The organism is Luteitalea sp. (genome assembly GCA_009377605.1).
In the GTDB taxonomy this organism is placed as follows: Bacteria; Acidobacteriota; Vicinamibacteria; order Vicinamibacterales; family Vicinamibacteraceae; genus WHTT01.
In genome coordinates, this window is the sequence record WHTT01000017.1 from 1 (window position 1) to 47,637 (window position 47,637).

The 47,637-nt window shown below is 65.3% G+C and carries 33 protein-coding genes and 1 pseudogene (1 of these 34 only partly in view); 20 read left to right on the plus strand and 14 right to left on the minus strand.

Annotated features, from left to right (window positions below):
• Positions 1-250 precede the first annotated feature (250 nt).
• The gene (locus GEV06_07805; protein MPZ17798.1) at positions 251-1,552 is read left to right on the plus strand and encodes a twin-arginine translocation signal domain-containing protein; all 1,302 of its coding nucleotides are present in this window, start codon (positions 251-253) and stop codon (positions 1,550-1,552) included.
• A gap of 148 nt (positions 1,553-1,700) precedes the next feature.
• Here GEV06_07805 and GEV06_07810 read toward each other — a convergent pair whose 3' ends face one another.
• The gene (locus GEV06_07810) at positions 1,701-4,922 is read right to left on the minus strand and encodes a TonB-dependent receptor plug domain-containing protein (protein ID MPZ17799.1); all 3,222 of its coding nucleotides are present in this window, start codon (positions 4,920-4,922) and stop codon (positions 1,701-1,703) included.
• Positions 4,923-5,184: 262 nt separating this feature from the next.
• On the opposite strand from GEV06_07810, the gene GEV06_07815 reads away from it, so the two are divergent.
• Both GEV06_07815 and GEV06_07820 read left to right on the plus strand, forming a co-directional pair.
• The gene (locus tag GEV06_07815; GenBank protein ID MPZ17800.1) at positions 5,185-6,483 is read left to right on the plus strand and encodes an ROK family protein; all 1,299 of its coding nucleotides are present in this window, start codon (positions 5,185-5,187) and stop codon (positions 6,481-6,483) included.
• 113 nt (positions 6,484-6,596) lie between these two features.
• A complete protein-coding gene (locus GEV06_07820; protein MPZ17801.1) occupies positions 6,597-7,892 on the plus strand; it encodes a M20/M25/M40 family metallo-hydrolase in 1,296 nt (431 codons plus the stop codon).
• 42 nt (positions 7,893-7,934) lie between these two features.
• Here the strand turns inward: GEV06_07820 and GEV06_07825 are convergent, their stop codons facing one another.
• Complete coding sequence (locus tag GEV06_07825; protein MPZ17802.1) at positions 7,935-8,873, minus strand: TIM barrel protein; 939 nt, start codon at positions 8,871-8,873, stop codon at positions 7,935-7,937.
• A 49-nt stretch (positions 8,874-8,922) separates the two neighbouring features.
• A complete protein-coding gene (locus GEV06_07830; GenBank protein ID MPZ17803.1) occupies positions 8,923-10,956 on the minus strand; it encodes a YjhG/YagF family D-xylonate dehydratase in 2,034 nt (677 codons plus the stop codon).
• Between the two features lie 173 nt (positions 10,957-11,129).
• Between GEV06_07830 and GEV06_07835 the strand changes: the two genes are divergently transcribed.
• A complete protein-coding gene (locus GEV06_07835) occupies positions 11,130-11,663 on the plus strand; it encodes a DUF899 domain-containing protein (GenBank protein MPZ17804.1) in 534 nt (177 codons plus the stop codon).
• A gap of 123 nt (positions 11,664-11,786) precedes the next feature.
• Here the strand turns inward: GEV06_07835 and GEV06_07840 are convergent, their stop codons facing one another.
• The gene (locus GEV06_07840) at positions 11,787-12,263 is read right to left on the minus strand and encodes a MarR family transcriptional regulator (GenBank protein MPZ17805.1); all 477 of its coding nucleotides are present in this window, start codon (positions 12,261-12,263) and stop codon (positions 11,787-11,789) included.
• 116 nt (positions 12,264-12,379) lie between these two features.
• Here GEV06_07840 and GEV06_07845 point away from each other — a divergent pair, with 116 nt between their 5' ends.
• Positions 12,380-12,853: a hypothetical protein gene (locus GEV06_07845; protein MPZ17806.1), complete on the plus strand. Its 474-nt coding sequence runs from the start codon at positions 12,380-12,382 to the stop codon at positions 12,851-12,853.
• Between the two features lie 184 nt (positions 12,854-13,037).
• Here the strand turns inward: GEV06_07845 and GEV06_07850 are convergent, their stop codons facing one another.
• From GEV06_07850 to GEV06_07880, 7 genes are all read right to left on the minus strand, one after another.
• A complete protein-coding gene (locus GEV06_07850; protein ID MPZ17807.1) occupies positions 13,038-13,541 on the minus strand; it encodes a PIN domain-containing protein in 504 nt (167 codons plus the stop codon).
• Entirely contained in the window at positions 13,516-13,803 is a 288-nt protein-coding gene (locus GEV06_07855; GenBank protein ID MPZ17808.1) for a type II toxin-antitoxin system prevent-host-death family antitoxin, read from the minus strand. Before GEV06_07855 ends, GEV06_07850 begins: the two co-directional genes overlap by 26 nt.
• Before the next feature lie 343 nt (positions 13,804-14,146).
• Positions 14,147-14,827 (minus strand): FtsX-like permease family protein, encoded by a 681-nt coding sequence (locus GEV06_07860; GenBank protein MPZ17809.1) that lies wholly within the window; start codon positions 14,825-14,827, stop codon positions 14,147-14,149.
• A 251-nt stretch (positions 14,828-15,078) separates the two neighbouring features.
• On the minus strand, positions 15,079-15,636 hold the full coding sequence (locus GEV06_07865) for a sugar O-acetyltransferase (GenBank protein MPZ17810.1): 558 nt from the start codon (positions 15,634-15,636) through the stop codon (positions 15,079-15,081).
• Between the two features lie 209 nt (positions 15,637-15,845).
• Positions 15,846-16,859, minus strand: a complete 1,014-nt coding sequence (locus tag GEV06_07870; GenBank protein MPZ17811.1) for a hypothetical protein — start codon at positions 16,857-16,859, stop codon at positions 15,846-15,848.
• A gap of 52 nt (positions 16,860-16,911) precedes the next feature.
• On the minus strand, positions 16,912-20,025 hold the full coding sequence (locus tag GEV06_07875; protein MPZ17812.1) for a c-type cytochrome: 3,114 nt from the start codon (positions 20,023-20,025) through the stop codon (positions 16,912-16,914).
• 70 nt (positions 20,026-20,095) lie between these two features.
• On the minus strand, positions 20,096-23,323 hold the full coding sequence (locus GEV06_07880; protein ID MPZ17813.1) for a hypothetical protein: 3,228 nt from the start codon (positions 23,321-23,323) through the stop codon (positions 20,096-20,098).
• A 173-nt stretch (positions 23,324-23,496) separates the two neighbouring features.
• On the opposite strand from GEV06_07880, the gene GEV06_07885 reads away from it, so the two are divergent.
• The 5 genes from GEV06_07885 (at position 23,497) to GEV06_07905 (ending at position 34,376) form a co-directional block, all read left to right on the plus strand.
• Positions 23,497-24,579 (plus strand): tetratricopeptide repeat protein, encoded by a 1,083-nt coding sequence (locus GEV06_07885; GenBank protein ID MPZ17814.1) that lies wholly within the window; start codon positions 23,497-23,499, stop codon positions 24,577-24,579.
• A 197-nt stretch (positions 24,580-24,776) separates the two neighbouring features.
• Positions 24,777-26,267: a hypothetical protein gene (locus GEV06_07890; GenBank protein MPZ17815.1), complete on the plus strand. Its 1,491-nt coding sequence runs from the start codon at positions 24,777-24,779 to the stop codon at positions 26,265-26,267.
• A gap of 220 nt (positions 26,268-26,487) precedes the next feature.
• The gene (locus GEV06_07895) at positions 26,488-29,715 is read left to right on the plus strand and encodes a hypothetical protein (GenBank protein ID MPZ17816.1); all 3,228 of its coding nucleotides are present in this window, start codon (positions 26,488-26,490) and stop codon (positions 29,713-29,715) included.
• Between the two features lie 17 nt (positions 29,716-29,732).
• A complete protein-coding gene (locus GEV06_07900; protein MPZ17817.1) occupies positions 29,733-31,232 on the plus strand; it encodes a hypothetical protein in 1,500 nt (499 codons plus the stop codon).
• Positions 31,233-31,379: 147 nt separating this feature from the next.
• Positions 31,380-34,376, plus strand: coding sequence for a c-type cytochrome (locus tag GEV06_07905; protein ID MPZ17818.1), 2,997 nt, complete (start codon positions 31,380-31,382; stop codon positions 34,374-34,376).
• Positions 34,377-34,557: 181 nt separating this feature from the next.
• Here the strand turns inward: GEV06_07905 and GEV06_07910 are convergent, their stop codons facing one another.
• Entirely contained in the window at positions 34,558-36,054 is a 1,497-nt protein-coding gene (locus GEV06_07910; protein MPZ17819.1) for a hypothetical protein, read from the minus strand.
• A 245-nt stretch (positions 36,055-36,299) separates the two neighbouring features.
• Here GEV06_07910 and GEV06_07915 point away from each other — a divergent pair, with 245 nt between their 5' ends.
• From GEV06_07915 to GEV06_07960, 10 genes are all read left to right on the plus strand, one after another.
• Positions 36,300-37,340 carry a substrate-binding domain-containing protein gene (locus GEV06_07915; protein MPZ17820.1) on the plus strand — a complete coding sequence of 347 codons (1,041 nt, stop codon included), beginning with the start codon at positions 36,300-36,302 and terminating at the stop codon, positions 37,338-37,340.
• A gap of 292 nt (positions 37,341-37,632) precedes the next feature.
• A complete protein-coding gene (locus tag GEV06_07920) occupies positions 37,633-38,559 on the plus strand; it encodes a glucosamine-6-phosphate isomerase (GenBank protein ID MPZ17821.1) in 927 nt (308 codons plus the stop codon).
• 65 nt (positions 38,560-38,624) lie between these two features.
• Complete coding sequence (locus GEV06_07925; GenBank protein ID MPZ17822.1) at positions 38,625-39,455, plus strand: PIG-L family deacetylase; 831 nt, start codon at positions 38,625-38,627, stop codon at positions 39,453-39,455.
• A 97-nt stretch (positions 39,456-39,552) separates the two neighbouring features.
• Positions 39,553-39,873 carry a hypothetical protein gene (locus GEV06_07930; GenBank protein MPZ17823.1) on the plus strand — a complete coding sequence of 107 codons (321 nt, stop codon included), beginning with the start codon at positions 39,553-39,555 and terminating at the stop codon, positions 39,871-39,873.
• A 139-nt stretch (positions 39,874-40,012) separates the two neighbouring features.
• Positions 40,013-40,852 (plus strand): aldolase, encoded by an 840-nt coding sequence (locus tag GEV06_07935; protein ID MPZ17824.1) that lies wholly within the window; start codon positions 40,013-40,015, stop codon positions 40,850-40,852.
• Entirely contained in the window at positions 40,849-41,994 is a 1,146-nt protein-coding gene (locus GEV06_07940) for a gfo/Idh/MocA family oxidoreductase (GenBank protein ID MPZ17825.1), read from the plus strand. Before GEV06_07935 ends, GEV06_07940 begins: the two co-directional genes overlap by 4 nt.
• On the plus strand, positions 41,984-43,186 hold the full coding sequence (locus GEV06_07945) for a carbohydrate kinase family protein (GenBank protein MPZ17826.1): 1,203 nt from the start codon (positions 41,984-41,986) through the stop codon (positions 43,184-43,186). The genes GEV06_07940 and GEV06_07945 overlap by 11 nt, the downstream gene beginning before the upstream one ends.
• Before the next feature lie 90 nt (positions 43,187-43,276).
• The gene (locus GEV06_07950) at positions 43,277-44,314 is read left to right on the plus strand and encodes a gfo/Idh/MocA family oxidoreductase (protein ID MPZ17827.1); all 1,038 of its coding nucleotides are present in this window, start codon (positions 43,277-43,279) and stop codon (positions 44,312-44,314) included.
• Positions 44,315-44,387: 73 nt separating this feature from the next.
• Positions 44,388-45,242: a DUF1080 domain-containing protein gene (locus GEV06_07955; protein MPZ17828.1), complete on the plus strand. Its 855-nt coding sequence runs from the start codon at positions 44,388-44,390 to the stop codon at positions 45,240-45,242.
• 122 nt (positions 45,243-45,364) lie between these two features.
• On the plus strand, positions 45,365-46,930 hold the full coding sequence (locus GEV06_07960; GenBank protein ID MPZ17829.1) for a hypothetical protein: 1,566 nt from the start codon (positions 45,365-45,367) through the stop codon (positions 46,928-46,930).
• Positions 46,931-46,938: 8 nt separating this feature from the next.
• Here GEV06_07960 and GEV06_07965 read toward each other — a convergent pair whose 3' ends face one another.
• Positions 46,939-47,550 (minus strand): hypothetical protein, encoded by a 612-nt coding sequence (locus GEV06_07965; protein MPZ17830.1) that lies wholly within the window; start codon positions 47,548-47,550, stop codon positions 46,939-46,941.
• Positions 47,551-47,612: 62 nt separating this feature from the next.
• A pseudogene (locus GEV06_07970) lies at positions 47,613-47,637 on the minus strand (hypothetical protein); it runs 992 nt beyond the window's last position.

Below are 47,637 nucleotides of genomic sequence, written 5' to 3' on the forward strand. Positions count from 1 at the left end.
CGTTCCCCTCCGCCGCCGGCAAGATCCTTCTGGAATCCGAAGGCTTCGAGATCCTCTTCCGCCGGTTCGAGCTGCAGCCGCTCCGGCGGAGGCCCTGAATGGATCGCGGCCGGCCGCGACGCGCTTCATCGCACCTTGACTTCGACGGAGCCGATGTATCACATTAGATGCCTCTTTATATTGCGGTACACAAGAAAGCTCCCAGCCCACTCGATCGGCCGGCGTACTGACATCGAAAGGATCGCGGACTATGAAGGGCTCCAACTCGACCAGACTCGCGTCGCTCTCCCGTCGTGATTTCCTCCGATCGTCGAGCGCCGCCGTCGTGACCGGCGCGCTCGCCAGCGCTAATCCGCCATCGGCGCGGGCGCAGGAAAGAAGCGACCTGCTGCGCGTCGGCCTCATCGGATGCGGCGGCCGCGGCATCGGCGCCGCGATGCAGGCGCTGGCGGCCGATCCGAACGTGAAGCTCACCGCCATGGGCGACGCCTTCGAGGACCGCCTGGAGCAGAGCCTGCGCCTCCTGCAGGGTAAGAGCGCCGCCGACAAGATCGATGTGCCGCCGGAGAGGCGGTTCGTCGGGTTCGATGCCTACCAGCGCGTCATCGACAGCGGCGTGGACGTCGTGCTGCTCGCCGAGCCGCCTCACTTCCGTCCGAGGCACCTGAAGGCGGCCATCGATGCCGGCAAGCACGTCTTCGCCGAGAAGCCGGTCGCCGTGGACGCTCCAGGCGTGCACGCCGTGCGCGCCATCTGCGAGGAGGCCAAGAAGAAGCACCTGTCGGTCGTCTCGGGGCTCTGCCTGCGCTCGTCGTACGGATTCCGGGAGACCGTCAAGCGAATCCACGACGGCGCCATCGGCGAGATCCGCGCGCTCCAGGCGAACGACTATCGCGGCCCCATCTGGGTCAAGCCGCGCGAGGCCGGCTGGAGCGACATGGAATGGCAGATGCGCAACTGGTACTACTTCACCTGGCTCTCCGGAGATTTCAACGTCGAGCAGCACGTGCATTATCTGGACGTCTGCGCCTGGCTCATGAACGGTGAGTATCCGGTCAGCGCGATCGGGATGGGCGGCCGCCAGGCCCGTACGGGGGCCGAGTACGGCAATATCTACGACCACCACTCGGTGATCTACGAATACGCCAACGGCGCCAAGCTGTTCTCCAACTGCCGGCAGCAGGAGGGCTGCCGCAACGAGATCAGTTGTTATGCCCTGGGCTCGAAGGGGACGGCCGAGGTCTCGGAGCAGAGGCTGACGATCGACGCCGGGAAGCGCTGGGTCTACGAGGGGAAGAAGAACAACATCTACCAGACCGAGCACGACGAGCTCTTCGCCAGCATCCGCAGCGGCACGCCCATCAACAACGGCGACTACATGGCCAAGAGCACGCTGCTCGCCATCATGGGCCGCATGGCCACGTATACGGGCCAGCTGGTCACCTGGGAACAGGCCATGAGCTCGCAGGAGGATCTCACGCCGGCGAAGTACGAGTGGAGCGACATCCCCACGCCGTCAGTGGCGATCCCCGGCGTCACCGCGCTCTCATGAGCGCGCTGCGGCCGCGAGCGCGCCGGCCGCGTCGAGCTCGGCGAGCGCGACGGGACGCCCTTCCGCGGCCGACAGGTCCGCCGCGAAGACCACTTTGTGGGTTCTCGCCGCCGTGTTGAAGTCGCTCGTGACCTGTCCAGCGCCGAGCTTACCAGAGAACCTTGAGACCGAGCTGAATCTCCCGACCGGCGCCGGCCGTCGTGATCTGCCCGAAGCGCGCGGAGCTCAGGCCCGTGTCAGGATTGCCGAAGTTCGGCCGGTTGAACAGATTGAAGAATTCGGCGCGAACCTGGAGGCGGGCGCCCGGCGTGAGCGGCAGGGGGAGATCCTTCAGGATCGCCAGGTCGACGATCGCGCTTCCCGGTCCGCTGAGCAGCCCCTTTCCGGCGTTCCCGTACGTTCCGATGTCAGGCATCGCGAACGCCGCGGTGTCGAAGTACTCGGTGATCTGGTCGTGCCGCGAGCCGTGCTCCCGCGCCGGATTCGCGAGCGCCATGGGATGCTGGTCGCTGACCCCGTCCAGCGCGCGATCCTCTCCCGTGAAGAACTCCAGCGGGCTCCCGGTGGCGAGCCGCACGATCGGCCCGAGCTGCCAGCCGGCGAAGATCGTATCGGCGAACCCGCTGAAGGTCCCGAGCTCGATGGGCGTCCAGAGCGCGGAGATCGTGGCGACGTGGCGGCGATCGAACTCTGCGAGCCCCTGCTCCGACTCCGCCAGCAGGAATGGGTTTGGCGTGTCGCCGCCCAGCGTGAAGGTGGAGTTCTGGTCGATCGCTTTGGAGAACGTGTACGACCCCAGGATCGACAGTCCGTCGCGCAGGCGGCGATTCACCTGCACCTCCAGGCCGTGGTACCACGAGTCGAACATGCTCCTCAGCATCAGGTTGCCGGAGGTCCCGTAGATGCCCGGACTGTGAAGCGCGCGCTCGTCGACGTTCTCGAGCGTCGACAGCGGATTGCCATCCTCGTCGGTGCCGGGAATGAAGATGGCGGGGTTCCACGGCACGAAGGCCTGCTGCTTCTTCCCGATCTTGCCGATGTAGTCGATCGAGATGCCGAGGTCCTCGGTCAGTTGACGTTGGATGCCCACGTTCCAGTGGTAGAAGTACGGCGTGCGCAGCTCGAGATCGGTGAAGAGTCCGGTGACGGGACGGCTGAAGATGCCCTGAGACGGGTCCGGCTGGACGTCGGACGGCGGCAGGGGCCCGGACGCGCCCGCGTTGGGCGCTCCCAATCGGCCGTTGACCAGCGTGCGCGTGCTCGAGAACGGCGGGTTCACCTGCGCGAGCGTGTCGGCATTGCCGGTGTCGTAGAAGACGCCGCCCCCGGCGCGCAGGCTGGTCGTCCCATCGCCGAAGACGTCCCACGCCAGACCGAGGCGCGGAGCGAAGTTGTTCTTGTCCGCCTCCACCAGTCCCGCCGGCAGATCGTAGTTGGCGAAGAGGTACCCCGGCGGCACATTCGGTATGGGAGCGGACGTCTGGTGATCCGCGATCGGGAACGCGACCGTCGACAGCGCCAGCTCGCGTTTGTCGTTCCAGGGCGACGGCAGCTCGTAGCGCATTCCCAGGGTGAGCGTCAGCCGCGGATGCGCGCGCCACTCGTCCTGAAAGTAGAAGCTCCAGTGCCAGGGCTGAACGGTATCGTTCTGGCGAAGACCGAAGCTGACGTTCGCCTCGCGCCACGCGCCCATCATGAAGTCGAGCATCGGGTCGCCCGAGCGCGCACCGTTGAAGGTGAACGACGGCGGCGACAGCCATCCCTGGAAGAACGTCAGCCGATAGAGCTCGCCCCCGAACTTGAGCGTGTGGCTGCCTTTGATCCAGGTGAGCTTCTCCGCGATGCTGTAGGCGTCCGACCTGTTGGTGAAGCCGTTGTCGGAGCTCAGCGAGAAGTGGCCCGACACCGAGAACTGCGGCGAGCCCTGGGGATGGTAGTTTGGAAAGTCCATCCCGATCGCGTCGAAGCCGCGATCGACCAGCGGATCGTTCGCCTGCGTCGTGCGCGTGAAGCCGACGGTCGTCTCGGCGAGCAGGTTCGGCTTAATCGTGTAGAGGTGGTTCACGCCGACATTCCAGATGTCCGCGTCGCTCGCATACGCGCCCCATTCGGGAATGTTCCCCGCCAGTCGGGTGGGCCGCTCGTTCCTGTTCCAGTAGAGATGCCAGAACACGCTCTGGCGCTCGTTCACCTGAACGTCGTTCCTCAACAGCACGAGGTTGTTGTCGTTCGGGTTGGGATTGTTCGTGACCAGACGGCCGTCGGGCGTGTTGGGCAGCGGCAGCGTCTCGAGCCGCGCGACGCTGACGGGATCGAAGAGCGCCGGGTCGATCCGGTTGTTCGGGAGCGGGTCGCCGGTGAACGGGTTCACCAGCTGCGCCGTCCGGTCGGAGAAGTTCCCTGCCCGCTCGGCCGCTGTGGGCGGAAAGGCATCGGTAGACGAGGGCTCCGGCCGATCGCGGAACCCCTCATAGGCGCCGAACAGGAAGACCTTGCCGGGCACGATGGGGCCGCCCGCGGCGAATCCGAACTGATTCTGCGTCCGCTCCGGCTTGGTCGTGTCGAAAAAGCTCCTGGCGTTCAACCCGTCGTTGCGATGGAACTCCCAGATCGATCCGTGGAACTCGTTGGTCCCCCGGCGGCTGACGACGCTGACCGTCGCGCCGGCATTGCGCCCGTCGGCCGCGCCGAAGTTGTTGGTCTTGATGCGGAACTCCCGAACGGCGTCCGGCGGAGGCGGATTCAGCCCGGTGTTCCTGGACGGATTGTTGAAGTACGTGCCGTTCAGCGTGAAGAAGTTCTGATTGGCGCGGCCGCCGTGGACCGTCAGCCGCGGGCCGCCGCGGGTGTCTTCCTGGATCTGCGGGGCGTGTACCGTCGAGACGCCGGGGAGCAGCTTGGCGAACTCGATGACGTTGCGCCCGCTCAGTGGAAGGTCGGTCATGCGCTTGTCGTCGACGAGACCGGAGATCTCCGCCGTGCGCGTGTCGACGACGGATCCTCTGCCCTCCACCGTGACGGAGTCGGACAGCTCGCCCACGTCCAGCGTCGCGTCCACGCGAACCGTCTGTCCCACGGACACCTCGACGCCGCGCTGTTCGTAGCGCCTGAATCCGGACAATTCGGCAACGATGACGTACGTGCCCGGCGGAAGGGCGTCGAATCGGTAGTAGCCCTGCTCACCGGTGACGGCATGCCGGACGAGTCCCGTCTCGGCCTCCGACGCCGTGACGCTCACACCCGGAATCGATGCCTGGGTCGTGTCCGTCACCGTCCCGTGAACCCCACCCGTGACCGTCTGAGCGGGTGCGTATGGCGGCACGGCAACGGCACACGTCAGAACAATGACAACGCTGACAATTGCACGCACGAGGCCCCCCCTGGCAAACTTTCATGTACACCGCAATATTATGGCCGTGAAAAACTAACAAACGCGCTGGGGGAAGTCAATACAGCCGCGCCAGCCCCAGCCCGGCGCAGCCGTGTGCGGTCATCTTGCCAGATCACGACACCGCGCTCGGGCCGACCGCTCGGGGCACGCGTCAGACGCACGCGACAACGCACGCGTCAGACGCTTGACGCCTCCCGGGCAATGCCCTAGGCTTTCTTGCATTATCAACGAAAGCGCATGCATGCATCCCCCGTCGAAGAGACAGCAGATCCTGCGGCCGAACGAGATCCGCCGGAACAACCGGGCGGTCGTCCTGCGCATGCTCCGGCAGTCGGGCCGGCTTTCGCGGGCCGAGATCGCGCGCGGCAGCGGCCTTTCCGAGGGCACGATCTCGCGTATCGTCGCCGATCTGATCGCAGACTCGCTGGTCGTCGAGGACGGCGCCGAGAACTCGACCGGCGGCCGTCCCGGAACCTGTCTGCAGCTCGCGCAGGACCGCTTCGGGATCGGCGTCAACATCGAGACGTGGGAAACGCGCTTCTCGGTCGCCAACCTGCGCGGCCGCATCGTCGAGAGCAAGGCCGTGCGGACGCCGCCGGCCCCCGACCGGACGCTGGAGGTGATCGCGGCGCAGTTTCGTGCCTATCAGGCGCAATACGGCGCCGACCGGCTCGAGGGCCTGGGCGTGACGGCGCGAGGCATCGTCGACAGCCACTCGGGCGTCGTCAAGATGGGCAACGATCCGCGCTGGCGGCGCGTTCCAGTGCGCGAGCCCCTGCAGCGCAAGCTCGGCGTTCGGGTGGACGTGGAGAACAACGCGCGCGCCGCCGCCGTGGCCGAGTATCACTACACGAACCCCGACCTGCACAACTGCCGCTGCGTGCTGTTCGTCATGGTCACCGAGGGGTTCGGCGTCGGCATCATCCTCGACGGAAGACTCTACACGGGGCCGCACATGGCGGCCGGCGAGTTCGGCCAGATGGTCGTCGCCGACGTCGGCGACTCCGAGCCTCACGATCGGCGCGGATGCCTGGAGCAGCTCGTCTCGAACCAGGCCATCTGCGCCCGCTACGCGGCGCTCACCTCCGACACCGCAGCCAACACTTCCGGCGATAGCTCCGCGCGTGTGCGTAGGATCTGTCAAGCGGCCATCAACGGCGATCCCCAGGCGCACGAGGCGCTGCGCGAGACGGCTCGCTACCTCGGTCTGGGCATCGCGAATCTCATGTGGGGCCTGGACCCCGACGCCGTGATCCTCTGGTCGACGATGGACCTGGTCTGGCCGATACTCCTGCCGCTCATCCAGCAGCAGCTCCCGGATCTCGGCCACGGACCGAGCTTCCGGAGCGTGCAGATCCGCCTTTCGATGCTGGGCGAACAGTGCGCGGCCGTTGGCGCAGCGACCCTTCCGTTCAGTTCCTTGTTCAACGCCGGTGAGAGCGCCCGAACGCCTGGCGCGGCGGTGAGGCCAATAGAGCGTCAGGACCGCAGGACGCACGCACGGAGCCACCGGCTGTCGACGGGCGGCTCTCGCCCCTGAGGATGGTCGACGCCAGACGACAGGGCGGCGGGTGAGAGCGGCCCGACCGCCGCGCGGCCGCGTGGGCCTGGCGTCCGACCGGCACGGCGTCCCCTATTGGTAGTCGACAATCCATGACCAATCTCGAGCGATCACTCAACGCGTACGTCGACACTCATGCCTCGCGGCTGGTCGAGATCTCGCGCGATCTCGTAAGTCTGCCGTCGGAAAACAGGGCGCCGCACGGCGACGAAGCGTCCTGTCAGCGCTACGTCGCCGACCTGCTCCGGCGCTGCGGCTGCGACCCGATCCTCTACACGCCCGACGAAGCCCCCGGCATCCGATCGCATCCGCTCTACTGGCCGGGACGCGACTACCGCAACCGTCCCAACGTCGGCGCGCGCCGTGCCGGCACGCGGCACGGCCGCTCGCTCCTGCTCTCGGGTCACATCGACACCGTGCCCGTGGGATCCGCCCCGTGGACCCGCGATCCCTTCGGCGGCGAGATCGACGGCAACCGGCTCTATGGCCGCGGCGCGAACGACATGAAGGGTGGCATTGCGGTCAACCTGTTCGTTGTCGAGGCGCTGGCCGGCATGCGGCTCGAGCTCGCCGGCGATCTCCTGTTCGAGAGCGTGGTGGACGAGGAGTTCGGCGGCGTCAACGGCACGCTTGCCGGACGCTTGATGGGCTTCCAGGCGGACGCCGCGGTCATCTCCGAGCCTTCCTTCCTCCGCATCTGTCCCGCCCAGCGCGGCGGGCGGACCGTCGATCTCACGTTCCACGCGCCCAACCACGGCATCCTCGCCCCGGACGGGAACGATCCCCGCGTCGTCCGCCAGCTCACCACGTTTCTCGCGGCGCTCGACGACTTCAAGCGCGCGCGGCGCCAGGCGCGCATCCATCCACTGTATGCGGCGGCCGCCGAGCCGGTCCCGGTGCACGTCACGCGGATCTCCACGGCGCCCTGGGGTACGTCCGAGCCGACCAACACGCCGGCCTCCTGCCGGCTGCAGCTCTTCTGGCACACGATGCCGGGCGAGGATGTCGAGCGGATCGACAGGCAGTTCTTCGAGTGGCTCGACGCGCTCGTGGCAGCGCACCCCGACACGTTCACGGCCCGGCCGCAGGTGGACTATCCGATTCGGTGGCTGCCCGCGTCTGCCATCGACGTCTCCGAGCCACTCGTCACCGAGCTCGAGGCGGCGGCCACCGCGCTGCTTGACGAGCGGCCCAGGATTGAGGCCATCGAGAGCCCCTGCGACATGTATGTCTTCCATCAGCTCGGCGTGCCGGCCGTCCTCTGGGGGCCGAGCGGCGGCAACACGCACAGCACCGACGAGTACGTCGAGATCGACTCGCTCGTTCGGGCGGCCAAGGCGCTCCTCGGGCTCGTGTGCCGGTGGTGTGACGTGATTCGATCGGCTTGAACTGCTCGAGCGGCGCGGCCTCGCCATCGACCAGCGCGGTGTCTACGCGTTCTGGAGCCCTCGAATCACGAGCTCCAGGTATTCGCGCGCGATGCGGGCCAGGTTGTCCACGCCTTCCGGCGTCGAAGGACGCGGGATGACGGGGGCGAAGATGTTCTCGCAGGCGAGCGGCATGTCCAGGCCGGTGAACGCAACGGGGGCCAGCAGACGGTAGTGATCGATCTCGCCGAAGCCTGGCCCGCAGTCCTGGTCCTCCGGATAGTTGCGGTGATCCTTGATGCAGAAGCTTCGAATCACGTCCGCGCACTTCCGCACGTCGGGAATCGGGTCGACGTTCAGGTAGTCCATGACGTTGCCCGCGTCGTAGTTCACGCGCACGGCCTCGTGGCCCACTTCACGAACGATCTTCGCGGTGGCCTCTCCCGTGCCGGTCTCGCCGCCATGCTGTTTGACGACCACGGTCACGCCCGCCGACGTCGCAAACGGACCGAGCTCCTGGAGGTTCTCGATCCACTGGCGATACTTCCCCTTCTCCGTGTGACCGAAGGTCAGCACCTGCGGAATGCCGGCGGCCTCGGCCTGCTCGATCCGACGTTTGTGGGCCTCCACGGCGCCGTCGGCCTCGACGTAGATGCCTGCGAACATCATCACGGGCTCCAGTCCCAGGTCTCGACAGCGATCGCCCAGCTTCCGAGCGTCGGCCGGCTTGGCGTCCGGTGCAACGACCGGCACCTTCCCTGACGTTTCGACGTGCGTGGTCCCCCACGCCACGTACTTGTAGCCGCCGGCCGCGATGCCCTCCAACGCTCTCTGGAGAGGGAACCTTGCGTACGGCAAGGTCATGCAGGCGATCTGGAAGCGCGTCGGCTTCTGGCCCTGCGTCGCAATGCCAGGCGCGGCGCCGGCACGGGAAGCTCGCGGCATGGCCAGCAGCGACAGACCTGCCGGCGTGTCGATCAGGAAGCGTCGTCGGGTCATCATAGAGGCGCATTATAGACGGCGCCTCGACGTCACCGAGGTGGAGAGCTAGCTACATATCTGGGGAGGGGAAGAGAGTCCGTGTAACGAGACGTGAAGACCGCTCAATCAGCGACGAGGGATGATCGCTCGTGGGAGGTGCACCTCGAGGCGTCGCCGCTTCCGCGAGCGCGGCCTCCAGCAGGCTCGTGATCCGATCGGTGTCGTACACGCAGCCGCCCCACGTCCCACCGCTCGCTTTCTGCAGCCCGGCCCAGAGACGCGTATCGGCCGGCACGCGTGAATCGCGCTGCAGGTCTGGGTGTGGCGGCCGGGCTGCCAGCGCGTGCGAAGGGGGATCGACGATATCAGCGGTTCCCTCGAGCGCGCGCGTGTCGATGCGCAGCCTGATCGTATCGCCGTCCCGGACGCGCCCGATCGGACCTCCCGCCCACGCCTCCGGGCTCACGTGGCCGATGCACGCGCCGGTCGAGACGCCCGAGAAGCGTCCGTCGGTGAGGAGGGCGATCTTGTCGCCGTCGCGCAGGTGCTTGAGCGCCGAGGTGATCTGATAGGTCTCCGGCATGCCGATCCCCGGCCCCACGCCGATGAGCACCATGACGTCGCCGGGTTGAACGGCGCCGGCCTTCACGGCGGCGATGGCCGCCTCCTCCGTCGCAAACACCCGTGCCGGTCCCTCGTGGAAGAAGATGCCGTCGGCACCCACGCGGTCCCGCGCGATGGCGGTGCTCTTGACCAACGCCCCTTCTGGCGCGAGGCTGCCGCGCACGAACGTGATTGTGCTGGTCAGCCCGCATGCATGCGCCCGCGCCGGGCCCATGATGACGTCATCCGGATCGACGCCGTCGAGCGCGTGTAGCCTGTCGCGCAGCCGGCGGCGCCGATCGCTCGCTTCCCACCACGTGAGGTTCTCCTCGAGCGTGCGGCCGCTGACCGTGCGCGCCCCGAGCCGCAGGAGCCCGGCATCGCGCAGATGCAGCATCACCTCCGGCACACCGCCGGCGAGAAACACCTGCACCGTGGCGAAGTGCCGCGGTCCGTTCGGGAGGACGTCGACGAGCCTCGGGATGGTGCCGTTGACACGCGCCCAGTCGTCCACCGTCGGCCGGGGCAGGCCTGCGGCATGCGCAAAGGCGGGCACATGCAGCACGAGGTTCGTGGAGCCGCCGATGGCCGCATGGAGCACCATGGCGTTGTGCAGCGAGTCCTCGGTCAGAAGGCCGCCAGTCGTGGACCCGCGCTGCTCGAGCGCCAGGAGGGCGAGCGCCGATCGATGGGCGAGGTCCCGCCAGATCGGAGCGCCGGACGGAGCGAGCGCGCCGTGCGGCAGCGTGAGCCCGAGCGCTTCACCGACGGCCTGCGTCGTGGCGGCCGTCCCCATGAACTGGCAGCCGCCGCCTGGGGATCCACAGGCGCGACATCCCATCTCCGCGGCGTGGTCGAGCGTGACCTCGCCGCGCGCAAAGCGGGCGGCGAGGGTCTGCACGGTGCCGGCGTCTTCACCGCCGTCAGCCAGAAGCGTCACACCGCCCGGTACGAGCACCGCCGGGAGATCGGGCGTTCCGGCCAGCGCCATGATCATCGCCGGCAGGCCCTTGTCACACGTCGCCACGCCCAGCACGCCACGACGCGTCGGCAGCGAGCGGATCAGCCGCCGGAGCACGACCGCGGCATCGTTGCGATACGGCAGGCTGTCGAGCATGCCGGCCGTGCCGTTGGTCCGCCCGTCGCAGGGGTCACTGACGTACGCGGCAAAGGGCACCGCGTCCGCGGCCGCCAGCGTGCGGGCCGCCTCCTCCATGAGCAGGCCGACCTCCCAGTGCCCCGTGTGGTAGCCGAGCGCGATGGGCGTACCGTCCGGCGCCCGTATGCCGCCTTGGGTGCTGAGGATCAGGAATGGCTTGCCGAGCATCCGCGCCGGATTCCAGCCCATGCCGGCGTTCTGCGTCCAGCCGAAGAGATCGCCGCTGGCCATTCCGCGCAGTTGATCCGGCTGGAGCGGCAGGCGACCGCTGGGACCGGACGCCCTCGTCTGCAGCGCATAGATCGACTCGTCGGCTGAATCCAGGATGGGATCGCGCATCATACGACTCGAGCCCCTCAGAGCGAGAAGCTCGACTCACTGTATCAAGTTTCCCGCGTGGGACCGACCGCGCGCCCGTCGGCCGACCTCGTCGATACGAGCGTTCCTCCGACCACATCGCCGGCAGGGTGCTGTGCGATCATGTTGAATCACTGTATGTGCGAGGAGTTGAGACGATGACGAAGCCGAGGAGCCTCCCCAAAGTCGTGTCGCGAGAGGAGTGGCGTGCAGCGCGTGAGGCGCTGCTCGCCAACGAGAAGGCGCACACCCGCGCGGGCGACGCGTTGAACGCCGAGCGTCGCCGGCTGCCGATGGTCAAGATCGAGAAGAAGTACGTCTTCGCAGGACCACACGGCGAGGCGACCCTCGTGGACCTATTCGAGGGCCGCCGCCAGCTCGTCCTCTACCACTTCATGTTCGGCCCCAATCAGAACGAGGGCTGTGACGGTTGCTCGATGGTGGTGGACAACATGGGACACCCGGCCCACCTGCATGCCTGCGACATCACACGCGTGCTCGTCTCACGGGCATCGCTCGAGAGGATCGAGCCGTTCAAGACACGGATGGGTTGGACGATCCCTTGGTATTCCTCGTACGGAAGCGACTTCAACCACGACTTCGGCGTCGGGCCCGAGCGCCCGCAAGCGGGTGTCTATCAGGACGGTGAGATGTTCGGCATGAGCGTCTTCCTGCGCGACGGTATCATGTAGCGCACGGTTATTCGCTCCTTGTCGGCCGCTTCACTCCGGGTCAGCTTGCGGGGCTGCCCGGTGATCGGCCTCTATTCTGACGTCGATCGAGGAGCGCCGAAATCGACACGCGGCCGAAAGCGGTCAGGCTCGCTGTACAGCTTGACCGTTGGCCTCCAGCTTGCGGCGGAGCGCCATCATGACGCGGCGGGTCGTTTCTATGTCCTTGACCAACAGTCCGTCCGACAGGCTGTTGATCCAGGGAGCCTGCAGGCGCATGGCGGCGTCGAACGTCTGGCTTCCCTTCTTGGTCAGAACCACGAGTTGCGCCCGCCGGTGATGCGGGTTCGCCTCGAATGCGACGAGGCCGCTTCTCTGCAGGTCGTTGACGATTCGCTGGACATTCTGCCGGTTGGCGCCCAGGTTGCGGGCGAGCCAGGCCACCGGCTGTGGGCGTTCGGCGGCGACGATGGCGCCGAGGATCTGCCAGCGGGCGCTCGTCAGCCCCAGCCGCGCCACCAGCCGATCGCCCGCAGTCAGCACCAGGTTGTTGAGCCTGAAGAGGTCGAGGATCAGGCCGGTCAGGGCGTCGCCCGCTGGCGTTCGCTTGGCCTTCGTCATAGTCACTATAGAACTCTATTGACATTATGATGTCAATAGTCTATTGTCATCCATGATGCCATAGTGACATCATGACACCATACTAAGGAACTCGTCAGTAAGAAGACAGGCACGCCATGTTGAAAGTGATCCATCCGGTGGCTGGCACCGTCGCGCTCCTCACGATCGCGACCTTCTGGCTCTCGACGGCGGTTACTGAGCTGTTTGCCTCGAAGGCGACTGTGACCATGGTCAAGATGGCCATCCCCTGGGGCTTCCTGTTGCTGATTCCGGCGCTGGCGGCCGCGGGTGGGTCGGGCTTTGTGCTGGGAAAGGGCCGGAGGGGCGGGTTGGTCGCAGCGAAGACGAAGCGCATGCGGCTCATCGCCGCCAACGGCATCCTGGTTCTCGCTCCGTCTGCGCTGTTCCTCGCATCCAAAGCGAGAGCCGCGGAGCTCGACGCCGGCTTCTACACGGTGCAGGCACTGGAGCTTGTCATGGGAGCGGCGAACATCGCGCTACTCGGCCTCAACATGCGCGACGGCCTCACGATGAAAGGCCGGCTCCGCCGCCGGCTGGTGCAATCGACGAGAAGAGCTCGTCCTGCTTGAGCGTCGAGAGCATTGTGAAATCGTGGGACAACGGTGACGGACTTCGCTCTCTTCTCCCGGCGAAGTCTAGAGTGGAGAGGCGATGGTCGTCTTGCCGACCTGGCGGGACCGGCTCGAGGCGCCGCCGGTGCTCTCGAGCCAGCGCGAGAGCTGGCAGGTGCGTCACCTGCAATCGACGTCTCCACTACTCGACCGCATATCCGAGCGCTTCGGCATTTTCGCGGACGCGAACGTCCCGACTCACGATGGTCATCAACAGAGGCGGTTCGCCAAGCAACTCCGCCGTCGCAAGATGTACGGCATCGAGTGTGCGAATAGGCTCGATAGGAAACGGCGCCCGGACGCGTGCGAGCACGGCGTCTGTGACGGCGGCCACGTAGCAGCGACGCTCGAACCGCCGGAGCGCGCGGACGCACGCCCGCTCCTGTTCGGCCGTCAGGCGGCCCGCAGCTCGAGCGCGAACGATTGCGCGGGCGGTTTCTGCGAGGGTCAACGCGGATGTGACCCGGCGCCCCCTTTTTCGGATGGCATTCCGTGCGTCGGCATGACGCTCGAGAAGCGCTGCGACCAATGCGCTGGACTCGATGTAACGAGCACCAGCAAGTGCATTCGTTTGAGCGGGTACCCGTGTGGGCGGGGAGCGCCGGGCCCCCAGTCTGCGGCTACGCTTCGCCACGGTCAGCGTCAATCAGTTCCGCAGCCGTTCCTGGAGGAAGCCCAATATCGGGCCAGTTCTCGGTCGGGTCACCGGCCTCGAGCGGCGGCCGAATCACTCCAGAGGCAACCAGCTCGTCGAAGCGTCCAGACCTGCCGGCCGTCTTCGCGCCGGGTGGGACGAGCTCGGCTACCACACGGCCATGCGCGGTGATGGCGATGCGCTCGCCGACTTCAATCCGCCGGACGTAGCGGCTCAAGTTGTCCTTGAGCTCGCGAATGCCTACAGAAGTCATGACTGAATTATAGCCACATGTAGCCACATTGCCAACCGTCTATCGATTGGCGGAGTACGTGAGTATAGCCCCTCGGAAGAGAAGGATGGGAAGAGCAACGGTCATTTCGGACGATCTCTAACAGGTCCGAATGTCAAGGTTGATGTCCCTAGCTAGATGGGGGCTAGATGCGTCTAGACGCTGGAACCCTGGTTTTCTCGGCAACGGATCTGTCGAACTTCCTGAACTGTAAGCACCGCACGGCGCTGGAGCTGGGCGAGGCACGCGGCAAACGGAAACGGCGTGTCTGGACGGATCCCCTGCTCGAGGCCTTGTTTGCTCGCGGTCTGGAGCATGAACGCAATTACGTGTCGAGTCTGAGCGCGACCGGCAAGAAAGTGCTCGACCTAAGCGACATCAGGTGTCGCGACGAGGTTGTCGCGCCCTGGAGCACAACCATGCGGCGCACGGCTTTCACCTCCGCGCCGAGCGCCATGCGCACGCCGATCTCCTGCGTCCGCTGAGTCACGCTGTACGAGAGGACGCCGTAGAGACCCACCGCGCCGAGGATCACCGCGAGCGCCGCCGCGATGCCGAGCATCAGCATCGTGAACGAGAGGCTGGCCATCGTGTTCGCGGCCAGGCGCTCCATGGTGAAAACGCGGTACATCGGGGATTCGGGCATGACCTCGCGGATGGTGGCACGAACCTCGGGCGCGAGCTGATCTGCACGGGTTGACTTCACGACGTACGCCGGCGACACGGACACGGCCGGCAAGTACACCATCGGCTCCGGGGACGCGCGGCGGAAGTCATCCAGCAGAACGTCCTCGACCACGCCCACGACGGTGTACCACGTGTCGTCATCGCTGCCGGCGGGACGGAGCTGCTTGTCGAGCGGGTTCTCGCCGGGGAACAACAGGTCAGCGGCGGAGCGGCTGATGATCACGTTGGGGGTCTTCCACCAGGATGCGGCGGCTGCCGCCCAGCTCTTTGCCCAGATACGCGCGGGAGAATTGCAGCGCCGCCGGCAGAGTATTCCCACCTACCTCCCTGCCAGCTCAGCGCGAGGCGAGAGACGGCCGCGGGATCATCCACGGCGAGAATGCCAGAGTCGACGGCAAGGTGCGCCTGCTGCAGTTGTGGCTGGTGCTGCCAAAGGCGGACCGTTGGACGACGCCCGGCTTCCAGGACATTCACGCTGACCGCGTGCCCGTTCGACGTGAACCGGGCGTCGACCGCGGCATGACCAGGAAGGCGCGGTCCGCCTCACCCGAGAACACATATGCCGGTTGCTCATTCAGAGATCGCGCGGATTACTTGGCAGGGATTGCCTGCGGCGAGCACGGCCTCTGGGACATCTCGCGTGACGACGCTGCCAGCTCCAATCACGGCTCGCGAGCCGATCCGTACGCCGGCGAGAATAATCGCCCCGCCGCCCACCCAGACGTCGGCCCCGATGTCGATCGGCTTGCCGAATTCTTCGCGGCGCCGTTGCTCGGCGTTAAACGGGTGCAGCGGCGTGTAGATCTGCACCGCTGGCCCGAACAGGGTGAAGTCGCCGATCCGCACCGGGCAGACGTCCAGAACGATGCAGTTGAAATTGAAGAAGACCCGCTCGCCGAGCTCGATGTTCGCTCCGTAGTCGCAATAGAACGGCGGTTGCATCCACACACTGTCGCCGCCCTTGCCGAACAGGTCGCGCAGAATGCGGCGACGTTGCGCTTCCTCCGACTCGCGCGTGGCGTTGAGCTGCTGACAGAGATCGCGTGCCCGGGCACGCGCCGCCACGAGCTCGGGATCGAACGGGTCGTACAACTCGCCGGCCAACATCTTCCGGCGTTGAGTCATCATCGCCATGGACCGTATCACGACAAGGTGATTTTCAGCGCGTAGTCCACCAGTGAAGCTGCGCCTCAAACCGCCCAGTAAGAACCGGCGCACTCCGATGGCGCAGCTTCACTGGTGTCCTTTTGCTGGCTGGGCCCCGCTACGCGGGGCCTGACATCTCCTAAGGACCAAAAACTTGCTCCATTCGTCACGATGGGGGCCTTAGGAGATGTCTAGTAGCCTTTCCGTTTGTCGACAACATTGATCAGCGGCAAGCCCTCCGCAAAGCGCCGAATGTTCGCCTTGACCGTATCGGACATACGCCCGCGATCCAGATCCGAGCGGCCGGCAATGTGCGGCGTGATAATCACGTTGTCACGCTTCCACAATGGATGGCCTGCAGGGAGCGGCTCAGGATCGGTCACGTCGACGCCTGCCCCGGCAAGCTTCTCGCTCTCGAGCGATGTGGCGAGAGCGTCCAGGTCATAGAGCGCCCCGCGGCTCACGGCGATGAAATATGAGCCCTGCTTCATGCGCTCGAATTGGGCACGGCCGATCATGTGGTGGCTTTTCTGTGTGTGCGGCGCGGCCACGAACAGCACGTCTGCCTCGCCGATCACCTCGTCCAGTTGGTCTGGCTTCACAATCCGTTCGATGAACGGCGTCATGGGAATATCTTCCGGATCGACGCCAACAACGCGCATGCCGTGAGCCCACGCACGAATCGCAATCTGCGTGCCGATGCCTCCAACACCAACAATGAGGGCGGTCTTTGTATTGAGCTCAATCACCTTGTTCGATTTCCCGTCCCAGACTTCGTGTGCCTTTTGATCCAGCCATCTCGGAATTTCGCGCGTCAAGGCCAGCAGCATGGCCATTGCATGGTCCGCGATCTCGGGGCCCTGCACGATCTGGTTGTTCGTCAGGACGATATCGCTATCGCGGAGATCATCCGAGCCGGACAGATGCAAGACGCGTTCGACGCCCGCGCTGTAGGTTTGGACCCACTTCAGGTTCTTGCCGGCCCGCACCCACTCGGGCCGGATGCTCCCGATAAAGGCATCGGCATCCGCGATCTCGTCCATCACGGTGTCTTCTGAAACCGGGACGATCTCCACCTGGTCGGAAGCGGATCGCCAATCTGCCAGAATTTCGTCGGACTGGTCGAGCACCAGGATTTTCTTTGTTTGGGCGGATAGGATAGCCCCGGAGAGGAGTAGAAGAACGACTATCAGCGTCCGACGCATGGGCACCTCCAGAAATCTGGGAGGATTTTAGCCTCGGAAGCGAATTCTGCGCCTAGTTCAAGCTGTGCAGGTACGCGACCAGGTCGCCCAGCTCCTGCCGCGACAGGAGCCGCTCCAGCCCGGACGGCATCAGTGACATGGGCGAAGGCTCCATCGTCTGGATCTGGTCACGCGGCACGGCCACCGGCTCGCCAGTCACCGAGGTCACGTAAATGGTGTCCGGCGTCTCCCTCGGGATCGTGCCCATGTACGTCTTGCCGTCGCGCGTGCTGACGTTATACGCCTCGTAGCCGCGCGCAAAGCCGCTCTCGGTCGGATACACGATGGCATCCAGCAGTTGCTGGGCGCTGCGGCTGCGGCCGATGGTCGAGAGGTTGGGGCCGATCTCCCCGCCGCTGTCGCCGACACGGTGGCACACGATGCAGCTGCCCTTGCCAGACACGAAGACCTGACGCCCGCGCTCCGGATCGCCGTCAGCCGCGGCGGCCTGGAACTCCGCCAGGTGGGACTCCTTCTCCCGATCCCGCTGCACCAACTTGGCGACGAGCGCTTCGGCTTCGGCAACGACCGGCTCCGGGTAGTCGCTGAACGATCGGCGGATGTACCCGGCGTTGAGACTGAAAAGAGCAGGAGACTTCGAGAGAGCGCGAATCAGGGCGCTGCCAACAGCGGCGTTGCTCGTTTGCTCGAACGCGGGCATCAACGCCTTCAGCTCCATCGGTCCGGCATCCCCGATGAGCGGCGCCAGCCGGCTCACCTGCTGAGCGCTCAAGATGGCGCCCGCCAGCATTTCGGCGGACTGTACGCGCACCGGCACGCTGTCGCCGGAGTGGAACAGCGTCGCCAGAAGCTCGAAGGCCGGCTCGGCAATCGGTCCCGTCTTCCCCGAGATCGCCTGAAGAGCCGCCACGCGTACGAGCGGGTCACGCGCTGAATCGTTCCCGATCCGTTCCAGCTCCGCGTCGAACGACTTCGATTTGGATGGCCGAATGACCTCCGTCACCATGACGGCGTCGGCATCGTCCGACGAACGTAACAACCGCTTCAAAGGCGGAATCCACGTGCTGTGCAGCGTCCCACCAGGGATCTGCGCGATGGCCTGGAGCACCAGCTGCCGGCGCTCGGAGGGCAGGCTCGGCCGCATGAGCAGCCGCCCGATCAGCTCGCGCACGACCGGCTGCGTGCCGAAGGCCACCAGCAGATCACTGGCCGCCTCGTGCCGACCAGGCGGGAGGGCGGGTCCTTCCAGCCAGCGGCCCAACAGCGCGGCAACCGGCTCCCTCCATTCGTCTCGCTTCTCGACGACCATCAACGCCGCCCGCCGCAGCTCGGGGACGTCCGAGTCCAACATCGGCAGGACCTGTCCGGCGCTGAGGCGCCCGCTCTCCATTTCCGAGAGCGCCATGAGGGCGGCCCGCTTCACCGCGGGGTTGGCGCTCGAAAGTCCCTGCGCCGTCGTCTGCGGCTGATCGATCTCGATCAGGGCGTAGGTCAACGCATGCTGCAGCAGGGGATCCTCACCGGTTGCCGCAACGGCGGCCAGCAGGCCGTCGACCGCCCCCGCCGCATGTAGCCGGCCGAGCGCCGCGGCCGCTTCGCGCCGCACCGCGGCTGCTTCGTCGCGCAGCAGTGCCGTCAGCCGCGCAGACGCCGCCTTGTCGCGGGTGATGGAGATGCTCTGGCACGCGGCCTGGCGCACGCCGGCATCATCGTCGTCCAACGCACGTCGAATCGCGTCGCGCGCCGGCTCGCTCTCGATGCGCGTGAGCGTCCAAACGGCCTGCAGCCGTGCCCGGCGGCTCCCATCGGCGAGCGCGGCTTCGAGCGCCGGGACGGCGGCGTCTCCGCGGCGGGCCAGCTCGGAAACGGCTCGGTCGCGGACGGCGAATCGATCGTCGTCGAGCAGGCGCGTCAGCTCGGCGACCGGGGCGTCCGCCCAATCCTCCTCGAGCCCGCGCGGGTCGGAGACCGCGGGCGCGTCGATCTTGCGCACGCGGTAGATGGCGCCTTGGACGTTCGGCTTGGCCACGCCGGAAGTCGGACAGCCCTGTGTGAACCATCCGCCCGTGTCGATCAACAAGAGGCTCCCGTCGGCGTCCTCAACGAGATCGGTGAAATGCACGTCCGGACTGGACGACGAGACGAATACTTCCGTATGACCGGAGAAGGAAGAGCCGTCGCGCTCCAGGACAATGCGCATGATCCGCTGCGCGTTGAACTCCGCCAGGAACAGGTTGTCCCGGTAGGCCGCCCCGAACTGGCCGCTCCGGTAGCGCAGAACGCCGGCCGGGGCGACGTGGCCGAGATCCACCGCGGGAGGAAGCAGATCTCCGGTCCTCCTGAACTCCGCCAGCACCTGCTCACGGTCGGTCCGGGGGTAGACGCCTCCATGGACCCAATGCACGATGGCGTCCGCGCGCGGGTTGGACAGGAATATGTTGACGGTGCCCAGGACGTCGCCCTCGTCCGTGAAGGCCAGTTCGGTGGGATTGTCCATGCCGCCGCCTGCGAACACCTGCAGGTCGGAGCCGTCCGGACGCGCGGTCCAGATCCGCGCGCCCGTAGCCTTCGAGACGAGACGGTCCCCCTCGTAGACCTCGTGGCCCTTGCGGCCATGACACCAGAAGAGGCGCCCCGCCGGATGGAGGAACGGCCCGTGGATATCGGCGGCGTTGCCGGTGAAATCGAATCCGGTCGCCACCTCCTCTCGGACGTCGGCCACGCCATCGCCGTCGCTGTCCTGCAGGCGCCACATGCTGGGCGGCGACGCCACATACAGCGAGCCCTCATGCCAGAGGGCCCCCTGAGGAAAGGTCATCTTATCGGCAAACACGGTCGACTCGTCGAAGACGCCGTCACCATCGGTGTCTTCGAGCCGGCGAACCTCGCTCGGCAGCTGCTTCAGCAGGTCCTCGTCTGCGAGATTCACGCCCGCGTTCTCGGCGACGAAGAGACGCCCGCGCTCGTCGAAGCCGGCCATGACCGGGTAGTCGACGAGAGGGGGGCCGGCCACGAGCTCGACGGTGAACCCCTCGGCGACCTGCAGCGGCGACCGTTGGAAGTCGTCGAGGGAGCGCTCGCTCCCTCGAGACACCCTATAGAGGGCAAGCGCCGCGACGCCGGCGACCACGATGGCTGCAACGGGCCAGCGTCCTTTCCTCGTCATTCGCTCTCCTTCGTGATCATCCCTCGTCCTCACATCCGATTCCGCCGGTGTCCCGGTCAATCGGCGCCGGCTACCATTCCAGGCGGAGCAGCATCGATATGCGGCGCTCCGACTCGTTCTCGGCGCTCCATCCCGGCGTAGAGGTGATCTGCCCGGGGTTCGAGGTGCTGATGTCGTTGCGCGGATCGCTGAAGTGCGGATGATTGAACAGGTTCGACACCGCGGCGTTGTATGTGAGCGTGAAGCGATCGTTCAGCCGGAAGCGCTTCACGAGCGCCAGATGGTGCACGTTCAGCCCCGGCCCTTCGAGCACATTGACGCCGCTATCGCCGAAGCGGCCGGCCGGAGGCACCGCGAAGCAGCTCGCATCGAACCACCCCTCGATCGTCCGGTCGCTTCGCGGCAGGTTGCCGTCGCACACGCGATCCGGCAGCCCGCCGGAGGTGTTGGTACCGGAGGGATCGAAGCCGGAGAAACGAGGGGAAAAGTACTTGCCCGATGCCAGGTAACTGATGGTCTGCAGCCGCCATCCGCCGAGGATCTGATCCACCACCGCCGGCGCATTGCTGAGGAACCGCTGCCCGTGGCCCCACGGGAGCTCGATCATCGTGGAGATCACGGCGCGGTGGCGGGGATTGGAGGCGTCGCGGCTCCAGTGCCGAGTCACGTCGTAAGGGTTCTCGGTGTTCAGGAAGTTGTGCAGGCTCGAAGACCAGGTGTAATTGGCGTTGAATGTGAAGAGGCCGGCGCGGCGAACAACCTCCACCTGCATCGAGTCATAGTTGGAGCTGCCGTCCTCGCGCACGAAGGAGTTTCCGACGAACTGCGGATAGGGCCGCCGCTCGGGGGCGAAGGGGATGGAGCTCGGCTCCGGCTTGTTGATGTTGAGCGTGTAGTTGAGGCCGCGGCTGCGGGAGCCGACATAGGAGAGGCGAAGCCCCACATTGGCGATCTGCTTCTCTACGCTCACGTTGAACTGGTGGATATGGCCGTTGTGCACCGTCATCGGATAGCCAGAGACACTCTGGGACGGGACACTCGCCTCCGCGAGCGACTCAGGGAATGGGTTGGGGAAGCTGAAGAGCGGCTGCCCGTTCTCGATGCGGTTGAAGTACGTCTCCTCGATGTCGAAGGGGCCGCCGCCGTTGGCGCGGGCAAACGGGCTCAGGCGCTCGGTGTAGAGGCCGTATCCGCCGCGTAGGACGAGATCGTTCCGCATGCGGTAGGCCACGCCGACCCTTGGCCGGAAGTTGCTCTTCTGCGCCTCCGGAACCACGTCGCCAGCTTGGACCGTGATGGTATCCGGATAGAGTGAGCTGACGGATGAACGCGCCTCTTGGGAAACGATCACGTTGCCCGTCTGCGGATCCCAGTTGTACTGGAGGCCGTCACTGTAGCTCGGCGAGGCGAAGTAATCCCATCGCAGCCCGTAGTCGACCGTCAGATTGGAGGTGAGCCTGAACGTGTCCATGACGTAGAGGCCCAGCTCGGATGCCCGGCGCCAGCGATCCTGCAGCGGATCACGGCGCGTGCTGCTGAACGGCATACCCAGCAGGAAGTCGGCGTAGCCGACGCCGGTATACGTGCCGTCAAACTCGAAGTCGCCGTAGGTGCCCTCCTCGACGACGGCGCGAAACGTATTGAAATCGTTGTACTGAAAGCCGAACTTCACGACGTGCCGCCCCGTGGCCCACGTGACAGCGTTGTCGAGCGACCAGTCATAGCCATCCTCGAGAATCCCCCCGGGCGGTGTCTGGAGCGACGTCAGGCCGGCGATATCCATCCGGGGAAAGCCTGCGCCCTGCAGGCCATTCGGGTTGACCCCCTGCAGACCGATGGCGGTCACGGCCTCGTTCCCGAACGGGGGCGTGAAGCCGTCGACCGTGATGCCATCCTTCACGTCGTTTCCGTTCAGCCCGAAGCGGAAGGTGTTCAGCAGTGACGACGAGAAAACGTGGGTGTCGGAGAAGACAGCCTTGTCGTGGTAGCGCGTCCGCGTGCGCGCGAACCCGGGCAGGTCGTTCGCGAGCACATAGGGCGAATAGTAGTACATGTACCGGAAGAACATCGAGTTGTTCCCGGTGAGGTTGTGGTCCACGCGGAAGGTCGGATAGTCGGCCAGGTAGTAGTCGTCCGGATACGGGAACAAGTAGCCGTGGTTGTTCGTGAGCTCGTCGGGGCCGCCCAGATTCGGCTCCGGGAGGTATAGGTCCTGTACCTGCTTCGAGGTTGGATTGATGCGATTGGCCGGAATGCGGTTGTTCGGGAACGGCGCGCCCGTCAGCGGATCGACGATGCGCTGGCTGAACTGCGAGAAGTCGCTACGGCGCATCTCCTGGGTCGGAACGCTCGCAATCGGGAACGAGCTCGCGGGCACGTCGATGTGCGTCCAGCCGACGTAGAAGAACGTCCGGTCGCGGATGACCGGACCACCGAGCTCGACGTAGGCATCGTGAAACTTGTAGGGCGTCTTCTCTGGCGCGAAGAAGCTTCGGGCGCCGAGCGCGGAATTCGTGTGCTTGTAGTACGCCGTTCCCCTGAAGCTATTGGAACCGCGCTTGGTCGTCGTGTTGAGGCTGGCGGCACGCGCCTGGTCGGCGCTGTTGTTCACCGTGACGACCCTGACCTCTTCGTAGGTGTTCATGTTCACCGACTGGTTGCCTGACCGGTCGTTCTGCACGCCATCGTCCTGCAGGGTGATCCCCGTTCCGCTCTGGCCCGCGATGGAGACGTTCCAGCCCTGGCCCACGACCCCTGGCAGGGTGCTGAGCATGCCCTGCCAGCCTGGATACGGAATTACGTCCACGATGGGCGCGTCCTTGTACTGGAGCGAGCTCACCGCTCCGCTGACGGTGCCCGTGTCGGTGGTGATGACGGCCGATCCGGACTCCACTGTTACATGCTCGGCAGGCTCGCCGATCTCGAGCGCGATGTCGATGCGCCGGACCTGTCCGCTGTCGAGCACGATACTCTCTGCAACGAACGACTTGAAGCCCGCCAGCTCCGCCGTCAGCCGGTAGATGCCAGGTTTCAAGTCGGGAATCTCATAGTTACCGCGGTCGTCGGACACGACGCTGCGCGCCCGCACGTTCGTGCTCACTTCGGTCACGACCAAAGCAACCCCGGGAACGACGGCATCCGAGGAATCAACGACGGTTCCGCGAATCGTGGACAGCGCCGACTGCCCTCGGACGCCGGTCGCGAGCACGAGTCCCAGGATGAGGACGAAAGCGCCGCACTGCCAACGAGAACGAAGAGCGATCGCTTGGCTTGCTCTTGTGCGATGCGGTGTATCCATGGCCCTTCTCCACAGACCCTGCACGTGCCGGCAGGGTCCCTTACGTTCTTCCACTGCCGGGATCGACTCGGCCGCTCGTTTGCGGCGGCGGAGCCCTCGACGTATTCAAACGAATTATTATAAGCTTTTATCAAGGCCGGAGCCGCGTCAAGCGGCTGCTATAATCCACCCGTATGCTCCATTTGGTGGTCGCCGGCCTGGCGCCACTGCTAATCGCGCCGCCGTGCGGAGGCGGCGAGATGGCTCCAGACGCAATCCGCGCACGGCCCGCCTTTGGCCTGCGCCCGCATCTCGCGGCGGTGAGCGCCGGCTCCTCGAGCCAACGGTCCGCGTCGTTCGAGGAGCGCCTCGCACGCGCACGGGAGCAGGTGCGCGGCGGACGCCACGACCAGGCGATCCCGCTGTTGAAGGAGCTGTTGGCCGAAGATGCGCAATCGGCGGAGGCGCACATGCTGCTTGGCGTGGCGTTCCGCTCGCGCGCAACCCCAGAGCTCATCGGCGAGGCGCAGGCGGAGCTGCGCCAAGCCCTCGCGCTCGATCCGCGATTGCATTGGGCACGCTTCGCACTCGCACGGATCTACCTCGATCTCGGACGCTACGGCCGCGCACGAGAGGAGCTGGAGGAGGGCTTGAAAGGATTGCCCGATCAACCGCTTTTCCTCTCGCTTCTCGCAGAGGCCCACCGCTTGCTCGGAGATCCACAGCGTGCCTTGGAGCTCGCCGGACGGGCGTTGGAGCTCGCGCCGAGCCTGTCGCTCGCACGGCTCCAACTGGCGCGTGCGTCCCTGGATCTGGACCGGCCGGAAGAGGCGCTGCGCCAACTGGAGCCGGCACTTCACGCAGAGCCCATGCTGCCCGAAATACTCCAGACGCTCGGGGAGTTGTACCTTCGAGCCGGAAGGCCCCAAGACGCCACGCAGGTTTTGCAGAAGGCGATCGCGCTGGATCCTTCGAGCGCGAAGGGGCGTGTCGAGCTGGCGCGAGCCTATCTCCGGCAGAACGACGTGGACAAGGCGCTCGACCAGCTCGAGGGGGTGTTCCCCGAGGGAAGCGAGATGCTGAGCTCCGCGTACTTCCAGGAGCTGGAAGCAGAGGTCTACTTCTTGACGGGTGAGGCGAATCGGATGAAAGGACGCAAAGACGAGGCGCGCCAGGCGTATCGGCGCGCCATTGAGATCGATCCGGCGCATCAAGAAGCGCGGCAGCGGTTAACCGATCTTCACTCCTCCATCGGAGATCCAAAACGCCCACAATGAGCCCTCATCGACCGCGTACCGCCCCGTCGATGACCGCGGCGTGGGTTTCGATCCTTCTGCTGGCGCTCCTCACGTCACTCCGCGGATGGTCCGCGGCCGGATCGCCGACCGGGGACGCCGCCGTGAAGCTGGTGGATGTCGCCCGCGAAGCCGGCATCACGTTCGTTCACGAGAGCGGCGCGACCGACGACAAGCTGATGGTCGAGACGTTCGGGTCGGGTGTTGCCTGGATCGACTACGACAACGACGGCTTTCTCGACCTCTATTTCGTGAACGGCGCCGCCGTTGGCCGTCGCGCTGCCTCGCCAGGCAACGTGCTGTACCGAAACGACGGCCGCGGGCGGTTCACCGATGTCACCGCGCGCGCGGCGGTAGCGGGAGGAGGCGGCTACGGTACAGGAGTCGCCGTGGGCGACTTCGACAACGACGGCTGGCTGGATCTGTACGTCACCAACTTCGGGCCGAACATCCTCTACCGCAACAACGGCGATGGCAGCTTCACCGACGTCACGGCGGAAGCCGGCGTCGCGGGAGGAACCGAGTGGAGCAGCAGCGCCGGGTTCTTCGACTACGATCGCGACGGCGACCTGGATCTCTACGTCGTGAACTACGTCGACTCTGATGCCGCCGACAATCCGTACTGCGGCTTCAAGAAGAAGGGCTACCGGATGTACTGTACCCCGACGATGTTCGACGGCGTCTCGGATCGGCTCTTCCGCAACGACGGCGACGGCACCTTCACCGACGTCTCCACGGAGGCGGGCATCGCGAACCCGGGCGGAAAGGGCCTCGGCGTGACGTTCTGCGACGTGAACGGCGACGGCCACGTGGACATCTACGTGGCCAACGATCTCGTCCGCAACTTCCTCTACCGCAACAACGGTGACGGGACCTTTCGAGACGTGGGCTACGGCGCTGGCGTCGGCTACGACCTGAATGGAAAACCGCAGGCAGGCATGGGAACTGACTGCGGCGACGTCAACGGTGACGAGGCGCAGGACTTGTTCGTCACGAACTTCTCCGCCGAGCTGAACACGCTGTACGTCAATCGCGGAGATTTCGCGTTCGAGGATGCGTCCGAGGCGGTTGGTCTGGGCAGCGGCTACTGGCCGCTGGGGTTCGGTACCCGGCTGTTCGACGTCGACAACGACGCCGACCTCGATATCTATGTCGCCAATGGGCACGTCATCGACAACGTGCAGCTGTACCAACCGCAGCTCACGCACGCGCAGCGCGACCTGCTGTACAGAAACGACGGCGGCCGCTTCGCCGACATCTCCGCCCAGGCGGGATCCGGCCTCGAGATCACACGCGTGGGTCGCGGGCTCGCGGTTGGTGACTTCAACAACGACGGCGCGCTGGACGTGGCGATCGCAAACCTCGACGATCGGCCGGTTCTCTTGCAAAACACGTCGTCTACCGGTCACTGGCTGCTCGTCGAGGCACGCGGACGCCGCAGCAACCGGTTCGGGCTCGGCGCCGTCGTGCGCGTCGAGACGGCGCGAGGCGTGCAAGTACGAGAGATCAACAACGCCGCGAGCTATCTGAGCAGCAACGACATCCGCCTCCATTTCGGCTTGGGCGACGAGGAGCGCATCAAGAAGCTCGAGGTGCGCTGGCCAAGCGGCGTCGTTCAGGTGTTGGAGGGGATCGAGGCTGATCAGATCCTGAAAGTCGAGGAGCCGTAGGTTTCGCGCGCGTCATGCCTGCCGCGTCCGCCTGCCAAGCCGCGATTCTGTCGCGACGCCCCCTTCAGCGCGCTGCTTTCCCCTAAAGGTAAGCCCGGAATTCATCTGAGCGCCCGGAGTAGTTGACACCGCAGGCCAAATCTGCTTGAATCCTTTTCATAAATCGCTTCAATCCCCTCTCTGGAGACACCCTGCCCCAAGCTTTGAGGTTCGAGGCGCCATGACAACGACGATGACCGGTCCCAAAAGCGCCCGTCGCATTCTGATGCGCTCAGCGCTGTCGCTGAGCGTCGTGCTCCTCAGTCTCATGGCCTCCGCGACCGCCGCCGCTCAAGCGCTGTCCACCATTCGAGGGACGGTGACCGATCAGAGCGGAGGCGTCATCCCCGGAGCCACGGTGACGATCACCGACGTCGGAACGAACGTCCGCGTGCGCACCGTCGTATCGAACAACAGCGGAGACTACGAAGCGCCGGATCTTCACCCGAGCACCTACCAGGTGCGAGCGGAGCTCTCGGGATTCCGCACCTTCGTCGCCGACAGCGTCTTGCTCGACGGCTCACAAACCCGCCGCCTCGACATCGTCCTCCAGCTCGGCGAGCTGAGCGACCAGGTGGTGGTGGAAGCCGGCGCCGCCGTGATCACGACCGATAGCGGCGACATTTCGTCCAAGTTCACCGAGGAGCTGTTCGACGCCAGCCCGCTCGTCAACACCTACTACCCGCAGTCGCTGCTGACGACGCTGCCGGGCATCGAGAGCCAGATGGGAAGCTGGTCGCTCCGGATGGCCGGCCAGCCTGCCTCGCAGAACGCGCTCGGGATGGACGGCGTCTATGAGGACGGCACGGTGAATCTCATCAACAACATGATGGACTTCACCGAGCTGACGGTCACAGCGGTCGGGAACACCGCGGATCAGGCGCGTGTCTCGTCGTTCAACATGATCTCGAAGAGCGGGTCGAACGACTTCCGCGGCAGCCTTTTCTACACGCACTTCAATTCGGCGCTGAACGCCCGGAGCTTCTTCGACCCGACCAAGCTGCCCGCCCGCGAGCACAAGGTCCACTTCGACGCCTCGGGGCCTATCTTCCGGGACCGCACGTTCTTCTACGCCTCCTACTTCCATCAGAACATTCCTTCGGCATCGTTCAATCGCTCTACCGTCGCGACCGCGGCGATGCGCGACGGGGACTTCTCGCAATTGCTGGAGGGGCCGAACGCCACGCCGCTCATCGATCCGCGGACTGGCCGCCCATTCCCCGGCAACGTCATTCCACGCGACCGGATCAACCCGCTCTCCGCGCAGGTCCAGGAGCAATACATCCCGGCGCCGAACCTCGGCGACGCCAATACGCTCGTCAACAACCTCGGGTTCGAGCATCCGTATCCAGACGATCTCTACCGCGCCGACTATCCCATGGTGCGGATCGACCATCAGGTCACGGAGAAGAACTCGCTCTACGGGCGCTATATCCAGCGGTATACGCCCTACGTGCTCAAGCGCGGCCTGCCGGGATTCGACTGGACGCGCGTCAGGTGGCATCGAGGCACGGTCTTCTCGAACACGCACGTGTTCTCGTCGAACCTGGTCAACACGTTTCGCGCCGGATGGCTGTGGGACTTCGTCGAGGACGGCACCGAAGTCGACGGCTTCACGCCGCGCCGCGGTGACGAGGTCGTCGACGCGATCGGGCTGCAGGGCGTCAATCCTCGCGGGCTCCAGGCCATGGGCTTCCCGAGGATAGACATCACGGGCATGACGGCGCTCGAGACCATCGCCGGCGGTGTCAAGGAGGACAACCACCAGATCAACATCTCGAACACGGTGACCTGGGCCCGCGGACAGCACGTCTGGAAGTTCGGCGGCGACGTCCGGCGAGTGAGCCAGTTCGACGGATCGATTCCCGAGCCCACCTACGGGCGGTTCAACTTCAACGGGCGCTTCACGGGCGACGCGTATGCCGACTTCCTGCTCGGCCTGCCGCACTCGAGCGAGCGGCTGGATCCGCTGACCAATCGTAGGCAGGCGGCGTATGAGATGGGCTTCTTCGCGATGGATACCTACAAGGCCACCTCCCGTCTGACGCTCGACTACGGCGTGCGATGGGACATCTTCACCTCGCCACGCTTTGACGACGGCCTCCAGTTCAACTGGGATCAGGCGACAGGTGACGTCATCGTGCCCGCCGACGCGATGTCCGCCGTGAGCCCGCTCTACCCCGAGAACATCACCGTCCGCGGCGGCGACGTCGTTCCCGACATCAAATGGACCAACATCCGGCCTCGGCTCGCCCTGGCCTACCGCTTGAAAGACGACCTCGTCGTGCGCGGCAGCTACGGCGTCTTCACGGAGCAGATCGGATACTTCGATCGGCTGCAGGGCAGCGGCCCCTTCCAGATCGCCGAGACGTACATCAATGAGGTCGTGGATGGGCGGCCGTGGTTCGCCTTCCCCACGCCATTCCCCGCCGATCTCGCCTCGGCCGAGATCCCGTCGCAGAGCATTCGCGGCTTCCCGTCCGAAACGCGGCAAGGCGCCATCCATCAGTTCAGCGCCAGTGCCGAGCGGCAATTCGGCAAGATCGGTGTCCGCCTGTCCTATATCGGCTCGCGGAGCCGGGGGTTGAACTACAATCTCAACATCAACAAGCCCGAGCCCAGCTTGGTGCCCTTCGACCAGGAAAGGCGGCCGTATTCGCAGTTCATCTCGGCCTCGGTCGTCCGCGAGAACGGCGCCAGCAACTACGACGCCTTCCAGGCGCAGGTCAATCGGCGCGCCGGGCTGGTAACCTTCGACGTCCACTACACGCTCCAGTCCAACCGCTCCAACTTCCTGAGCCTGGAGAACCCCTATGTGCCGAACGAGTGGCACCGGGAGCAGTACAGCGCCAGGCACAAAGCGATCGTCAACACGGTGATCGATCTGCCCTGGGGACGCGGACGGCCGTTCCTCTCCGACGCCTCTCCGTTTGTCGACGCGCTCGCCGGCAACTGGACGATCGTGACGGTCACCTACTTCCAGACGGGCCAGTACTTCTCTCCCACCTTCTCCGGCGCCGATCCGTCGAACACCGACACCGTGGGCGGGCGTCCGGACCGGACCTGCGACGGCACTCTGCCGCGCGGCGAGCGAACGGTGGAGCGCTGGTTCGACGCGAGCTGCTTTGCGGTGCCGCAGCCCGGCTTCTTCGGCACCGCCGGCGTGAACATCCTGGAGGGACCCGGCCTCAACCTGCACCACCTGAGCCTCGTGAAGCGGTTCTCCCTGCGGGGCGGTGTGAATCTCGAGTACGTGCTCGGCGTGTCGAACCTCTTCAACACGCCGCAGTTCAATTACCCGCGCAGCGACATCAACGCGGCGAACCCCGGCGAGGTAACGGCCGTGCGCAGCGGGCGCGAGAACTCGGGCTCGCGCATGATGGAAATGACCCTGCGCCTCCGGTGGTAGCCATGGAAACGATCGACATGCTTCGCTCCGCTGTATATCGACGGAAGGCGGCCGCCATCACGACTGCCGCGCTCGTCTTCCTGCTGACGCCCCTGCTGACGCCCCTGCCGCTCGCGGCCCAAGACGACCCGGATCGGCGCCTGCAGGCAGGGGCCGCAGCCAGCAACATCACGCCTCCGCTCGGAGAGCTGATCGTGGGCGGCTGGAGCCCGAAGCCGGCCACTCACATCCACGACGAGCTCTACGCTCGCTGCCTCGTCCTCGACGACGGTCGCACCCGGATCGGTATTGTCCTGGCGGACAACGTCGGGATTCCGAGCCACGTCATCGAGGAAGCGAAGCGGCTCACCTTCGAGCGCGCCGGCCTTCGCCCCGAGCAGCTCCTCATCGCCTCCACGCACACGCACTCCGCCAGCACCGCACGCGGAAAGAACCGCTACGACGAATCGAGCCCGCTCGACGACTACCAGCGGTTCCTCGCGGGTCGTATCGCCGATGGGGTCCAGCGCGCCATTAACAACCTCCAGCCGGCCCAGATCGGATGGGGATCCGGGAGTCTTCCCGAGCAGGTCTTCAATCGGCGTTGGTTCATGAAGCCGGGCGCGGATCTGACCAATCCCTTTGGCGGCGTCGACAAGGTCCAAATGAATCCGGGCGTGGGCAACCCCAATCTCTTGAAGCCGGCCGGCCCCACCGATCCGGAGATTCGCTTCCTCTCCGTCAGAACGCCCGAGGGCCGCCCCATCGCGCTCCTCGCCAACTACTCGCTCCACTACGTCGGTGGCGTGCCGACGGGCCACATCTCGGCCGACTATTTTGGGGTCTTCGCCGAGCGCATGAGCCGTCTGCTCGGCGCGGACGCGCAGGATCCTCCCTTTGTCGCCATGATGTCCAACGGCACCAGTGGCAACATCAACAACATCAACTTCGCGGGGGGCCAGGCGAAGCTCCCACCCTACGGCCGCATGAATGTGGTAGCCAACCAAGTGGCGGGAGAGGTCTTCCGAGCGCTGCAGGAGATCCCCTACGACGATCGGGTCCCGCTCGGCATGATCCAGCGTGAGCTGACCCTGGAGGCACGGCGGCCAGACGAGGCCATGACCGCGCGTGCTCGGGATATCCTCGCGCGTCCGGAGGATGCGCCGCAGGGCCACATCCGGGAGCGCACCTACGCCAAGCGGATTCTGCAGATCGTCGAGGCGCCGCCCCGAGTCGATATCGTGCTGCAAGCGGTGCGGATCGGCGACCTGGCGATCACGGCCATTCCCTTCGAGGTGTTCGTGGAGATGGGGCTGGAGATCAAGGAGAAGAGCCCGTTCCCCGATACGTGCACCATCTCGATCGCCAACGGCGCCTTCGGCTATCTGCCGACCGTGCACCATCACGAGCTCGGCGGCTACGAGACGTGGCTCGGGACCAACCGTGTCGAAGTCCAAGCGGCGCCGAAGATCGTGTCGACAATGCTGGCCATGCTCGACGAGCTGAAGCCGGCGGGCACTGCAAGCGCGGCACGCTAGCAATCATGAAGTGTAGCGCGGGGCCTTCAGGCCCCGCGACGCGCGGGCTGAAGCCCGCGCGCTACGTATGTCAAGAAATGAGCGCGTACGATATCGCGACCGATTCAGCGGTTGCAGCCCACCAGCCCTGTCACTAGCAATCACGTCATGAAGCCAAGCTCCGCCCTCCTCGTCGCCTTCCTCGTGCTCGGAGGAAGCCTCCACGGCTCGCGGCGCGCTCCCACCGGGCCGCTCTCGCCCGAGGAGGCGTTGGCGACCTTTCAGCTCGAGCCGGGTTACCGCATCGAGCTCGTCGCCGCCGAGCCGCTGGTCGTGGATCCGGTCGCGATGGCGTTCGATGAGCGCGGGCGCCTGTATGTCGCCGAGAACCGCGGCTATCCGGATCCCATAGACGGCTCGAAGGCTGACCCGCCGGCGAGAGGCACCATCGCCCTGCTCGAGGACGTCGACGGGGATGGTCGGTACGACAAGCGGACCGACTTTGCGAAGGGCCTCACATATCCCAACGGAATCATGCCGTGGAACGGCGGCGTCTTCGTCACCTGCGCGCCCGACCTCTTCTACTTGCAGGATACCGACGGCGACGGCCGAGCCGACGTCCGGAAGGTGGTGCTCACGGGATTCAACACCACGCGGACCGCGCAGATCCGATTCAGTCATCCCACGCTCGGCATCGACAACTGGGTCTACCTGACGAGCGGCCTCAACGGCGGCAAGGTCACCGCTCCGGATCATCCGGACCGCGCGCCCGTGGAGTTCGCCACGAGCGATTCTCGCTTCGATCCCGTCACGTTCGAATTCCAGTTAACCGGCGGCCAGGGACAATATGGGCTGACCTTCGATGACTTCGGCCGCCGCTTTATCTGCGCCAACCGCCACCCCGTCTGGCATGTCGTCATGGAGCCAGGGTATTTGAAGCGCAACCCGCATCTGGCGTTCTCCGAGACCGTGCAGGAGGTCTCCACGGTCGGTCCAGAGGCGGTCGTCTGGCCGATCAGCGCCGATATGACGACCGCATCGTTTCATCCCGACCTGATGAGCACGCCGCACGCGGGCACCTTCACGGCGGCGAGCGGTGTCCACCTCCACCGCGGCGACGCGCTGCCGAAGGATCACGACGGGAGCATCTTCATCTGCGAGTCGGCCCAGAACCTGGTCCAGCGGCAGGTGTGGCGCCCGAGTGGAGCCACCTACACGTCCACACCCGCGCGGCAAGGCGTCGACTTTCTGGCCTCGCCGGACAACTGGTTCAGGCCCGTGTTCGCGGCCAATGGTCCGGACGGCGCGCTCTACATCGTAGACATGTACCGCGAGAACATCGACCATCCCCAGTACGTGCCGGAAGCGAGCCGCGCGCTGCTGGACTTCCAGTCGGGGCGGGAATACGGTCGCATCTACCGCATCGTGGCCGCGGATTGGAAGGGGCGCCGCGAGCCGTTCGATCTGGCGCACGCCTCGGTCGAGGAGCTGTCTCGGACGCTCGAGCATCCGAACGCGTGGTGGCGCGAGACGGCCCAGCGGCTCCTGATCGAGCGCCGGGCCCGCGCGGCGATCCCGCACCTGCGGCGTCTCGTGCGCGAGGGCGTGAGCGCCTCCGCGCGCACCCACGCGTTGTGGACGTTGGACGGGCTTGAGGCGCTCCGCAAGGAAGACGTGCTGCACGGACTCGCGGATGGGGATCCGCGCGTGCGCGAAAATGCCGTCCGCCTGGCCGAGCCGCGGCTCGTCGAGTCGGGCGAGATCCTGGCGGCGATCCTTCGCCTGGCCGACGATCGTGACAACCGTGTCCGGTTCCGGGTCGCCCTCGCCCTCGGAGAGAGCGGCGATCCCGGAGCCACGAAGGCGCTCGTCGATCTGGCGCGCCGGGACGGCGCCGAGCTGTGGCCGCGCGTGGCGGTGCTCAGCTCGATCGGCGGCCGCGCGAACGACTTCCTACGAGCGTTCGCTGCTGCAGGTCCGACGCCGACCGAGGTCACGGCCGCGGTCATGCAGGACCTCGGTCAGCTCTTCGGGGCGGGCGAGTCTCCAGAGCGATGCTTGGATCTCTTCCTGCACATCACCGATCCGGACAACGACTTCGCGTGGCAGCCCGCGGCGCTGTCCGGCATCGCCGAAGGGCTCCGGACGCGCGGGCTGGCCCGAGAGAAGGGTTCCCCGTTGGACGCGCTCGTCGCCCCGGACACGCCGAAGGCGGGGGAAGCGAGGACGCGGCTCGAGGTGCTGCTGCGGCGCTCCTCCGCGGTCGCGCTGGACGAGACGCAGCCGGTCGATCTCCGTCGGGCGGCGATCGAGCTGCTCGGTCACGGGACGTACGCTGCGGGCGGGAAGACGTTGGAGCGCTTGTTGGAGCCGCAGCACGCGTCCGAGATCCAGACAGCGGCGGTTCGATCGCTCGGTCGGCTGCACGCCCCGGCGGCCGGCCGGTCGTTGGTGACGCGAGAGCGCTGGAACACCTACACTCGACAGGTCAGGGAAACGGTGCTCTCCGTGCTCATGGCGGAGACCATGCACCTCGACGCGCTCCTGGGCGCAATCGAGCAGGGCAACGTGGCGGCTGCAGCGCTCGGCCCCTCGCGGCGCACACAGCTCCTCACACACAAGGATGCCGCGATTCGCGAGCGAGCCACGAAGGTGCTCGCCGACATGGAATCTGGTGATCGGATGCAGATCTACGAACAGCTGCGTCCGAAGGTCTCGAGCGCGACCGGCGATCCGGTTGCCGGCAAGCAAACCTTCGCCACCTACTGCGCCGCCTGTCATGCGTTCGGCGGGCGCGGACGGCGCCTGGGGCCCGACTTGAGCGGCATCAGCAACCAACCCGCCGATGCCATCCTGCTGCATGTGCTGGTACCGGATTACGAGATCACGCCCGGCTACGATGCGTACATCGTGGAGACGCGCGACGGAAGGACGCTCTCTGGTCTGCTCGAGTCGGAGTCAGCCACCAGCATCACGCTGCGCGACACCGCCAACCAGCCATCGGTGATTCTGCGGACCAACATCGTGTCGATGACGGCATCGCCCAACTCTCTCATGCCTCCCGACTTGGACCGAGCGCTGTCGCCGCAGAACCTGGCCAACCTGATCGCGTACTTGAAGGCCGGATCGAAAGGCGCCGCCAGGGGCTCCCCGGCGGCGCGCTAAGTGAACTGCCATGAGGTCAGATCAGGAAGGACACGAAGGATTTCACCACGAAGAGCACGAAGGACACGAAGAAAGAAATTGATTGGTTCTTCTTCGTGATCTTGAAACTTCGTGCTCTTCGTGCTCTTCGTGGTGAAATCCTTCGTGTCCTTCCTCGTTTGGAGGTGGGCTGGAGGCGCGCTCAGGACGCGTGGAGGCTCTGGAAGAGCTCCAGGAGCGCCTTGACGATCTTCGGAGACGCTTCGGCCTCGAGATAGCTCGATTTCGCTCGCCAGGTCTCGTATCCGCCGAGCTCGTGATGCTCCGGCGTCGGCAGATACCCGTTGTAGCCATTGGCGAGGGAGGTCGTGAACGTGTGCGTGAACGGACTCTTCTGCTTCAGCTCCAGCCCGATCTCGACGAAAACCTCGCACGGGATGGCGCCGATCACGAGAGAGCCGATGCGCAGCGCCTGGAGGATCACGGGCACGCGCGCGGGATACTCGCTCAGGAACAGCGTCTCGCGGGCGTAGATCTCCTCGCGCGTTTGCATGTTCGGCCCATCGGCCTGCGAGACGATCCGACGGGCGCGGTCGAGATCCTCGGCGCTCGGCATGCGAACCCCCAGGGTCAACTCAGTCGTGCGGGCGTCCAAGCCGACGCCCCGCTCGTACTGGAGCGTCTTGTAGACCCGCATCGCCTCGTCTGCGACGTCGTGCGCAACGCGCTGCATCTGAACGTAGGGCGCGTCCGACGGTCGCGCCTGGCGAAAGTTGATGTTGTTGATGTTTCCGCTCGTCCCGTTCGACAGAGCGGCGACGAACGGAGGGGGCCCCGGCGTGCCGTCGCGTCGCTTCGGCGCACTGGGTCGAAGCCGCTCTTCCATCCGGCGGGCGAACATGCCGAAGTAGTCGGCGGAGGCGTGACCTTCTCCCGTGCCTCCCACGTAGTGCAGCGAGTAGTTCGCAAAAAGCGCGATGGGGCGGCCGCCCAGGGCACGCACTGAGATGATGGTCAGATCAGGATCGGTGGGACCGGCCGGCTCCACGAGATCCGGGCTCCCCACGGGCGGGTTCATCTGGACGAGGTCCTGCTCCCCGAACGGATTCGGCGGGATGGTGCCGGGGCGCATCTTCCACCGGCGGTTGAACACCTGATCCGGCACGCGCCCCACGCCCCACGCGATCTCGGCGGGCTCCACGTTGTTGACGGCCCGCCGCACCGCGTCCGCGATGCGGACGGTCAGGAGCTCGAGGTACTTCCGGTCCGGATCACTCTGGAACACCGGGCCCGCCGTCGGCGCCGAGTGCGTATGCGTCGCCGATGTCAGCATGTTCGCCACGGGAATCCCCGTGGAGGCGTGGACGAGCCGCTTCGCTTCGTCGAACACCGGCCGGGGGATCATGCAACTGTCGACCACGACGATCGCGAGGCGGGTCGCGCCATCGTCCAGCACGAGCGCCCTGGCATGGAGCTCGTCGTGGACGTGCTCGACCTTGCGATCCTGCATGCTGCCGTTGATCGACAGCCCGAGCCAAGGCGTGACGTTGCTCGTGGCGGCCCCCGCGCGCAAGCTGCCCGATGCTTGCGCCGCGCCGCGCGCGTCGGACGGGACCGCGGCGATCAGGAGACACAGCGACAGCACAAAACCTGTTCGCTGCGCACGGTCGCAGCACACGCGAGACGCTCGCCGAAGCATATTTCCCGGCCCGATCTGCTTTGATTCAGCTGCCATTTCTCGACCTCGACTCTCGAAAGAACGGTTTGTGCACGGCGAGTGCCGTGCGGATGTATACTCGCACTGAATGCTTTTAATATATCAGCTTAGGCCCCAGGTCAACACGTGGTCTCGGCGGTCGCCGGCCCCGGAGTGCCCCTCTGGTCCCCTGGCCGTCGCGCGACCACCGGTTAGAATGAAACGTGACAGTGATAGCGGCTTTCGATATGGCAATGGTAACCATCAAAGACGTGGCACGGGAAAGTGGGTTCGCTCCAACGACGGTTTCCATCGTCTTGAATGACGCACCGCTTGCGCAATACATTCCTGCGCGAACGAAGAACCTGATCAAGAGCGCTGCAGAGAAGCTCAATTACCATCCCAATCCGTATGCGCGCTCTCTCCGAAGCAATCGCAGTCATACGATCGGGGTGATGGTCTTCGATATCTCGGACCCGTACTGCGCGAACATCCTCAAGGGGATCGAGGATGGCCTCGACGAATCCCCCTATCTCGTCGTTCTTGCCGACACGCAGAACGACAGAAAGCGGTTCGAGCGCGACATCGAGATGCTGCTCGCGCGACGGGTTGAAGGTCTCATTGCGGTCGCCAACTCGCTGTCGCTCGAGATCGACGTGTTGGCGGTCTTGAGGAAACGGGTGCTTCCGACGGTCATCATTGGCCGCAACTTTCGACAGGATTCGATGAGCACCGTCGTCGTCAACAACGAGGCCGGAGGGCGCCTCGCCTTGCAACACCTCCATGAGCTGGGACACCGGGAGATCGCGTTCATCACCGGCCCGAAGATCATCGTCGACAGCGGCGATCGATGGAACGGTGTGCTCACTTATGCGCAGGAGGTCGGTCTGGCCATCGACCCTGGCCTGGTCATGGAAGTGAAGGAGCCCACGTCCAGTTACGAGAGCGGTTTCGAGCTCGCGCAAGAGCTCCTGCGCCGCCGCAAGAAGTTCACGGCAGTGCTCGCGTTCGACGATGTCACGGCCTTTGGCGTGATTCGGGCTCTCAACAACGCGTCCAGGAGAGTGCCCGAGGACTGTTCTGTCATTGGCTTCGACGACGTGTCGATGGCTGGCTGCTATAATCCTCCGCTTACCACCATCCGCCAGCCGATGTCCGACTTGGGCTCGGTCGGGGTCAAGCTCCTGGTGGACGCCGTCAAGGCATCACTGGGCAAGACACCGTTCACGCCCGAGTCCATCAAGGTGGAGCCCGAGCTTGTCGTCCGGGAATCTACCCGCCATCCATAGTCCACCCTTCGCATCCCACGCCGGCAAATCGCACCGAAATCTATCTTGACACGGGCAAACCACGTGTATAGCCTGGATTTAATGAAACCTTTCAGGCCTTCCAGATACTTCGACCACCAAGGACACGAAGGTCTTCACCACGAACACGAAGGACACGAAGAAAGGAAGGACACGAAGAAGAATTCAAGTGGTTTTCTTCGTGCTCTTCTTTCTTCGTGCTCTTCGTGCTCTTCGTCGTGAAATTCTTCGTGTTCTTCGTGGTTTGGTCACCAAATTCAGGGGCCATAGCGTAATGAGACCTCCAAGCAAAATCGCGCGGGGCTGGTGGGACTACACGACGCTTGACGAGGCTGTCTTGAAGGAAGCCGCGCACCTCACTCCGGAGCGGTTGGCCGGCCTGGCACGCGAGGGATTTCAGATCCGGTTCTACGACACCCTCGAAGACTTCTATCTCGCGGAAGCGCTCGAGTACATCTCGGCCTGGTCGCGCTCGACGGCCGACAATCCCGTGGGCATCTGTGGTCCGATCGGACCGACCGAGCAGCTCCCGCTCGTCGCACGCCTGGTCAACGAGCTGGGGCTCAGCCTGCGAGACGCGCACTTCTGGGCCATGGACGAATGGGCGATCGACGGGAAGGTCGTGCCATCGTCGCACCCGCTTTCCTTCGCGCGGACCAATTTGGAGCTCTGCTTCAATCGGATCGACAAGCGGCTCGCCATGCCAGCGGAGAACATCCATTTCCCCACCTGTCAGTCTGCCGACTACCGTCGGAGCTTCGACCACATCCACTGCGCCGTGATGCAGGGCGGGCAGGGGGAAGTGAAGCACTGGGCCTTCAACGATCCGTTGCCCCGCACCGGCCGATATCAGGACGAGCCGCCGTCGCCCGAGGAGTATCTCGCGCTCTCGACCCGCGTCGTCGACCTCCATCCCCTCACGCTCCTTCAGAACGCACGGACGTCGGGCAACGGCAATTTGTGGCTGGTTCCGCAACAGGCGGTGACCGTCGGCCCGGTGGAAACATGGAAAGCGGAGAAGGTGTCCATCTGGCATGCCGGCACTCATGACAATCCCTTCGGGCTCCGCCTGACGACGTTGATGATCGCAGAGAGGATCGTGGACACCTCCGTTCCCATGTCCCTGCTGGCGCGCCACCCCAACGTGTGCTTCCACTTCTACCGCGGCGGCCTTGGCAGCACTGCTGTCGAGCTGCATTAGGATTTGTTTGCGAGGAACCAGTGACCATGTGCGACATGGCGTGGCCACCTCTGATGTGAAAGCCGATGTCCGAGACGCCCCCTCGCGTGCTCGTTGTCATGGCACATCCCGACGATGCCGAGATTCTGGTCGGCGCAACATTGCTGCACCTGGCCGCCGAGGGCTGGAAGACTGGTATCGTCACCATGACCGCCGGTGACTGCGGCTCCAACGAGACGCGAACCAAGGAAGAGATTTCCCGCATCCGGTATGCCGAAGCAAAGGCGGCAGCTGATTCCATCGGTGCGTGGTACGCGTGCGCCGGCGCGATCGACATCGAAGTGTTCGCCGACAGAGACCGCGTCCGCAGCATCGTGGAGCTGCTCCGGACGTTCGTGCCGGACGTCGTGATCACGCATTCACCGGCGGACTACATGCTGGATCACGAAGAAACCGCCCGCGTCGTCCGCGCCGCCGTGTTCGCGGCTGCGATGCCCCTGTACCAGACGAGAGGCGTGCCGCCAGCACCGGCGGTCCCTGCGACGCCCGCTCTTTATTACGCCGATCCCGTGGAGGGCACGGATTCGCTGGGCGAGCGCATCCTCCCCCACTTCTACGTCGACGTCAGTGATCGGATGGACGCTAAGCGTCGGCTGTTGAGCCACCATGCGTCGCAGCGAGAGTGGCTGCGCGATCATCACGGCGTGGACGAGTATCTGGTGCGCATGACCGAGTGGGCGGCCCGTTACGGTCAGGAGTGCGGCGTCGCGCATGCCGAGGGCTTCCGCCAGCACCTTGGCCATGGCTATCCCCATGGGCCGCGGCTGCAGGACGCGCTCAAGCCTCATGTACGCACCCGGCAACGTCCAGCAGTTAAACAGGGTGACGCAAATCATGGCGCAGAACGAGGGGGCTGAAGACCCCTCGCTACAGAATCTCTGGAGCGTACGTAGCGCGCGGTCTTTAGACCGCGTATAGATGATTCCGATCGGCGGTTGTGCAGCAGGCAGCGATATGAAGAAGCTTTGGATCGCCATCATCCTTGCGGCGTTCACGCTGGGCGACGAGGTCGCCTTCGTCGGGTTTCCCGGCGATGCGTTCGTCGAGCTCGGCCTGAGCATCAAGACGGGATCGCCGTTCCCCTTCATGATCGTGAGCGAGCAGTCCGGGAACGGAGCCATCAGCTACGTGCCAAACCTCAAGGCTTTCTGGGAAGGGGGCTACGAGGTGACGAGCGCCCGGTTCCTTCCAGGCGGAGGGGAGCGGCTGGTGGAGGCGGTCCAGCAGCTGCTGATCGCGCTCTATCCTCACAAGCCGGTGGCGCCCGTGCAGTGACGGCCTCGCTGCGCCCGCCAATGGCGGCATTGACTCGGTCGACGGGCAGCCGGCTCGGCAGCCGTCGATCGCGTTCGCACGACATCGATTCTTCGAAGGCAGGCCTGAAGGCCTGCGCTACGTAAACGAAAGTGAGACTATGCAACCGTTACCGCGACTTCATCGTTTGTTCGGCGCCGACCGTAAGTGCTTCGACGTCGCTATCGATCACGGCTTCTTCAACGAGCGCTCGTTCCTCGGCGGCATCGAGAACATCTCACGGGCAATCGACACCGTCGTCGAGGCATCGCCCGACGCGATTCAGTTGAGCCCCGGCCAGGCGATGCACCTGCAGTCCCGGCCCGGCCCCGTGAAGCCGGCGCTGGTGATGCGCACCGACGCGGCCAACGTCTACGGGTCGAAGCTCCCGCGCACGCTGTTCAGCTATCTCATCGAGGATGCGGTCGAGCGGGCGGTTCGCCTCGACGCTGCCTGCGTCGTGGTCAATCTGCTCCTCCTTCCCGACCAGCCGGAGCTCCACCGCCAGTCGGTGGAGAACGTCAGCCGTTTGAAGCCGCGGTGCGAAGCGCTGGGAATGCCGCTCATGGTGGAGCCGCTCGTGATGCAGCCCAACGAGGTCAAGGGTGGATACATGGTCGACGGCACCCTCGACAAGATCCTCCCCCTCGTGCGTCAGGCCGTGGAGCTCGGCGCCGACGTGATCAAGGCAGACCCTTGCGACGACGTCTCCAGGTATCACGAAGTCATCGAGATTGCCGGCGGCGTGCCGGTGCTGGTGAGGGGCGGCGGCAAGGCGCCGGAAGAAGAGCTCCTCGAGCGGACCTTCGCCGTGATGCAACAGGGCGCGTCTGGCATTGTCTACGGCCGCAACATCATCCAGCACGCACAACCCACGCGCATGACCAAGGCGTTGATGGCCATCGTCCACGATGCGGCCACACCAGCCCAGGCCGTGAAGCTCCTCAGGGATGCTCGATGAGCACGCGAGAGATTCGATTCGGCATCATCGGCGGCGGGATGATGGGGCGCGAGTTCGCCAGCGCCTCCGCACGGTGGTGCCACTTGCTCGACTTGGACTTCGCGCCGAAGCCCGTCGCGGTGTGCGACACGAGCGCCGCCGCCCTCGACTGGTTCTCGCGAAGCATTCCAGGCATCACTGTGACGAGCAACCACGAGGACCTCCTGGGGCGAAGCGACATCGACGCGATCTACTGCGCCGTTCCCCACCACCTCCACGCCGAGCTCTATCAGGCGGTCATCCGCGCGGGGAAGCACCTCCTGGGCGAGAAGCCCTTCGGCATCCATCGCGAAGCGAACCGATCAATTCTGGAGGCCATCGAGGCGCGCCCCGGCGTCGTCGTGCGCTGCTCGTCCGAGTTTCCCTTCTTTCCCGGCGCCCAGCGGATGCTGCACTTCATCCGCGAGGGCCGCTTCGGCCGGATCATCGAGGTCGAGGCAGGGTTCCATCACAGCAGCGACCTGGATCCCCACAAGAAGATCAATTGGAAGCGGCGCGTGGCGTACAACGGCGAGTACGGCTGCATGGGCGACCTGGGGATGCACGTGCTGCACATCCCGCTGCGCTTCGGATGGCTCCCCGATAGGATCTTCGCCTGCCTCTCGAACATCGTGACCTCGCGGCCGGACGAGCAGGGTGAGCAAGCCCCGTGCGAGACGTGGGACAACGCCACCCTCGCCGGCGAAGTGCCGATGGACGGCTATCGCTTCCCCGTGATCTTGTCGACAAAGCGCATCGCGCCCGGCGAGATGAACACCTGGTTCCTCCGAATCTTCGGGACCCGCTTCTCCGCGGAGTTCAGCACGAAGCTCCCGAAGCAGATCCGGACGCTCCCCTACGCGTCCGGACAGCCGCAGGCGTGGCACGTCGCCGACGTCGGGTACGAGAGCTGCTATCCCGCGGTGACGGGAGGCATCTTCGAGTTCGGATTTCCCGATGCGATCCTGCAGATGTGGGCCGCGTTCTGCGACGAGCTGGTGAACGGCCGGGAGCGGATGAAGCAGCCCTTCTACTGTGTCACACCGGAGGAGACGGCCCTCAGCCATCGCGTGCTGACGTCGGCGCTCGAGTCTCAGCGAAAGGGAACGGCCGTTGACGTCTGAGAGAGACGGTTCGTTCGGGCGCGAGGCGGAGGCCGTCATCGGCGGGCACATCTGTCTCGACATCATCCCGGAGATCAAGGGCTCCGACGTTGCCTTCGCCGAGGGCTTCCTCCAGGAGATCGGCAAGGCAGTTGTCTCGACCGGGGGTGCGGTCTCCAACACCGGCCTGGCGATGCGTCGTCTTGGGATCGCGACCCTGTTGATGGGCAAGGTCGGCAACGATCTCTTCGGGCAGGCCGTCCGGCAGATCGTCGGGCGCCACGATCCGTTGCTCGCTCAGGGCATGATCGAGAGCCCAGGCGCCGTGACGTCCTACAGCGTCATCCTCAGTCCGGTGGGACGCGACCGGATGGTGCTACATTGTCCCGGTTGCAACGACACGTTCTCTGCCGAAGACATCGCATACGTGCGGCTCGGCGGCGTCAAGCTGTTCCACCTGGGATACCCACCGTTGATGCGCCGGTTGATCGAGCGGGACGGGGCGGAGCTCGTGGAGCTGTTTCGGCGCGCCAAGGCGACCGGTGTCACGACGTCGCTGGACATGAGCATGCCGGACGAAGCCTCGTTTGCCGGCGGCGTCGACTGGCGCACCATCCTCTCGCGCGCTCTGCCGTATGTGGACATCTTCATTCCGAGCTTCGAAGAGACGATCTACACGCTGTACCCGGACAAGTTCCGCGCGTTCTGCGGACATGCCGGCGGCTTCATCGCCGCCGCCGCGCCGGACCTGGTCCGCTCGATCGGCCGCGACCTCCTGAATCTGGGGCCAAAGATCGCCGGCCTGAAGTTGGGCCGCCTCGGACTCTACGTCGCCACAGCGCCGGCCTCTCGCTGGGCCGAACCGGGCCGGGCGCTGTCGGCTCGACCGGAAGAATGGCACGCCCGCGAGTTGTGGTCGCCCGGCTTTCGCGTGGACGTCGTGGGGACCACGGGCGCCGGAGATGCCACGTTTGCCGGCTTCTTGGCAGCGCTGCTCCGCGGTCGCCCTCCCGAAGCCTGCGTCGCCTTCGCGTGCGCGTCCGGCGCCTGCAACACGGAAGCGGCCGACGCGCTCGGCGGCGTCCTGAGCTGGGATCAAACCTGGGACCGGATAGCAGCCGGCTGGGATCGCCTCGTCTTGCCATTCCCCATGAGCGGGTGGCGGTGGCAGGACGGCGAGGGGGTCTGGACGACCGCCCACACCCAGGTATGATGAGATGGATGCGTGTGACAACAGACGGTGATTTTCTCTTGACGTCTGAGGACGTCTTGGATAAAACCTTACATTAATTCGATTGAACACATGAGCGAGCGAAAAATCGGCATCGTAGGGCTGGGCTGGGTCGCCGGCGCGCACATCGCTGCGCTGAGCTCCGTCAAGGGCGCGCGTGTCACCGCGGTCTGCACGCGTCGCGACTTGAGCACGCAGGACGTCGAACGACAGGTCGGTATGCCGCTGAAGGTGTATCAGGACCTCGATTCGATGCTGAAAGACCCCGAGATCGACATCGTCGACATCTGCACGCCGCACCCGCTCCATCCCGAGCAGGCGATCGCCGCGGCGAAGGCGGGCAAGCACCTCATCATCGAAAAGCCCATCGCGATCGACTTCGAGAACGCGAAGGCGGTCGCCGCGGCGGTCAAAGCCGCTGGGGTGCACGCTTGCGTCTGCTTCGAACTCCGTTTCAGCCAGCACGCGAACGCAGTGCGATCGACGCTGGATCAGGGCCTGCTCGGTGAGCTCCACTACGCCGAAGTCGACTACTACCATGGCATCGGGCCCTGGTACGGCCAGTTCTCTTGGAACGTCAAGCGTGACTTCGGCGGGAGCAGCTTGCTAACGGCCGGCTGCCATGCCCTCGACCTGTTGCTCCACTTCATGGGCGGCGAGGTGGAGGAGGTGACGAGCTACAGCGGCCGATCGACGAGCCCTATCTTCGCGCCGTACGAGTACGACACCACGTCGGTGACACTCCTGAGGTTCTCGGACGGGCGTATGGGAAAGGTCTCGTCAGTGGTCGATTGTCTACAGCCCTATTACTTTCACATCCATCTCGTGGGCAGCGAAGGCAGCCTCCTGGACAATCGGTTCTATTCGCAGCGGCTCAAGGGGCTCCTGAAAGACCGCTGGAGCACGCTTGGGACGCCGCTCGTCGATTCGGGCGACGTGGCAGACCACCCGTATCAGCCGCAGTTCCAAGCCTTCATCGACAGCCTGGCCAACGGCGAGCCGATGCCCTGGACCAACTTCGACGCCGCCTTCGCATCGCATCGCGTCGTGTTCGCGGCAGACCTCTCCGCCCGCGATCGCCGTCCGGTGAAGCTCGCAGAGTTGGCCTGATGACCTCGGAGACAGGTGGACGACCGTCGGTAGTCGGATTGAAAGGAGCGAGCCGGTGATAGTGACGCGAACCGTGCGGACCTGGCTTGTTGCGATTGCCATGACGGTCGGATGCCTGGAAACCGGCGCCATCATCGCCTCCGGTTCCGAGCAGGCCGTCAGACCGAGCGAGGTCATCCGGCTCTTCAACGGCAAGGACCTCACGAGCTTCTATACGTGGTTGGTGGACCATGAGCATGAGGATCCCGATCGGGTCTTCAGCGTGGTCGATCGAATCGATGGCGCGCCAGCCATCCGCATCAGCGGTGAGCACTACGGCGGCATCATCACTGAGAAGGCATATCGAGACTATCACTTGGTCGTCGAGTACCGGTGGGGCGTGGCGACCTGGGGCGATCGCAAGGACCGCACCAAGGACAGCGGCGTCCTGCTCCATTGCCAGGGACCCGACGGAAACAGCCGTGAGGACTTCAACGGCCCGTGGATGCAATCCGTCGAGTTTCAAATCATCGAGGGAGGCACCGGCGACGTCATCCTGGTGCGCGGTTATACGCAGGACGGGAAGCAGCTGACTCCCCGCCTTACAGCCACCGTCAGCGAAGACCGGAAGTGGGATCCGGACGGCACGCCGCGTGAGTTCGAAGGCGGGAGGATCGACTGGTACGGCCGCGACCCGGAGTGGAAGGACGTGCTCGGCTTCCGCGGCCGCGAGGACGTGGAGCATCCCGACGGACAATGGAACCGCCTGGATGCCTTTGTCGAAGGCGACAGCCTCGTCTACATGGTCAATGGGGTCATCGTCAACAAGGGCAGCCATTCGACCCTTACCGGAGGAAAGATCCTGGTGCAATCGGAAGGCGCCGAGATCTACGTCCGGAGGATCGAGCTCGGTCCGCTCCCCGAGCCGACTTCCGCTGCCGCACGCTGAAAGGGCTCGCTTCGCGAGCGCTGCAACCGATCCGCGCCGCCGAGGCTCATCGATCGAACGAGGGGCCTGGCACACTCCTCGGCGGCGCGCGCCCGGCGGTTCTCTTGCGGTATCTGACTCCTTTGATCGCAGGTGCGTTACTGTCGAGCCTTCTACGGCTCCATGCTGGGGAGCCCCGGCCCATTCCCAGTGTTCAGCGCGGGCACGCCATCGAGACGATCGATGGAGAGCGCATCCGGCGAGGCAGGCAGCGTGCGGGCGTCTTCTGTAGCTCCTGTCACCTGAATCCGCCGCCGGAGATGCTGCCTCGCGACACGTGGGACTTCGTCCTGACCTGGATGGGCAATTTCCTGGGCTACGAGCACCGGCAGCCGCCGTTCGCCAACTTGGTGCGGACGGAGCAGGTCGCTCGGCGACCCATGCTGTCTCGCCAAGACTTCGACGCCATCCGCGCATACTACCGGCACGCCGCGCCGGAGCGGCCCCTGCCCCAGATGGCCAAGCCGGAGCCGCGAAGCGCCGCTTCGCGCTTCCGTGTCGCGCAGGCAGCCTTTCGTCTGATGGAGCCGCCACTGGTCACACTGCTCGCGGTGGACAAGGTGCGGGGCCAGGTGGCCGTGGGTGACGGGTTGGCGAAGGAGCTGCTGATCTTCACGCCGTCTGGAACGCTGCGTGAGCGGCATCGCGTGAGCAGCCAGCCGATCGCCATTCGCTTCGATCCCCAGGGGTTCGTGCTGACGCTCATCGGAGACCTGGATCGCGATCGCATGCGGGGCCAGATTCTCCGGTATCGCCGGACACGCGACGGTTACGATATCGAGCCGATCTTGACCGGCTACCATCGCATCTCGCACACGCTGTTCCAGGATCTGGACGGCGACGGCCTGGAAGACATCGTCGTCTCGGCGTTCGGAGATCACGACCGCGGGCGCTTCTCCTGGCTCGAGAACCTCGGCGATGGAGAGTATCGCGAGCACGTCCTCATCGATCGCTCCGGCGCGGTCAATGCCGTGGTGCACGATTTCACGGACGATGGGTTGCCGGAGCTGCTGGTGCTGTTGGCCCAGGGCCGCAACGAGCTGGTGCTCTTCACGAACCGTGGTGGGGGGCGATTCGAGCAGCGGCAGATTCTCGAGCAGCCTCCGGGATTCGGCTACCATGCGCTGGCGGCCGCAGACCTCGACGACGATGGGCGTCTGGATCTCGTCACGGTCAATGGAAACAACATGGAGATTCCAGACGCTCCCCTGCGGAGCTATCACGGCATTCGCATCTACCGAAACGAGGGGCGCCTCGAGTTCCGCGAGCGATACTTCTACCCGATGTACGGGGCGATCCAGGCCGCCGTCGCGGACTTCGATCGAAACGGCCTCTCCGACCTGGCCGTCGTGTCATACTTCCCGGACTGGTCGCTCGATCGGCCCGAGTCGTTCCTGATCCTCGACAACCAGGGGAGCTTCCGCTTCACACCGTATACGGTTCCGGGGACGTCGAGCGGGCGCTGGATGCGCGTGGAAGCGGCGGATGTCAACGCCGACGGCAGGCCCGACATCCTCTTGGGCAATGGCCTCAATGACAGCGGTGTCCCGCGAGACCTGTTGAAGCGCTATCGCCGGCAGGTCGCCAACAGCCCCGCTGTCCTCGTGCTCCTGAACGACCACCGCGTGCCGACTGGCGCGGCGCCGTGACTCGCACATCAGCGGTCCGGTGTTGCCTTGCAGGCCGTCAGGAAATTTGCCGTGATGCGCTGCACACGCTTGTCGGGACCGTGCGGCCGGCCGTAGTGCGAGTACGGAGGGACGAGCCCAGGCGGCGCCGAGAGTCCCATCGACCAGAAAATCGTCGCCGCGTTGAAGACCCAATTCCCTCTCGGACCGGGATACACCGTCGCCGCATACGGCGACTCGAGGTCGCCGCTGTTGATCGTGGTCCCTTCCGCCACCACCTCGAGGCCGGGGATGTCGGCCGGCTCGCCGTGATGCTCCCACCCGACGAGCCCCGGAATGCGGTCGCCGTTCCGCATCCCCGTTCCTTCGAAGATCCAATGATCCGCCTTGCTGACGATCCAGTCGGCCGAGCCGTTCGGTGGGAACGGATTCCGCGCGCCCATGAGCGTCCCTTCGTTCGGGAGCTCCAAGTCGAATGGCGCGGCGTAATTTGGTCTGGCCCGTTCGGCCTCGCTGAGCCCACCGAAGCGGCCGACGCGATGGAAGATGCGATGGGGGCGGCCCGCCGGATCCGGCACCGTCGACACCCGCTGGCCGCCGCGCGTCAACCCGGTTCGCTCATCGATGGTCTCCGGCTTCAAGACCGTGGCAGGCGCCAGGTCGATGGCCCATTTGATGGCGTTCCCGGAGAGGAATCCTGCGCTCAGCCCCTCGTCGACCGCCTGCTT

Bases quoted from the DNA above. Each gene is read 5' to 3' on its own strand.
- GEV06_07805 (MPZ17798.1), top strand. From the start codon at position 251: ATGAAGGGCTCCAACTCGACCAGACTCGCGTCGCTCTCCCGTCGTGAT.
- GEV06_07815 (MPZ17800.1), top strand. From the start codon at position 5,185: ATGCATCCCCCGTCGAAGAGACAGCAGATCCTGCGGCCGAACGAGATC.
- GEV06_07820 (MPZ17801.1), top strand. From the start codon at position 6,597: ATGACCAATCTCGAGCGATCACTCAACGCGTACGTCGACACTCATGCC.
- GEV06_07825 (MPZ17802.1), bottom strand. From the start codon at position 8,873: ATGATGACCCGACGACGCTTCCTGATCGACACGCCGGCAGGTCTGTCG.
- GEV06_07830 (MPZ17803.1), bottom strand. From the start codon at position 10,956: ATGATGCGCGATCCCATCCTGGATTCAGCCGACGAGTCGATCTATGCG.
- GEV06_07835 (MPZ17804.1), top strand. From the start codon at position 11,130: ATGACGAAGCCGAGGAGCCTCCCCAAAGTCGTGTCGCGAGAGGAGTGG.
- GEV06_07840 (MPZ17805.1), bottom strand. From the start codon at position 12,263: ATGACGAAGGCCAAGCGAACGCCAGCGGGCGACGCCCTGACCGGCCTG.
- GEV06_07845 (MPZ17806.1), top strand. From the start codon at position 12,380: ATGTTGAAAGTGATCCATCCGGTGGCTGGCACCGTCGCGCTCCTCACG.
- GEV06_07855 (MPZ17808.1), bottom strand. From the start codon at position 13,803: ATGACTTCTGTAGGCATTCGCGAGCTCAAGGACAACTTGAGCCGCTAC.
- GEV06_07865 (MPZ17810.1), bottom strand. From the start codon at position 15,636: ATGATGACTCAACGCCGGAAGATGTTGGCCGGCGAGTTGTACGACCCG.
- GEV06_07870 (MPZ17811.1), bottom strand. From the start codon at position 16,859: ATGCGTCGGACGCTGATAGTCGTTCTTCTACTCCTCTCCGGGGCTATC.
- GEV06_07875 (MPZ17812.1), bottom strand. From the start codon at position 20,025: ATGACGAGGAAAGGACGCTGGCCCGTTGCAGCCATCGTGGTCGCCGGC.
- GEV06_07880 (MPZ17813.1), bottom strand. From the start codon at position 23,323: ATGGATACACCGCATCGCACAAGAGCAAGCCAAGCGATCGCTCTTCGT.
- GEV06_07885 (MPZ17814.1), top strand. From the start codon at position 23,497: ATGCTCCATTTGGTGGTCGCCGGCCTGGCGCCACTGCTAATCGCGCCG.
- GEV06_07890 (MPZ17815.1), top strand. From the start codon at position 24,777: ATGGTCGAGACGTTCGGGTCGGGTGTTGCCTGGATCGACTACGACAAC.
- GEV06_07895 (MPZ17816.1), top strand. From the start codon at position 26,488: ATGACAACGACGATGACCGGTCCCAAAAGCGCCCGTCGCATTCTGATG.
- GEV06_07900 (MPZ17817.1), top strand. From the start codon at position 29,733: ATGCTTCGCTCCGCTGTATATCGACGGAAGGCGGCCGCCATCACGACT.
- GEV06_07905 (MPZ17818.1), top strand. From the start codon at position 31,380: ATGAAGCCAAGCTCCGCCCTCCTCGTCGCCTTCCTCGTGCTCGGAGGA.
- GEV06_07910 (MPZ17819.1), bottom strand. From the start codon at position 36,054: ATGCTTCGGCGAGCGTCTCGCGTGTGCTGCGACCGTGCGCAGCGAACA.
- GEV06_07915 (MPZ17820.1), top strand. From the start codon at position 36,300: ATGGCAATGGTAACCATCAAAGACGTGGCACGGGAAAGTGGGTTCGCT.
- GEV06_07920 (MPZ17821.1), top strand. From the start codon at position 37,633: ATGAGACCTCCAAGCAAAATCGCGCGGGGCTGGTGGGACTACACGACG.
- GEV06_07925 (MPZ17822.1), top strand. From the start codon at position 38,625: ATGTCCGAGACGCCCCCTCGCGTGCTCGTTGTCATGGCACATCCCGAC.
- GEV06_07930 (MPZ17823.1), top strand. From the start codon at position 39,553: ATGAAGAAGCTTTGGATCGCCATCATCCTTGCGGCGTTCACGCTGGGC.
- GEV06_07935 (MPZ17824.1), top strand. From the start codon at position 40,013: ATGCAACCGTTACCGCGACTTCATCGTTTGTTCGGCGCCGACCGTAAG.
- GEV06_07940 (MPZ17825.1), top strand. From the start codon at position 40,849: ATGAGCACGCGAGAGATTCGATTCGGCATCATCGGCGGCGGGATGATG.
- GEV06_07950 (MPZ17827.1), top strand. From the start codon at position 43,277: ATGAGCGAGCGAAAAATCGGCATCGTAGGGCTGGGCTGGGTCGCCGGC.